The 53307-nt window shown below is 56.2% G+C and carries 51 protein-coding genes and 1 pseudogene (1 of these 52 running past the window's edge); 19 read left to right on the top strand and 33 right to left on the bottom strand.

Translation table 11 applies throughout. The features are described 5' to 3' along the window. Nucleotides 1–541, bottom strand: a 541-nt coding sequence (locus tag INF68_RS07035) for a hypothetical protein (RefSeq protein WP_193525291.1), incomplete at its 3' end; no start/stop codon positions are given. Nucleotides 542–855: 314 nt separating this feature from the next. Then, nucleotides 856–1338, bottom strand: coding sequence for a glutathione peroxidase (locus INF68_RS07030; protein WP_126787185.1), 483 nt, complete (start codon nucleotides 1336–1338; stop codon nucleotides 856–858). A gap of 136 nt (nucleotides 1339–1474) precedes the next feature. Here INF68_RS07030 and INF68_RS07025 point away from each other — a divergent pair, with 136 nt between their 5' ends. Next, nucleotides 1475–2707: a serine hydrolase gene (locus tag INF68_RS07025; protein WP_126787186.1), complete on the top strand. Its 1233-nt coding sequence runs from the start codon at nucleotides 1475–1477 to the stop codon at nucleotides 2705–2707. Between the two features lie 22 nt (nucleotides 2708–2729). Here the strand turns inward: INF68_RS07025 and INF68_RS07020 are convergent, their stop codons facing one another. The 14 genes from INF68_RS07020 to paaA all read right to left on the bottom strand — a co-directional run bounded on the left by INF68_RS07020 (nucleotide 2730) and on the right by paaA (nucleotide 14766). Next, complete coding sequence (locus INF68_RS07020) at nucleotides 2730–3473, bottom strand: SDR family oxidoreductase (protein ID WP_126787187.1); 744 nt, start codon at nucleotides 3471–3473, stop codon at nucleotides 2730–2732. A gap of 100 nt (nucleotides 3474–3573) precedes the next feature. Further along, on the bottom strand, nucleotides 3574–4170 hold the full coding sequence (paaY, locus tag INF68_RS07015; RefSeq protein ID WP_109844267.1) for a phenylacetic acid degradation protein PaaY: 597 nt from the start codon (nucleotides 4168–4170) through the stop codon (nucleotides 3574–3576). A gap of 9 nt (nucleotides 4171–4179) precedes the next feature. Beyond that, nucleotides 4180–5115, bottom strand: a complete 936-nt coding sequence (gene paaX, locus INF68_RS07010; protein ID WP_021241337.1) for a phenylacetic acid degradation operon negative regulatory protein PaaX — start codon at nucleotides 5113–5115, stop codon at nucleotides 4180–4182. Between the two features lie 142 nt (nucleotides 5116–5257). Then, nucleotides 5258–6574, bottom strand: coding sequence for a phenylacetate--CoA ligase PaaK (gene paaK / locus INF68_RS07005; protein WP_047647866.1), 1317 nt, complete (start codon nucleotides 6572–6574; stop codon nucleotides 5258–5260). Between the two features lie 27 nt (nucleotides 6575–6601). Then, nucleotides 6602–7807 carry a 3-oxoadipyl-CoA thiolase gene (pcaF, locus tag INF68_RS07000; protein ID WP_126787188.1) on the bottom strand — a complete coding sequence of 402 codons (1206 nt, stop codon included), beginning with the start codon at nucleotides 7805–7807 and terminating at the stop codon, nucleotides 6602–6604. Beyond that, nucleotides 7800–8228 (bottom strand): hydroxyphenylacetyl-CoA thioesterase PaaI, encoded by a 429-nt coding sequence (gene paaI / locus INF68_RS06995; RefSeq protein ID WP_109844271.1) that lies wholly within the window; start codon nucleotides 8226–8228, stop codon nucleotides 7800–7802. The genes pcaF and paaI overlap by 8 nt, the downstream gene beginning before the upstream one ends. Then, complete coding sequence (gene paaH, locus INF68_RS06990; protein WP_126787189.1) at nucleotides 8218–9642, bottom strand: 3-hydroxyacyl-CoA dehydrogenase PaaH; 1425 nt, start codon at nucleotides 9640–9642, stop codon at nucleotides 8218–8220. The genes paaI and paaH overlap by 11 nt, the downstream gene beginning before the upstream one ends. Before the next feature lies 1 nt (nucleotide 9643). After that, the gene (paaG, locus tag INF68_RS06985) at nucleotides 9644–10432 is read right to left on the bottom strand and encodes a 2-(1,2-epoxy-1,2-dihydrophenyl)acetyl-CoA isomerase PaaG (protein ID WP_126787190.1); all 789 of its coding nucleotides are present in this window, start codon (nucleotides 10430–10432) and stop codon (nucleotides 9644–9646) included. Further along, entirely contained in the window at nucleotides 10432–11199 is a 768-nt protein-coding gene (paaF, locus tag INF68_RS06980; protein ID WP_063440986.1) for a 2,3-dehydroadipyl-CoA hydratase PaaF, read from the bottom strand. Before paaF ends, paaG begins: the two co-directional genes overlap by 1 nt. After that, nucleotides 11196–12266, bottom strand: coding sequence for a 1,2-phenylacetyl-CoA epoxidase subunit PaaE (paaE, locus tag INF68_RS06975; RefSeq protein ID WP_109844274.1), 1071 nt, complete (start codon nucleotides 12264–12266; stop codon nucleotides 11196–11198). Before paaE ends, paaF begins: the two co-directional genes overlap by 4 nt. A gap of 7 nt (nucleotides 12267–12273) precedes the next feature. After that, nucleotides 12274–12771: a 1,2-phenylacetyl-CoA epoxidase subunit PaaD gene (gene paaD / locus INF68_RS06970; RefSeq protein ID WP_126787191.1), complete on the bottom strand. Its 498-nt coding sequence runs from the start codon at nucleotides 12769–12771 to the stop codon at nucleotides 12274–12276. An 11-nt stretch (nucleotides 12772–12782) separates the two neighbouring features. Then, nucleotides 12783–13529, bottom strand: coding sequence for a 1,2-phenylacetyl-CoA epoxidase subunit PaaC (gene paaC, locus INF68_RS06965; protein WP_109844275.1), 747 nt, complete (start codon nucleotides 13527–13529; stop codon nucleotides 12783–12785). An 8-nt stretch (nucleotides 13530–13537) separates the two neighbouring features. Then, the gene (gene paaB / locus INF68_RS06960; protein ID WP_003857353.1) at nucleotides 13538–13825 is read right to left on the bottom strand and encodes a 1,2-phenylacetyl-CoA epoxidase subunit PaaB; all 288 of its coding nucleotides are present in this window, start codon (nucleotides 13823–13825) and stop codon (nucleotides 13538–13540) included. Between the two features lie 11 nt (nucleotides 13826–13836). Next, on the bottom strand, nucleotides 13837–14766 hold the full coding sequence (gene paaA / locus INF68_RS06955; protein WP_047749457.1) for a 1,2-phenylacetyl-CoA epoxidase subunit PaaA: 930 nt from the start codon (nucleotides 14764–14766) through the stop codon (nucleotides 13837–13839). A gap of 284 nt (nucleotides 14767–15050) precedes the next feature. Here paaA and paaZ point away from each other — a divergent pair, with 284 nt between their 5' ends. The 6 genes from paaZ (at nucleotide 15051) to INF68_RS06925 (ending at nucleotide 22215) form a co-directional block, all read left to right on the top strand. Next, nucleotides 15051–17096: a phenylacetic acid degradation bifunctional protein PaaZ gene (paaZ, locus tag INF68_RS06950; protein WP_126787192.1), complete on the top strand. Its 2046-nt coding sequence runs from the start codon at nucleotides 15051–15053 to the stop codon at nucleotides 17094–17096. A gap of 196 nt (nucleotides 17097–17292) precedes the next feature. Beyond that, on the top strand, nucleotides 17293–17775 hold the full coding sequence (locus INF68_RS06945; RefSeq protein WP_109844277.1) for an Hcp family type VI secretion system effector: 483 nt from the start codon (nucleotides 17293–17295) through the stop codon (nucleotides 17773–17775). A gap of 110 nt (nucleotides 17776–17885) precedes the next feature. Continuing rightward, the gene (locus INF68_RS06940) at nucleotides 17886–18182 is read left to right on the top strand and encodes a polymorphic toxin type 44 domain-containing protein (RefSeq protein WP_223604042.1); all 297 of its coding nucleotides are present in this window, start codon (nucleotides 17886–17888) and stop codon (nucleotides 18180–18182) included. Continuing rightward, complete coding sequence (locus tag INF68_RS06935) at nucleotides 18160–18555, top strand: hypothetical protein (protein ID WP_045398970.1); 396 nt, start codon at nucleotides 18160–18162, stop codon at nucleotides 18553–18555. The genes INF68_RS06940 and INF68_RS06935 overlap by 23 nt, the downstream gene beginning before the upstream one ends. 161 nt (nucleotides 18556–18716) lie before the next feature. Further along, the gene (tynA, locus tag INF68_RS06930) at nucleotides 18717–20990 is read left to right on the top strand and encodes a primary-amine oxidase (protein WP_126787193.1); all 2274 of its coding nucleotides are present in this window, start codon (nucleotides 18717–18719) and stop codon (nucleotides 20988–20990) included. A gap of 118 nt (nucleotides 20991–21108) precedes the next feature. Next, nucleotides 21109–22215, top strand: coding sequence for a GGDEF domain-containing protein (locus INF68_RS06925; RefSeq protein WP_047742015.1), 1107 nt, complete (start codon nucleotides 21109–21111; stop codon nucleotides 22213–22215). 138 nt (nucleotides 22216–22353) lie between these two features. On the opposite strand, the gene INF68_RS06920 is transcribed toward INF68_RS06925, so the two are convergent. After that, nucleotides 22354–23853, bottom strand: a complete 1500-nt coding sequence (locus INF68_RS06920; RefSeq protein WP_126787194.1) for an aldehyde dehydrogenase family protein — start codon at nucleotides 23851–23853, stop codon at nucleotides 22354–22356. Between the two features lie 241 nt (nucleotides 23854–24094). On the opposite strand from INF68_RS06920, the gene feaR reads away from it, so the two are divergent. Then, on the top strand, nucleotides 24095–25003 hold the full coding sequence (gene feaR, locus INF68_RS06915) for a transcriptional regulator FeaR (RefSeq protein WP_033145415.1): 909 nt from the start codon (nucleotides 24095–24097) through the stop codon (nucleotides 25001–25003). On the opposite strand, the gene INF68_RS06910 is transcribed toward feaR, so the two are convergent. The 4 genes from INF68_RS06910 to INF68_RS06895 all read right to left on the bottom strand — a co-directional run bounded on the left by INF68_RS06910 (nucleotide 25004) and on the right by INF68_RS06895 (nucleotide 28607). Next, nucleotides 25004–25321 carry a YdbL family protein gene (locus INF68_RS06910; RefSeq protein ID WP_023311566.1) on the bottom strand — a complete coding sequence of 106 codons (318 nt, stop codon included), beginning with the start codon at nucleotides 25319–25321 and terminating at the stop codon, nucleotides 25004–25006. Nucleotides 25322–25328: 7 nt separating this feature from the next. Next, entirely contained in the window at nucleotides 25329–25520 is a 192-nt protein-coding gene (locus INF68_RS06905) for a YnbE family lipoprotein (RefSeq protein ID WP_014169918.1), read from the bottom strand. Then, nucleotides 25517–28156, bottom strand: coding sequence for a YdbH family protein (locus INF68_RS06900; protein WP_126787195.1), 2640 nt, complete (start codon nucleotides 28154–28156; stop codon nucleotides 25517–25519). The genes INF68_RS06905 and INF68_RS06900 overlap by 4 nt, the downstream gene beginning before the upstream one ends. A gap of 127 nt (nucleotides 28157–28283) precedes the next feature. Next, nucleotides 28284–28607, bottom strand: coding sequence for a hypothetical protein (locus INF68_RS06895; RefSeq protein WP_126787196.1), 324 nt, complete (start codon nucleotides 28605–28607; stop codon nucleotides 28284–28286). 326 nt (nucleotides 28608–28933) lie between these two features. Here INF68_RS06895 and INF68_RS06890 point away from each other — a divergent pair, with 326 nt between their 5' ends. After that, entirely contained in the window at nucleotides 28934–29923 is a 990-nt protein-coding gene (locus INF68_RS06890) for a 2-hydroxyacid dehydrogenase (RefSeq protein ID WP_023311563.1), read from the top strand. Nucleotides 29924–29942: 19 nt separating this feature from the next. Here the strand turns inward: INF68_RS06890 and INF68_RS06885 are convergent, their stop codons facing one another. Further along, a complete protein-coding gene (locus tag INF68_RS06885) occupies nucleotides 29943–31151 on the bottom strand; it encodes an MFS transporter (protein WP_126787197.1) in 1209 nt (402 codons plus the stop codon). Nucleotides 31152–31608: 457 nt separating this feature from the next. Here INF68_RS06885 and INF68_RS06880 point away from each other — a divergent pair, with 457 nt between their 5' ends. Together INF68_RS06880 and uspF are read left to right on the top strand one after the other, a co-directional pair. Next, nucleotides 31609–32280 (top strand): MgtC family protein, encoded by a 672-nt coding sequence (locus tag INF68_RS06880; protein ID WP_023292541.1) that lies wholly within the window; start codon nucleotides 31609–31611, stop codon nucleotides 32278–32280. Between the two features lie 243 nt (nucleotides 32281–32523). Further along, on the top strand, nucleotides 32524–32958 hold the full coding sequence (gene uspF / locus INF68_RS06875; RefSeq protein WP_023292544.1) for a universal stress protein UspF: 435 nt from the start codon (nucleotides 32524–32526) through the stop codon (nucleotides 32956–32958). Nucleotides 32959–33059: 101 nt separating this feature from the next. Here uspF and INF68_RS06870 read toward each other — a convergent pair whose 3' ends face one another. Together INF68_RS06870 and dcp are read right to left on the bottom strand one after the other, a co-directional pair. Further along, nucleotides 33060–35642: an EAL domain-containing protein gene (locus INF68_RS06870; protein WP_193525290.1), complete on the bottom strand. Its 2583-nt coding sequence runs from the start codon at nucleotides 35640–35642 to the stop codon at nucleotides 33060–33062. A gap of 310 nt (nucleotides 35643–35952) precedes the next feature. Next, a complete protein-coding gene (dcp, locus tag INF68_RS06865; RefSeq protein ID WP_126787199.1) occupies nucleotides 35953–37986 on the bottom strand; it encodes a peptidyl-dipeptidase Dcp in 2034 nt (677 codons plus the stop codon). 142 nt (nucleotides 37987–38128) lie between these two features. On the opposite strand from dcp, the gene ydfG reads away from it, so the two are divergent. After that, entirely contained in the window at nucleotides 38129–38875 is a 747-nt protein-coding gene (gene ydfG / locus INF68_RS06860; protein WP_023311558.1) for a bifunctional NADP-dependent 3-hydroxy acid dehydrogenase/3-hydroxypropionate dehydrogenase YdfG, read from the top strand. Nucleotides 38876–38966: 91 nt separating this feature from the next. Continuing rightward, nucleotides 38967–39653: a GntR family transcriptional regulator gene (locus tag INF68_RS06855; protein ID WP_126787200.1), complete on the top strand. Its 687-nt coding sequence runs from the start codon at nucleotides 38967–38969 to the stop codon at nucleotides 39651–39653. A 33-nt stretch (nucleotides 39654–39686) separates the two neighbouring features. On the opposite strand, the gene INF68_RS06850 is transcribed toward INF68_RS06855, so the two are convergent. After that, entirely contained in the window at nucleotides 39687–40118 is a 432-nt protein-coding gene (locus INF68_RS06850; protein ID WP_109844284.1) for a universal stress protein, read from the bottom strand. Nucleotides 40119–40405: 287 nt separating this feature from the next. On the opposite strand from INF68_RS06850, the gene ydfZ reads away from it, so the two are divergent. Continuing rightward, nucleotides 40406–40609, top strand: coding sequence for a putative selenium delivery protein YdfZ (gene ydfZ, locus INF68_RS06845; RefSeq protein ID WP_014883679.1), 204 nt, complete (start codon nucleotides 40406–40408; stop codon nucleotides 40607–40609). Between the two features lie 43 nt (nucleotides 40610–40652). Here the strand turns inward: ydfZ and INF68_RS06840 are convergent, their stop codons facing one another. The 5 genes from INF68_RS06840 to INF68_RS06820 all read right to left on the bottom strand — a co-directional run bounded on the left by INF68_RS06840 (nucleotide 40653) and on the right by INF68_RS06820 (nucleotide 46463). Continuing rightward, complete coding sequence (locus tag INF68_RS06840; RefSeq protein WP_126787201.1) at nucleotides 40653–42116, bottom strand: mannitol dehydrogenase family protein; 1464 nt, start codon at nucleotides 42114–42116, stop codon at nucleotides 40653–40655. Between the two features lie 220 nt (nucleotides 42117–42336). Beyond that, nucleotides 42337–43704: an MFS transporter gene (locus INF68_RS06835; protein ID WP_045401182.1), complete on the bottom strand. Its 1368-nt coding sequence runs from the start codon at nucleotides 43702–43704 to the stop codon at nucleotides 42337–42339. Nucleotides 43705–43777: 73 nt separating this feature from the next. Next, entirely contained in the window at nucleotides 43778–44797 is a 1020-nt protein-coding gene (locus INF68_RS06830) for a Zn-dependent oxidoreductase (RefSeq protein ID WP_126786089.1), read from the bottom strand. 14 nt (nucleotides 44798–44811) lie between these two features. Further along, nucleotides 44812–46026, bottom strand: a complete 1215-nt coding sequence (gene manD / locus INF68_RS06825) for a D-mannonate dehydratase ManD (protein ID WP_047174828.1) — start codon at nucleotides 46024–46026, stop codon at nucleotides 44812–44814. 110 nt (nucleotides 46027–46136) lie between these two features. Next, nucleotides 46137–46463, bottom strand: coding sequence for a YnfA family protein (locus INF68_RS06820; RefSeq protein ID WP_023311551.1), 327 nt, complete (start codon nucleotides 46461–46463; stop codon nucleotides 46137–46139). A gap of 152 nt (nucleotides 46464–46615) precedes the next feature. Here INF68_RS06820 and INF68_RS06815 point away from each other — a divergent pair, with 152 nt between their 5' ends. Both INF68_RS06815 and speG read left to right on the top strand, forming a co-directional pair. Continuing rightward, nucleotides 46616–46954 carry a DUF1283 family protein gene (locus INF68_RS06815; RefSeq protein WP_023311550.1) on the top strand — a complete coding sequence of 113 codons (339 nt, stop codon included), beginning with the start codon at nucleotides 46616–46618 and terminating at the stop codon, nucleotides 46952–46954. Further along, complete coding sequence (speG, locus tag INF68_RS06810) at nucleotides 46954–47514, top strand: spermidine N1-acetyltransferase (RefSeq protein ID WP_023311549.1); 561 nt, start codon at nucleotides 46954–46956, stop codon at nucleotides 47512–47514. Before INF68_RS06815 ends, speG begins: the two co-directional genes overlap by 1 nt. 17 nt (nucleotides 47515–47531) lie before the next feature. Here the strand turns inward: speG and INF68_RS06805 are convergent, their stop codons facing one another. Further along, on the bottom strand, nucleotides 47532–48242 hold the full coding sequence (locus INF68_RS06805; RefSeq protein WP_126786090.1) for a YnfC family lipoprotein: 711 nt from the start codon (nucleotides 48240–48242) through the stop codon (nucleotides 47532–47534). A 170-nt stretch (nucleotides 48243–48412) separates the two neighbouring features. On the opposite strand from INF68_RS06805, the gene INF68_RS06800 reads away from it, so the two are divergent. From INF68_RS06800 to INF68_RS06790, 3 genes and pseudogenes are all read left to right on the top strand, one after another. After that, a complete protein-coding gene (locus INF68_RS06800) occupies nucleotides 48413–49216 on the top strand; it encodes a glycosyltransferase family 25 protein (RefSeq protein WP_109844290.1) in 804 nt (267 codons plus the stop codon). Between the two features lie 133 nt (nucleotides 49217–49349). After that, entirely contained in the window at nucleotides 49350–49616 is a 267-nt protein-coding gene (locus INF68_RS06795) for a DUF1161 domain-containing protein (RefSeq protein ID WP_029739394.1), read from the top strand. Between the two features lie 131 nt (nucleotides 49617–49747). After that, nucleotides 49748–51172, top strand: a pseudogene (locus tag INF68_RS06790) (molybdopterin-dependent oxidoreductase); the annotation flags it as partial. 715 nt (nucleotides 51173–51887) lie between these two features. Here the strand turns inward: INF68_RS06790 and INF68_RS06785 are convergent. After that, entirely contained in the window at nucleotides 51888–52877 is a 990-nt protein-coding gene (locus INF68_RS06785) for a hypothetical protein (protein ID WP_193525288.1), read from the bottom strand. A gap of 69 nt (nucleotides 52878–52946) precedes the next feature. Beyond that, nucleotides 52947–53307: the 3' portion of a hypothetical protein gene (locus INF68_RS06780; RefSeq protein ID WP_193525287.1), read on the bottom strand. The gene runs 131 nt beyond the window's last position; 361 of the gene's 492 nt are visible here — the last part of the coding sequence; its start codon lies off the right edge, out of view; the stop codon is at nucleotides 52947–52949.

Here is a 53307-nt window from a genome sequence, read left to right as displayed (position 1 = left end):
GTTCTAAACAGGTTTCTTGGTATTTTTCAAGAAAAAAGGAATTGTAATATATCCCCGCTGCAATTTTATAATCACCATACTGACGAGAATTTGTCAATTCGCTAAAAAACTCAAACCAATCAGTCGAAAAAGCAAAATTTTCTCCTCTCGGGAATTTATCTGGACGTATCCATCCCGATGATAAATATTTAAAAAATTCTTTTTTTGATTGCCAGTCTGCATTACTATATTTATATTCCAGCGCCGTTCTCCACACATTTTCAAACAAAACAGGGGATACTATTGCGACATCAATATCTGATTCATCACCAAATGGAACAAATCTCTTTGTAGGTTTAATACTAAATCCTAGTTTGCAAGAACCGACCACGATGACATTATCGAACCCCACATTAAGCTTATCGCAGATTTTGCTTTTCAAGGCATAGCTCTGACTAGACTCTATCATTTGACAATCGGAGTGAAGAATATATCGTCTAAAGGCGTCAGTAGCACTATTTGCCTTGATAAACTCTTTAAAATCATCGATATGCGAACTCATTTTCGCTGCCCATTATATGTAAAATGACCTTTTTAGGGTAGATCTACGTACTTTATCGATAGCTTCATTTACCCCTACCTACTATGCATATTACCAGAAAAGATTTAAATAGGGATTGAAAAATGCTTTCCATACTGTGATTGAGCGTTAATATAACCCTTACACTAATACCAAGGGCCACTTTAACTATAGGGCAAGGGCAAGAGTAAGAAAGATAGTAAGTTCCGCCAAGACACACGCCAGCATTTTTCATCCCCCGATAATGAGCGGATCCTTATCGCTTCATTAATGGCTAGTTCCATTCACCAAAGCTCTCACCTCCCCAAAGCTTCGACAATCGCCCTCTGCATTTTCTCTGGCGTAGTCATCGGAGCAAAACGCTTGAGTGGTTTACCGTCGCGGCCGATCAGAAACTTAGTAAAGTTCCACTTAATCCGCCCTCCCAGCACGCCGGGCAATTCATCTTTCAGATAACGAAACAGCGGGTGCGCTGCGCTACCGTTAACCTCCACCTTCTCAAACATCGGGAAGCTCACGCCGTAGTTGATGTAACATGTTTTCGAGATTTCGTCGGCGCCGCCGGGTTCCTGTTTGCCGAACTGATTGCAGGGGAAGCCCAGCACCACTAACCCTCGATCGGCGTATTTCTTATATAGCGCTTCAAGGCCAGCATATTGCGGCGTGAAGCCACACTGGCTGGCAGTATTGACGACCAAAACCACCTTTCCCGCGTAGTCGGCCATAGAGATAAGCTGCCCATCCAGACGTGTGGCAGTAAGTTGATAAAAGCGAGTCATACTGAAATCCTCAAAGCAGGCCGAAAAGTCGCGGTGACCATCAACAGGGCTGCCGCCGTTTAGAAAGTTTACATTCAGGCAGGCTATTTGTGATACATTCCTGGCGCGCTAATGACCACCACACTCGCTATCAGGTATGCAGAACATAACAAAAAAAATTCGCTGGCTTCTGCTTACTCTCCCACTCCTCAGCGGTTGTGGCACGCTCTCACAGATGTCCTCCCCGGAAGGTACTCAGAAACTTCTCACCCATGATTCACTGGATGGCGACGTTGACAGCGTGGTGCGTCACTATATGGCGCAAAAATCCGTTCCCGGGATGACGGTCGCGGTGATCCATAATCACGGATCGCCGCAGTTTTACACCTGGGGCGTAACCGATGCGGTCAATCGTTATCCGGTCAGGCCCGACACCCTGTTTGCGCTCGGCTCGCTCAGCAAAGGGATCACGGCGGAAGTGGTGGCTTGTCTGGTGAATGAAGGGCAACTGAACTGGAACGATAACCTGGCGACATTGCTTCCGCCGGGGACGCCGCTTAGCGCGGATGCACAAAAAATTACCCTGCTTGAACTGGTTACCCACACTTCCGGCCTGCCGCGTCAGAATATGGATGTTCCGATGCTTGGGAAATTCATCGGCTATTTAAGCACGGGCGAAAATTTCTATAGCGAGCTGGACAGCGATAACGTGCTGCGCTACCTCGCCGACTGGCGGGCGCCAAAGGATAAAGTGCCGCAATATTCCAATACCGGCTACGCGCTGATCGGCTATATCCTGAAGCACAAAACCGGCGAAGATATCCAGAGTTTAGCCTCGCGCTATATTTTCCGTCCGCTGCAAATGGCTAACAGCAGCTTTATTCCCCAGCAGCTAAAAGGATACCCGGAGCGTGCGCTCGGCCACGCGGGCGATCAGCCGAAATTTATCCCGCGCGGGCAGCTCACCCCGGACTGGCATTTTTCCAACAACATGGTGGCGGCAGCGAGCTTGTACAGCAACGCCGAAGATCTGGCGACCTATGCCCGCTATCACGTATCGACGACCCACAGTCCCCTGCTGGACAGCGTCTTTGCCGAAGTGAGAAATACCGATATTCAACGTCCCGACGGGGTACAGGGTATTGCCTGGACCACCGACTTTATCGGTCTGGAAAAAATCACCTATCAGGTCGGCTATATCGGCGGTTACTCCAGCTTTATCGGCTATGACAAAGAAAAAGGCAATGCGGTGGTGGTGCTGCAAAATACCTTTAACTGGAGTAATTACATTGGCATCGCGCTATTAATGGATATGGCTAAAAAAGACAGCCAGAGCCCTGGCAGCCGCTTTGCGATTAATGGGATTCCAAAACGCGTTTATCAGCAATAGTAGTGAACGCCCGCCGTCAGATTTAGGTCTGATGCGCAAGATCTTCGCGAGTCGGCCCCTGAAAGTAGATAGTACTAATATGGCAACTTCGAGGCTGAGACAGTACAAAGCGAATCGTTTCCCAGATTGACCATCCATTCACCAGACGCTCCCCCATCCTTGATTGATTATCGACATGCGCATCTAAACCGGTCAGTTCAAAATCAGGCGGATATAACCCGGTTACCCGAATGTTTTCTTTGGACAAGTGTTCTGACAGTTTCGTTGTAAAGCCGCTGAGCCCGTGTTTGCTGGCAAAAAAAGCGGGATGGGCAATCGAATCTGTAAAGTTCGGAATAGCGCACGCAGAGATAACTGCAATGATGTCTGCACTGTCTGAGCGTCTTAAACCCGGAAGCATTGCCTGGGTTAGCAGGATTGAACCTGTCAGGCCTGAACTGACGGTACTGACGATTTCTGTGCTCGAATGTTCGTCTATTGTCCCTGACAACCACTGAGCAGCATTCAGAATTAAAATATCGATTGGCCTGTCTGAACGTAAGACCTGTGAAGAGAACTGAGAAACGGATTCCGGCAGGGCTAAATCACAGAGATACCCTTTCGCCTCACCACCTTCAGCCGCGATGAGGCTGCAGGTTTTTTGAATATCCACCGCCCGACGGGCGCTAAAATCCACTTCAACGCCCTCTCGGGCAAGCCAGACGCACAGCGCCTGACCAAATCCCCCGCCGCCACCCGTGATAACAGCTCTTTTACCCCTCAGCATAACTCTGCGTCCTCTGTCGTGATGAGTCTGTATCGAGGATTAATAGCATGATGAGGCGGGTAACATCTTCCCGTTAGTGCCGTGGCGCGAACTTCCCGTCCTACACCGCCGGCTTCGGCCTTAAATTCTCATCAAACGTCAGCCGTTTTCGGTCAGGCTCAGCCTCGCGCAGCGGCTCCACCTGGTGCATAGTGAGCTTGCAGCGCTCCACCAGCACCTGATACTCCCGCGTGCCCTGCAGCTTCCACGCCAGCTCCTGCTCGCTGAGTTCGCGAATCGCTTTGGCCGGGCTGCCGATAATCAAATAGTTGGCGGGCATCTCCGCTTTCGCCTTAACGAACGCCGCCGCGCCGACGATGCTGTTTTCACCGATGACCGCGCCGTCCATCACCACCGCGTTCATGCCCACCAGCGCATTGCGGCGGATCACGCAGCCGTGGAGAATGGCGCTGTGGCCGATATGCCCGTCCTCTTCCACCACCGTGTCCTGCTCCGGGAAGCCGTGCATCACGCAGTTATCCTGAATGTTGGCGCCGTCTTTCACCACGATACGGCCAAAATCACCGCGCAGGCTGGCGTTGGGACCGACGTAAACGCCTTTACCCAGAATCACGTCCCCGATCAGCACCGCCGTCGGGTGAACATAGCTCTCGTCCGGCACGACCGGCGTCAGACCGTCAATTTGATAAACTGGCATCTTCGCTCCTTATGCGCTTGTAAGACCACCAAAGCGTTGATAGTAAAGCGTGCCGGGCACGGGCAGTTCGCCCACGGAGGTTTCGCCCTTCTCGCTGACAAACGCCAGCGCCCCCGGCGCGACACGCTGATAGATATTAATGCAGAGCTGTCGGGCGCTTTGTCCCGCCCAGTGCGCGGGCAGCAACTCTTCCGGCAGCAGCGGGTCTTTCAGCACCACGCGACGATAAAAGTGAATCAGCAGCAGCTGGATCTGGAAACAGCGTTCCGGCGTCAGCTCCTCGGGCGCGGCCTCTTTCAGCAGCGGCAGCAGCGGCCGGAACGAGTTGATAAACGACTCGTACATCGCGTTTTGCTCGGTTAACTGCCAGCACTCTTCTACCCGCGAACGCAGCGCGGCGCGGGAGAGCGCCAGCGGCGAGTGGGCTTCAAAGAAGATCACGTTTTCCGCCACGCCGGCATCGTGAAGCAGGGACTGCACGTCCGCCAGATGCTGCGACGGCGAGGCCATCAGGCTCGGCGCCAGCGTGCCAAACCCCTGCCAGATCAGCTGTTTTTTGACGTCGGCAAGGGTGGTTTTATCGAGACCTTCGGAGAGCAGCAGCAGCCATTTGCCGTCCCAGGCGGGCAGTTCCGCGCGGTAAATCTTATTCTCCGCGCGACGCGTCAGGCGAAGCCCTTTATCGCTCAGGCGGTAAAAGCTGCGACGCCCGATGCGGGAAACATCCAGCCAGCCCTCTTTGTTGAGGCGAAACAGCGCGGTGCGCACGAAGCGCTCGCCAAACCCCATGCCTTCCAGCAGGGCTGCCAGGCTACCGAGCCAAATCTCACCGCCGCGATGGGAAAGCGCGTCACCGTATAACGAGGAGATGAGAGAGGTCCCGCTGACGGGTACGGAGCTGACCGCGTGCTGGATAAAGGCGTCGAGTTTATTCATGTGATTCATTCTGTTGTTATTTTTATCCTGGATGAATCATAGCACAGGATTCTGGGATAGCCCCTCACCCTAACCCTCTCCCNNCTCTCCCAAAGGGAGAGGGAATTTTTTACACCCTCTCCCTTTGGGAGAGGGCTGGGGTGAGGGAAACTCAACCGTTAGCTGCGACTTTACGCAAATCAAACACCCGGCAGGCTTTGCCCTCCGAGCGCGGGATGCTGCCGCAGTTCACGATCGTCACGTCGGTGGAAATCCCCACCATTGACTTAATGCGGTGGCGCAGCTGGTGGCACACCTGACAACGCTGCTCGTGCGTCAGCGTCAGACTGCTCTCTTTTAGCTCCACCTTCACGGAAAGTGAATCAAGATGCCCGCGACGGTTCACCTCCAGCTGGTAGTGCGGCGAAAGATGTTCGAACTTCACGATCTCCTCTTCCAGCTGCGACGGGAAGACGTTGACGCCGCGGATGATCAGCATATCGTCGCTGCGGCCGCTGATCCGGTCCATACGGCGCATGCTGCGCGCGGTGGCCGGAAGCAGACGCGTCAGGTCGCGGGTGCGGTAGCGGATCACCGGCAGCGCCTCTTTGGTCAGCGTGGTGAACAGCAACTCGCCCTGCTGGCCGTCATCCAGCGGCGTGCCGTCGTTCGGGTTGACGATCTCAGGGTAGAAATGATCTTCCCAGATGGTCGGGCCGTCGACGGTTTCGATACACTCCATCGCCACGCCCGGCCCCATCACTTCGGAGAGGCCATAGATGTCCAGCGCCGTAATGCCTAAGCGTTTTTCAATTTCCCGGCGCATGGCCTGCGTCCACGGCTCGGCGCCGAAGACGCCCACGCGCAGGGAACATCCGCTGGCATCGCCGCCCATCTGGCGCTCCAGCTCTTCAATCAGGTTGAGGCAGTAGGATGGCGTCACCATGATCATGTCCGGCTGGAAATCGCGGATCAGCTGCGCCTGTTTCTCCGTCTGGCCGCCGGACATCGGGATCACCGTCGCGCCTAAACGCTCGGCCCCGTAGTGCGCCCCCAGCCCGCCGGTAAACAGGCCGTAGCCATACGCCACGTGAATTTTGTCCTTCGCACTGCCGCCCGCGGCGCGCAGGGAGCGGGCCACCAGATTGGCCCAGTTGTCGATGTCGCCCTGCGTATAGCCGACAACGGTCGGTTTGCCGGTGGTGCCGGATGACGCGTGAATGCGCACCACCTGCTCCATCGGCACGGCAAAGGTATCGAACGGATAGTTATCCCGCAGGTCCTGCTTGGTGGTGCACGGGAATTTGCGGATATCCGCCAGCTCTTTGAAATCGTCAGGGTGAACGCCTGCGGCGTCAAACTTGCGTTTGTACATCGGCACGTTGTTATAGGCATGATGCAGCGTCCATTTCAGACGCTCGGTCTGCAGCGCCTGTAACTCGTCAAGGGAGGCCGTTTCAATCGGATCAAGCTTTGTTGTATTTGTCATTGTAGGGTACTCACATTGTTTTTATGCTCAAACACGCTCAAGGATCATGGCAATGCCCTGACCCACACCGATGCACATCGTACACAGCGCGTAGCGCCCGCCGCGTCGGTGCAGTTCGTTGCTCGCGGCCAGCGCCAGCCTGGCGCCGCTCATGCCCAGCGGGTGGCCCAGCGCAATCGCGCCACCGTTCGGGTTAACGTGCGCGGCATCATCCGGCAGGCCCAGCTGACGCAGCACGCCCAGCGCCTGCGCGGCGAAAGCTTCGTTAAGCTCGATCACGTCCATATCGTTAATGCTGAGTCCGGCGCGCTCCAGCACCTTGCAAGTGGCGGGGACCGGACCGAGCCCCATCAGACGAGGCTCCACGCCCGCCGTCGCCATCGCCACGATCCGCGTGCGCGGGACCAATCCCTGCGCCAGCGCCATCTTCTCGCTGGCGACGATCAGCGCCGCAGCGCCGTCGTTGACGCCGGAGGCATTCCCCGCCGTGATCGCCCCGTTCTTACGAAACGGCGTTTTGAGCCCGGCGAGCTGTTCGAGCGTGGTGTCCGCGCGCGGATGTTCATCCACGCAGAACTCCGTGACCGCCCCTTTTTTGCCAGGCACCGGTACCGGCACAATCTCCTGCGCCAGAATGCCGTTCTGCTGCGCCTGCGCGGTACGCTGCTGGCTGCGCAGCGCGAACGCGTCCTGATCGGCACGGCTGACATTTAACAATTCAGCTACATTCTCTGCCGTTTCCGGCATACTGTCAGTTCCGAATTGCTGATGCATGAGCGGATTCACAAATCGCCAGCCGATGGTGGTATCAAAGATCTCCGCCTGACGCTGAAACGCGGCGGTGGCTTTGCCCATCACAAACGGCGCGCGCGACATCGACTCCACGCCGCCCGCGATCAGCAGCTCGCCATCGCCCGCCTTAATGGCGCGGGCAGCAAACCCAATCGCGTCAAGACCCGATCCGCACAGGCGGTTAATGGTGGTTCCGGACACCGTCTGCGGCAGCCCGGCCAGCAGGGACGACATGCGCGCTACGTTGCGGTTATCTTCCCCCGCCTGGTTGGCGCAGCCGAAAATCACGTCGTCGATCCGCTCGAGGTCGAGCTGGGGATAGCGGGCCAGCAGCGCGCGTAGCGGCACGGCACCGAGATCGTCGGTTCGGACTGCGGCAAGCGCGCCGCCGTAGCGCCCCACCGGGGTTCGAACGCCATCACAAATAAATGCGTCACGCATCTGCCTCTCCTGTCACGCTGCCGCCGATGCGGTGAGATTTCCCACGAAAAAGGGCGACGGTTTTCTGTTGTTGGTTCTGGATTTCAATGTCGTACACGCCGGTCAGTTTGCCCTGGTGCATCACCCGCGCGGTGGCAGTGAGCGTGTCCCCGGCAAAGCCCGGACGCAGAAAATCAATCGAGCAGCCTGAGGCTACCGCCGCCAGCCCCTGGCTGTTGCAGGCGTAGGCAAAGGCGGTGTCTGCCAGCGAAAAAAGCTGTCCGCCGTGGCAGGTTTGGTGGCCGTTAAGCATCTGCGGGGTGATGGTCATGGTCACCACCGCGAAGCCTTCATCCATGTCGACAATGTCCATCCCCATCGCCTGCGCGCAGGCGTCCCGTTCGTACATCGCGCGGGCGTTATGCCAGGCGTTATGACTCATAGCTACTCTCCAGAAGCGCGCGCTGGCGCAGCAGTGAACAGGGGCGATAGCGCTCCTCGCCGTAATGACGCTGCAGGTTCTCCAGCAGCGTCAGCAGGCGCTGCCAGCCCAGCCGCTCGCCCCAGGCGATCGGCCCGCTCGGGTAGTTCACGCCCAGGCGCATGGCGGTATCGATGTCCTTCTCGCTGGCGACCCCTTTTTGCAGGGCATCCAGCGCTTCGTTGGCAATCATCGCCAGCGTGCGCCAGACCAGCAGGCCGGGATAATCGGCAATTTGCACCACCCGGTTACCCTGCTGCTGCAGGTAGCGGATGGCCTTTTGCGTCGCGGTGTGCGGGTTGCTGGCGGCCGACGCAATCACCGCCACGTCGCGCTCAATGCGGTCCACCACCACCACCGGGCCGTTGAGCCGCAGCGCCAGCGCCTGAGCGGTTTCGCCCTGCGTTTCGATCAGGTACACATCATCAATTTCGGTGACACCGTCACCTCTTCTTTCCACGCGCATCGGGCTGAAGCTGTCGTTCACGGCCGTCACCCACTGCACGGCGGGTTTGTCACCCTGCCAGTCGTAGACGCCCTTCCCGCTCTTTTTGCCCAGCCTTCCCGCCAGCACCAGCTCCTGCTGCACCAGCGAAGGCAGAAAACGACGCTCCTGCCAGAAGGCGTTAAATACCGAGCAGGTCACCGCGAAATTCACGTCCTGACCAATCATGTCGGTCAGCTCCAGCGGCCCCATCGGGAAACCGCCGCCGTCGCGCAGGGCGGCATCAATCACCTCCGGCGGGGCGACCTGCTCTTCCAGCGCGCGCCAGGCCTCGGAATAAAACGGACGGGCGACGCGGTTGACGATGAATCCCGGCGTTGACTGGCAGCGAACGGGCTGTTTACCCCAGTTCAGCGCCAGCTCGCACAGCGCGTCGGCTACTTCCGGAGAGGTCGCCAGCCCGCTGACCACCTCCACCAGCTTCATCACCGGCGCCGGGTTAAAGAAGTGCAGCCCTGCGACGCGCTCCGGGTGGTGGACGTCCGCCGCAATCGCAGTGACGGAGATGGAAGAGGTATTGCTGGTCAGCACCGTCTGCGGCGGGCAGATCTCAGCCAGCTGAGCAAACAGCGCCTTTTTCACCTCCAGACGCTCGGAGGCCGCTTCTATGACCAGATCGGCCGCGGCGAGCGCCTCGATATCCGTGACCGGAAGCAGCCGGGCGAGGATCTGGCTCCCGGCATCGGCGGAGAGTTTTCCGCGCGTCACCCGGGAGGCCAGACGCTGGCGGATCCCGTCGATGGCCCGCGATATCGCGTCGCTGGAGATGTCGTAGATCAGCACCTGATGCCCATGGCTGGCGGCGACTTCGGCAATCCCTGCGCCCATCGTGCCGCTGCCAATCACGGCGACAGTCCGTATGTTCAGCATCTTATTTCCCCGTAAAGTTCGGCACGCGCTTCGCCAGGAAGGCGCTGACGCCCTCGCGGTAATCGTCGCTGCGTCCGGCCAGGCGCTGATAGTCGCGCTCGAGATCGAGCTGAGCGTCCAGAGTGTTGGTTTCCGCAGCATTGATCGCCTGCTTGATCAGCCCCAGCCCGAAGGTCGGCTGCGACGCAAAATGCAGGGCCATCTGCTGCGCGGTGGTGGAGAGCTGTTCGTCATCCACCACCTGCCAGATCATCCCCCAGGCCTGCGCCTGTTCGGCGCTGAGCTTGTCGCCGAGCAGCGCCAGCCCCATGGCGCGGGCGCGTCCGGCCACGCGCGGCAGCAGCCAGGTGCCGCCGCAGTCCGGCACAAGGCCGAGCTTGCTGAAGGCCATCACGAAGCTGGCGGAACGGGCGGCAATGACCATGTCGCACCCCAGCGCCAGCGTGGCCCCCGCGCCGGCCGCCACGCCGTTAACGGCACAAATGACCGGTTTCGGCAGCTTTGCCAGGCGGCGCACCAGCGGGTTATAGAAGGTTTCAACGGACATCCCCAGATCCGGCGCCGGGCCGTTGGGGTCGACGTTGCGGTCGTTCAGATCCTGACCGGCGCAAAAGCCGCGTCCCGCCCCGGTGATCAGCAGGCAGCGAACGGTGTCATCACGCTCGGCCTGTTTCAGGCACTCGGCAAGCTGCTGGTGCATCACGTCGTTAAAGCTGTTCAGACGCTCCGGACGGTTCAGCGTAATGGTCATTACGCCCTGCTCAACATGACTGAGAATAAATTCCACAATTAGCGTCCTTTAAAGTCGGGGGTGCGTTTTTGTAAGAAGGCGTCGATGCCTTCCCGGCGGTCTTCGGTGGCAGAAAGCAGCGTAAACAGCTGGCGCTCCTGGGCCAGACCGGCCTGGAGCGGCACCTCCTGAGACTGGCGCAGCGCCTGTTTCGCCGCCTGCAGCGCCAGCGGAGAGTGGCGCGCCATCAGCGCCGCCTGCTTCAGGGCATACTCCAGCGTCAGCGCTGCAGGAAAAACGTCGCTCACCAGCCCGGCGCTCAGCGCCTGCTGCGCGGAGATACTCTCGCCGGTCAGCACCATTTTGCTGGCAAGGGATTTACCGACGCTGCGAATCAGACGCTGGGTGCCGCCCGCGCCGGGCATAATGCCCAGCGTAATTTCCGGCAGGCCAAAGCGGGCGTTATCGCCAGCAACGATCGCGTCACACAGCAGCGCCAGCTCGCAGCCTGCGCCCAGCGCGAAGCCGTTCACGGCGGCAATCAGCGGTTTAGGAAAAGCGTTAATCCGCGCCCACAGCTGCGGACGAATATCGTTCAGCGTGGCGGGCAGGTCTTTCTCCGCCATTTCGTTGAGATCGGCCCCGGCGGCAAAGCAGCGCTCGCTGCCGTAAATCACGCAGACGGAAATCTCGATGTCAGAAGCCGCGGCCTCCAGCTGTTCCGCAAGCTGCGTCAACAGCGCATTGTTGAGGGCGTTGCGCGCCGCCGGACGGTTTAGCGTCAGCTGCAGCACGCGGCCATGACGGGTAACAGTCAGTTCGCTCATGCCATCCCCTTCGCGTCGAAGTCGACAATCACGTCGGCGGTTAACGGAAGCGACTGGCAGCTCAGCACGTATCCGGCGGCCAGCTCGTCCGGCTCCAGGCTGTAGTTGGTCGCCATATCCACCTTCCCGCGCAGCACTTTGCATTTACAGGTGGCGCACACGCCGCCCTTGCAGGCATACGGAAGATCCGCCCCCTGACGCAGGGCGGCATCCAGGATGCTTTCGTCGTCCGCCGTCAGGGTGATTTCGCGATCGCGCCCGTCCTGGCGCACGGTCACTTTTTGTCCTTCCGCCTGGACGTGCACCGCGCGTTTAGCGGTGGTCCCCGGGGTGTTAAAGCGCTCAAGGTGAATGGATTTGTCCGGCATCCCCAGCGCCTTCAGCGTCGCTTCGGCGTCGTCCATCATCGCCGACGGGCCGCAGATAAACGCCTCGTCGTACTGGCGGAAGTTAATCAGGGTTTTCGCCAGCGCCTGCAGCTTTTCCCCGTCGATGCGGCCAAAGAGCAGATCGCTGTCCAGCCGCTCCTGGCTGAAGATAGAGACCAGCTGCAGCCGCTGCGTGTACTTGTCCTTCAGGTCCGCCAGCGCCTGGCGGAACATCATGCTCTGGCTGCTGCGGTTGCCGTAGATCAGGGTGAAATGGCTGTTCGGCTCGGTCGCCAGCGTCGCGGAGATAATCGCCAGCATCGGGGTGATCCCGGAGCCTGCCGCAATTGCCAGATAGTGGCCTTCGCGTTCGGCCCGCGGCTGGTAGCCAAACTGTCCCTGAGGAACCATTACCTCCAGCGCCATGCCCGCTTTGATCTCATCCCGGGCATAGCGGGAAAAGCGCCCGCCTTCAATCGCCTTGACCGCCACGCTGATTTCGCCCGGGGCGGTACTCCGGCAGATGGAGTAGCAGCGGCGCAGCTCGTCCCCGTCAAGCTTCGTTTTTAAGGTCAGGTGCTGGCCGGGACGAAAGCGGTAGGCCTCCTGCAGCGCCTGCGGCACCGCAAAGGTAATGGTCACCGCGTCGCGGGTTTCGGGTTCCACTTTTGCCACTGTTAATGAATGAAACGTTGTCATGGCAGCCTCAAATACATTTGAAATAGTCGAAGGGCTCACGGCAGGAATTGCAGCGGTAGAGCGCTTTGCAGGCCGTCGAACCAAATTCACTGGTAAGCGAAGTGTCGGTGCTGGCGCAGCGCGGGCAGCTCACCTCCACCGGCGCGAGCGCGTGACAGCTATGCCCCACCGGTGGACTGATGCCGTACGCCCGCAGGCGCTCGCGCGCGCCGGCGGTCATCCAGTCGGTGGTCCAGGCGGGTTCAAGCTGGAGCACAATGTGCACCGGGGTAAAGCCGTGCGCGGTCATCGCGTCGCGGATCGCCCCCAGCAGGTGTTCCGTTGCCGGACAGCCCGAGTAGGTTGGCGTGAAGCCAATGACCCAGCCTTCCCCCTGCGTCTTCACGCTGCGCACCATGCCTAAATCGGTGATGGTTAATACCGGCACTTCCGGATCGGGGATCTGGCTTAACAGCGACCAGATCTGCGGGATTTGCGCGGGCGCGATGTCGACGAGGCGTTGCATAGCGTTCTCCTTTACCACTGCTGACCGGGATACGCGCGCTGGAGATACTGCATTTCCGCCAGCATCGGGCCCAGATGTTCGGTATGCAGCCCCCTCTTGCCCCCGGTGCGGTACGCCACCTCTGCGGGAACCTGCAGGCAGGCCTCATTGAGACCGGCAAAGACTTCGCTTTCCCACGGCTGACGCAGGAGGCGCGGGTCAACCGCCACGCCGGACTCAATCAGCTCCCGCTCGACGTCATCGGCTTCAAACAGCTCGGCCGTAAAACGCCACAGGTTGTCGATGGCCTGCTGCATTTTTTGCGCGGACGTTTCGGTCCCGTCGCCCAGACGCACCAGCCAGCCGCGGCTGAAGCGCAGGTGGTAGCGCGCCTCTTTAACCGCTTTGGCGGCAATGGCGGCAAGCTGGCCGTCGCGGCTTTGGGTCAGGCGTTCATACAGCGCCACGTTCCAGGCATCCATCAGGTACTGGCGGGCAATGGTGTCGGCGAAGCTGCCGTTCGGCTGCTCCACCAGCAGGACGTTGCGGAACTGGCGCTCGTCGCGGCCAAACGCCAGCGTGTCTTCATCGCCCTGGCCTTCCTGCTCCGCGGCATAGGTCAGGAAATTGCGCGCCTGTCCCAGCAGGTCGAGGCCGATATTGGCGAGCGCGAGATCGATCTCCAGCTCCGGCGCGTGGCCGCACCAGGCGCCGAGACGCTGGGAAAGCACCAGACCGTTGTCGCCCAGACGCAGGGCATAGGCAGTCACTGAATTCATTCTTTGCCTCACATATGCTCGATGCCGTCGGGGATGGTGTAGAACGTCGGGTGGCGGTAAACCTTGCTTTCCGCCGGGTCGAAGAACTCACCGCTCTCTTCCGGCTGGGAGGCGACAATCTCGCTCGCCTTAACCACCCAGATAGAACACCCTTCGCTGCGGCGGGTGTAGGCGTCGCGCGCATTTTCCAGCGCCATGCGATCGTCGGCGGCATGCAGACTGCCCACGTGACGGTGGGATAATCCTTGTTTGCTGCGTACGAATACTTCGTACAGCGGCCAGTAGACGTTGCTCATCGTGATTCCTCTTAAGCCACTTTGCGGGCGTGTTGTTTTTCCGCGTGCGCCAGTGCGGCTTCGCGCACCCACGCCCCCTCTTCCCAGGCTTTACGTTTCGCGGCCAGGCGCTCGTGGTTGCAGATGCCGCGCCCGTTAATGACCTCGTCAAACTCCTGCCAGTCAATCTCGCCGAAGCGATAATGACCGCTCTCTTCATCAAATCGCAGGTCGGGATCCGGCACCGTCATGCCCAGCATCTCCACCTGCGGCACCGTGTTGTCGACAAAGCGCTGGCGAAGCTCGTCATTGCCGAAGCGTTTGATTTTCCAGGCCAGGCTGCGGGCGCTGTTCGGCGAGTTGTCGTCGTTCGGCCCGAACATCATCAGCGCCGGCCACCAGAAGCGGTTGATGGCGTCCTGCAGCATCTGACGCTGGGCCTCGCTGCCCTGCGCCAGCGCCATGCAGGCCTCAAAGCCCTGGCGCTGGTGGAAGCTCTCTTCTTTACAGATTTTCACCATCGCGCGGGCATACGGACCGTAGGAGGTGCGGCACAGCGCCACCTGGTTGACGATGGCCGCGCCATCCACCAGCCAGCCAATCACGCCGATATCGGCCCAGCTCAGGGTCGGATAGTTGAAGATGGAGGAGTATTTCATCCTGCCGTCAAGCATCTTCTGGTAGATGTCTTCCCGCGCGCAGCCCAGCGTTTCCGCCGCGCTGTAGAGGTAGAGCCCGTGCCCGGCTTCGTCCTGCACCTTCGCCAGCAGGATCGCTTTTCGGCGCAGCGTCGGCGCGCGGGCGATCCAGTTCCCTTCCGGCAGCATGCCGACAATTTCGGAGTGCGCATGCTGACCAATCTGACGGATCAACGTCTTACGGTAGGCGTCAGGCATCCAGTCCTGAGGCTCAATCGCCGTCTCCTGCGCTATGCGCTGCTCAAACCGTTGTTCTTGCGTCACGTCATCACCTTTATGATTCGTTAGTTTGCAAATTAAAGCGTAATGTTGAATCACTTTGTTTTTTAAAAGTTACACAAAGGTTAAATATAACCCCAAGAATTGTTTCCTGATTATGTGACGCTGCTCGCAAGGCTTTTACTACAGGCGCGCTGGAGAGCGTCCTGGCGCGCCGCGCTTCATCAGAGCGGATCACAATGTTAACAATTCATTAAAACTCAGCTTGATTTTTATGATTCATGATCAAACTATTAATGGGTAAATTACGTAACATTTGGAGATAAGCGATGCAGCAGTTAGCCAGCTTCTTATCCGGTACCTGGCAGTCTGGCCGGGGCCGCGAACGCACTATTCATCACGCCATCAGTGGCGAAGCGCTGTGGAGCGTGACCAGCGAAGGGCTGGACATGGCGGCCGCCCGTCGCTATGCGATTGAGCGCGGCGGCGAAGCGCTTCACGAGATGACCTTTATCGAACGTGCGGCCATGCTGAAGGCGGTGGCAAAGCACCTGCTTAGCGAGAAAGAGACGTTTTATGCCCTGTCAGCTCAGACGGGCGCAACGAAGGCGGACAGCTGGGTGGATATTGAAGGCGGCATTGGCACCCTCTTCACATACGCCAGCCTGGGCAGCCGCGAGCTGCCGGATGACACGCTGTGGCCGGAAGACGAGTTAATCCCGCTGTCGAAAGAAGGCGGCTTTGCGGCGCGCCACGTCCTCACCTCCAAATCCGGGGTGGCGGTGCACATCAACGCCTTTAACTTCCCCTGCTGGGGGATGCTGGAAAAGCTGGCGCCGACCTGGCTTGCCGGCATGCCCGCCATCATCAAACCCGCTACCGCGACCGCGCAGGTGACGCAGGCGATGGTGAAATCCATCGTGGACAGCGGACTGGTGCCGGACGGCGCCATCAGCCTGATCTGCGGCGGCGCTGGGGATCTGCTCGACCAGCTCGACAGCCAGGACGTGGTGACCTTTACCGGCTCCGCCAGCACCGGGCAAAGCCTGCGCGTGCACCCGAATATTGTGGCGAATTCGATTCCGTTCACCATGGAGGCCGACTCCCTGAACTGCTGCGTGCTGGGGGAAGACGTCTCGCCGGAACAGCCGGAGTTTGCGCTGTTCGTCCGGGAAGTGGTCCGCGAGATGACCGCTAAGGCCGGGCAAAAATGTACGGCCATTCGCCGGATTATCGTCCCGCAAAACCAGATTGACGCGGTGAGCCAGGCGCTGATTGCCCGCCTGGAAAAAGTGGTGGTGGGCGACCCGGCGCAGGAAGGGGTGAAGATGGGTGCGCTGGTCAACGCCGAACAGCGCGCGGACGTGCAGGAGAAAGTGAATCAGCTGATCGCCGCTGGCTGCCAGATCCGTCTGGGTGGCAAAGCGGATCTGCAGGCCCCGGGCGCGTTCTTCCCACCGACCCTGCTGTTCTGCCCGCAGCCGGACGAAACCCCGGCGGTGCACTCAACCGAAGCCTTCGGACCGGTTGCGACGCTGATGCCGTATCGCAACGCGCGCCACGCGATGCAGCTTGCCCGCGCGGGCGGCGGCAGCCTGGCGGGTACGCTGGTCACCGCCGATTCGGTGATTGCCCGCCAGTTTATTGCCGGCGCGGCGCGCGCCCACGGGCGCATTCAGATCCTTAACGAGGAATCATCAAAAGAGTCTACCGGCCACGGCTCCCCGCTGCCTCAGCTGGTGCACGGCGGCCCGGGCCGCGCGGGCGGCGGCGAAGAGCTGGGCGGCCTGCGCGCGGTGAAGCACTACCTGCAGCGCACCGCGATTCAGGGCAGCCCGACGATGCTGGCCGCCATTGGCAAACAGTGGGTGCGTGGCGCAGCGGTGCAGGAAGATCGCGTGCATCCGTTCCGCAAATACTTTGAAGAGCTACAGCCGGGCGACAGCCTGCTGACGCCGCGCCGCACCCTCACGGAAGCGGACATTGTGAACTTTGCCTGCCTGAGCGGGGACCACTTCTACGCCCATATGGACAAGATCGGCGCGGCAGAGTCGATCTTCGGCGAGCGCGTGGTGCACGGCTACTTCCTGATCTCCGCCGCAGCGGGACTGTTTGTTGATGCGGGCGTCGGGCCGGTTATTGCTAACTACGGCATGGAGAACCTGCGCTTTATCGAGCCGGTTAAGCCGGGCGATACCATACAGGTGCGTCTGACCTGCAAGCGTAAAACGCTGAAGAAACAGCGTACCGAGGAGGAAAAACCGACCGGCGTGGTGGAGTGGGCGGTTGAGATCTTCAACCAGCACCAGCAGGCCGTGGCGCTCTACTCCATCCTGACGCTGGTGGCGCGCCAGCAGGGGGATATTTTATCTTGAGCCTTAACTCTTAATCCGCTGATGTGTTGCGTTAAGAGAAAACATAAACTGGATGGCATTGGGAGACCAAACCATCCAGCCTGGTCTGGATAAGTTACAACCAGAAACAGTAATCGAATTGACCATATTATTATCAAGGCTATTATTTTCTGACGTGAATATTTTCAAGTGCAATTACATGGAAGGTTAATTGAATATGGCAATACCCGTATATCTTTTCTTAACGGACGACGGCGGCGCAAAAATCACAGGCTCAGTGGATATTCGTGACCGCGAGGGAAGCATTGAAGTCACCGGCTTTACCCATAACCTCCGCCTGCCAACGGATCCTTTGACCGGTAAAATCACCAGCAAACGCAACCATGCGCCAATCGTTTTTCAAAAGGAAATTGATTCATCTTCTCCTTACCTGATGAAAGCCGTTGCTACTGGGCAAACCCTCAAAACAGCGGAATTCAGGTGGTATCGCATAAATGACGCTGGTCAAGAGGCAGAATATTACAATATGCATCTCGATAATGTTCGCGTCGTTTCCGTTACGCCATTGATGCATGACACTAAAGACCCGACGAAAGAAAAACACAATCATCTTGAAGTCGTTGAGCTACGGTACGACAAAATAACCTGGACATATTGCGACGGTAATTTGCGATTCGCCGATAGCTGGGCAGAGCGTTAACTATGCGTGTGCCTTCATATTCTACTCCATACGATATTGCTTCATTTTCGCCCCCGGGCGTTGACGTTGTCAGCCATATGGTCATCGCTCGATTTCATGGCGGTCCCTCAATGATGACGTACATCTGGTTTTATCAAATGGTGAGAAATCATGGCCCGTGGGACTATAAGCAAGGCCGTTCGCAATACGCTAACTTTGGAAATTTTCATTACGGTGCGGTTGGCGCGGCGGCGGGCATTCCTGATGGAGTGCTGCTACGCGGTGCAGGTACTGCGCAGATCCTTGCTGGCACAAGCGATCCGGTAGAATTTGCTAAATATCATGGTGCCAGTGCTTATGGAGATGACCCTGTTGATCAATTATGGATTAGGGCAGGAATAGATTATGCACGACGTTCGGGATTTTAACTGGCGAATCGTAGTGGCGGTTGTCATTTTTCTGGGGTTTATCTTATACCCTTTCCGCGATCTGTTTACCGTGTATGAAAAATTTCAGGAAAAAATTATCGTTAATGATCGTTTAGCTCTCTACATAACCCAGGTTGAAGCGAGTTCTTTATCCAGAGATACGTTTCACTTTTATCTCTATGATGCGAAAAAAAGCACTGAAGATTTTATGTCTCACGTATCAGATATCAAACCTGTCATGGTTACCAACGATGCTAAAGCCACAGCAACGGTAACAAACGGAGATATTTATCTCCGCGTTCGCGGAAATATTTACTCTTTCACTACAGTTGGGTTCGACGTGCGTATTTATCTGGATAGATCACCTTACTGATCCCATGAAGCCTCTATCTCGGGGATGTGACGTATCCCCGCTCTTTTTTTAACCTGGCAAGACTGGCAAATAACCTGGCAGATGCAGGCAAACGCTTTTCTCATGGGCCTGTCAGGATAAGACTGTCACAACACAATAAACACAACAAGATGAGGTCTACGATGGGAAGCAATTCTTCTTTTTCTGCCCGTAGAACGGCGCTGGCCATGGCCGTTGCGCTGTGTTGCGCCTGGCAATCCCCTGTTTTCGCCCACGGCAGTGAGGCGCATATGGTCCCGATGGACAAAACGCTGCAGGACTTTGGCGCGGACGTTCAGTGGGATGATTACGCACAGATGTTCATCATTGCGAAAGACGGTGCCTTTGTGAAGGTCAAACCGGGCGCAAAAACCGCCATCGTCAACGGTAAAACCCTCAAGCTGGAAGTGCCGGTGGTGATGAAAGGCAAGAAAGCCTTTATTTCCGATACCTTCATCAACGATGTTTTCCAGTCCGGCCTTGACCAGACCTTCCAGGTAGAAAAACGCCCTCACCCGTTAAACGCGCTGACGGCGGACGAAATTAAGCAGGCCGTTGAGATTGTGAAAACCTCGGCGGACTTTAAACCGAATACCCGCTTTACCCAGATCGCCCTGGCAGAGCCCGAGAAAGCCAAAGTGTGGGACTTTGTGCTTAACGGTACGGCAGTGGATGCCCCTCGCCAGGCGAAGATCGTCATGCTCGATGGCAAGCACGTTGTCGAAAGCGTGGTAGACCTGAAGGATAAAAAAATCCTGCGCTGGGAACCGGTAAAAGACGCGCACGGCATGGTGCTGCTGGATGATTTCACCGCGGTTCAGCAGATCATCAACGAAAGCACCGAGTTCGCCGAGGTGCTTAAAAAACACGGCATCACCGACCCGAAAAAAGTGATTACCACGCCGCTGACCGTCGGCTATTTCGACGGTAAAGACGGCCTGAAGCAGGAAGATCGCCTGCTGAAGGTGGTGAGCTACCTGGACGTGGGCGACGGCAACTACTGGGCGCACCCGATTGAGAACCTGGTGGCCGTGGTCGATCTTGAACAGAAAAAGATCCAGAAGATTGAAGAAGGCGCCGTTGTTCCGGTTCCCATGACCCCGCGTCCCTATGATGGACGCGACCGTATAGAGACGCCGAAAAAACCGCTCAACATCACTGAGCCGGAAGGCAAGAACTACACCATCACCGGCGATATGGTGCACTGGCAGAACTGGGATTTCCACCTGAGCCTGGACTCCCGCGTCGGCCCGATGATTTCAACCGTCACCTATAACGACAACGGCAAAAAGCGCCAGGTGATGTATCAGGGGTCGCTCGGCGGCATGATCGTCCCTTATGGCGATCCGGACGTGGGCTGGTACTTTAAAGCCTATCTCGACTCCGGCGACTACGGTATGGGCACCCTGACCTCACCGCTGGTGCGCGGTAAAGACGTGCCGTCCAACGCCGTGATGCTCAATGAAACAATCCCGGATTATACCGGCGCGCCGATGGAGATCCCGCGCGCGATCGCCATTTTCGAACGCTACGCCGGTCCGGAATACAAACATCAGGAGATGGGCCAGCCAAACGTCAGCACCGAGCGCCGCGAGCTGGTGGTGCGCTGGGTGAGTACCGTGGGCAACTACGATTACATCTTTGACTGGGTGTTCCATGAAAATGGCACCATCGGCATTGACGCCGGCGCAACGGGTATCGAGGCGGTGAAAGGCGTTCAGGCGAAAACCATGCACGACGCCACCGCCAAAGACGACACAAAATACGGCACGCTGATCGACCATAACATCGTGGGCACCACGCACCAGCACATCTACAACTTCCGTCTTGATATGGACGTGGACGGCATCAATAACAAGCTGGTGGCGATGGATCCGGAAGTGAAGCCGAATACCGCCGGGGGCCCGCGCACCAGCACCATGCAGATCAATCAGTACGATATTGATACCGAGCAGCAGGCGGCGCAGAAGTTCGACCCGGGCACCATTCGGCTGCTGAGCAACACCAGTAAAGAGAACCGCATGGGCAACCCGGTCTCGTACCAGATTATCCCTTACGCGGGCGGTACGCACCCGGTGGCGACCGGCGCGAAATTTGCCCCGGACGAGTGGATTTACCATCGCCTGAGCTTTATGGACAAACAGCTGTGGGTGACTCGTTACCACCCGGATGAGCTCTACCCGGAAGGAAAATTCCCGAACCGCTCCGTACACGACACGGGCCTGGGGCAGTACAGTAAGGATAACGAGTCGCTTAACGACCAGGACGACGTGGTCTGGATGACCACCGGCACCACCCACGTCGCCCGCGCGGAAGAGTGGCCGATAATGCCGACGGAATGGGTGCATACTCTGCTTAAGCCGTGGAACTTCTTCGACGAGACGCCAACGCTCGGGAAGAAGAAAGACGAAAAATAACCACCCGCCGGGCAATTGCCCGGTTTTTTTTGCCCCAGCGTTTGAGGATCGTCCTGGCTTGCTTATAGTTACTGATATCTCACCTGCATGATTTATCCCCCGGACGGGAAAGGGCTTTATGGAAAAAAGAAAAAAACCGACACTTGAACGGGCAACCTGGCCGACGCGCCACGCCATGGTCATGCACGGGCTGGCGATGAACCTGCCGTGGCTGGCCTTCGTGAATATCAGCTTCGCGGTGATGATTCTGCTGCGACACGTCCTGCTTAATACCAGCGATCCCCTTTATCCCCACTCGCCGCAGCTGACGAGAATGGTCGATGCCTCCATGCTCGGCATTATCATCCTCTCAGCTGCGCTGATCCTCATGGCCTGGCGACGCATCGCCGGCATTAGCGTGGTACTGTTTATCTGCAGCGCCATCTGGTCGGTCTCCTGCTTTTGGTTTATCACCCAGCTGCTGCTCCCGCACGTCTGGCCGCTGTGCGTCATTTTATTACTCGCTGGCTTAACGGCGCTCTATTTTTATCCTGAAGGGCTACTCGCCTTTGTGCTCCCGCTCTGGATCACCCTGCCGGTAGCAAGCTGGATACGGAACGATGGCCTCAACCTTCACTTTTTTGTTATCTGGAGCGTCTTTACGCTGATCCTGATCTGCGGGCGTTTCATCCTGCTGAGCTGGTTTGACGAGGCCTGGCGACGTAACCAGCAAAATCAGCTGCTGATCTCCAGGCTGGATGCGCTGGCGCATCAGGATCCGTTAACCAAAACCGCCAATCGCCGGAAAATGGAAGTGGTGCTGGAAAACGCGGTTGAGCAGAAAAAAACCTTCTCGGTGATCATGCTGGATATCGACTATTTCAAACGCTATAACGACACCTACGGGCACCAGGCGGGTGACGACTGCCTGACGCGCGTGGCGCGGGTGCTTAAGCAGTCGGTGCGCACGCCTGATGATGTGGTGTCACGCTACGGCGGCGAGGAGTTTGTGGTGATCCTGTTTAACTGTCCGGAAAACATCGCAGAAAAGGTGGCCTTACGTATTCAGGACGGCCTGCGCACAGAAGCTATACCGCACAGCGCGTCAACCGTTAGCGATCGTGTCACCGTGAGCATGGGGATTGCAAGCATGGCGGAAGGGTTAGCGGGCACCGAGATCATCGCCCGCGCCGATGCGGCGCTGTACCGGGCGAAAGAGGCCGGACGGGATCGGTGGTCGCTTTAATTAAAGCCGGGTGGCGGCTACGCCTTACCCGGCCTACAAAATTCGCCCGGTGCGGCTGGATGCCCTCACCCTGACCCTCTCCCATGGGAGAGGGAACAAACACTAAAAAGGCAACCTCCAGGTTGCCTTTTGTTTTTACTAGTAGCGCACGCAAACCGATTTGGTTTCACACCAGCCGTCCAGCCAGTCCGGACCGAAGTCACGTCCGGTGCCGGACTGCTTCATGCCGCCGAAAGGCAGGTTGGCGTCAATCAGCGTATGGCTGTTCACCCAGACGGTGCCCGCCTGCAGCCGGTCGGTGTACTCCAGCGCCTTGCTGATATTCTGCGTCCAGACGCTGGCAGTCAGGCCATATTCGGTGTCGTTTGCCAGCTGGAGCGCCTCTTCCCCGTCGGCGACGCGCACCAGGTTGACCACCGGGCCAAACACCTCTTCACGGGTCAGGCGCAGTGAGGCATCCGGGTTCACCACCAGCGTAGGCGAAACGTAATAGCCTTTGCCTTCCGGCCCCCGGTTACCGACGATCAGCTCCGCGCTGCGCGACTTCGCTTCGTCAAGGAAGGTCTGCACCTTGTCGCAGTGCGCGCGCGACACAAGCGGGTTGATAAACGCCTCCGGCGACATGCCCGGCCCGACGCTCAGGGATTTCACCGCCTGCTCAAACCCGCTGACCAGCGTGTCAAACAGCGGCGCTTCAATATAGATGCGCGAGCTCGCCGCGCACACCTGCCCCTGGTTCAGGAAGCTGCCGGTCATCAGGCCTTCGATTACCCACGCCGGGTCCGCGTCTTTTAGTACAATGGCCGGGTTTTTCCCGCCCAGTTCCAGAGTCACCCCGGTTAGCGTATCCGCCGCCGCGCGGGCGATTTGCTTACCCGTCGCCGTTGAGCCGGTAAAGCTCACCTTTGCAATATGCGGATGCGAGGTCAGCGCTGCGCCGCACACCGCGCCGCTCCCGGTCACCACGTTGAACACCCCGTCCGGAATACCCGCTTCGCTTGCCAGCTCCGCCACGCGCAGCATGGTCAGCGGCGTGGTCTCTGACGGCTTGATGACAATAGAGCAGCCGGCGGCCAGCGCAGGCATCACTTTCCACATCCCGATCATCAGCGGGAAGTTCCAGGGCACAATCCCGGCCACCACGCCAACCGGCTCTTTACGCGTCCACGCCTGATAGCGGGCGCCCTGCGGCAGCGGAATGGAAAGGTCGAGGGTTTTACCCGTAATTTTGGTGGTCAACCCGGCAGTATAGCGCATCCAGTTCAGGGTGCAGCCGACTTCAAACATGCGGGAAATGTTGATGGATTTGCCCTGCTCCAGCGTTTCAAGCTGGGCCAGCTCTTCGCTGTGCTGTTCGACCAGATCGGCGAAATGAAGCAGGACCCGCTCGCGCTCCGCCGGCAGTTTTCCGGCCCAGCTGCGGGCGACAAACGCGCGCCAGCCGGACATGACGGCACGATCAACGTCGTCGACGCTGGCATCGGCAGTCGAGGCAATGACCTCGCCCGTGGCCGGGTTGAAGACGTTCAGCCGCTTTTCACTGTCCGACGCGGCCTGACGCCCTTCAATCCACAGGCCATGCTGTCGGTCTAAAAATTGTTGTACGGCAGGCTGAATGGCCACCTGTGATTCAGACATAGGATACTCCTTCGTTATTCTTCGCAGGGTGTCCATCCAGTCTAAGTGGGGTTTTGCGTTCTCGCTTTTGTCTCTGTGACATTCGCTTTGCCACCTGTGACAGGCTCCGCAAATCGCGATAATTGCCGCTTATATCGCTGTTACCGGTGAGTGTTCTTTCCTATAGTCAGCCTCATAGCTCTGACAAAATGCAACACAAATGCAACAATGCGAAAACGTTGACGGTGCAGTGAGAGAAACGATGGCGTGTGCAAGCGAGCAGGAACAGTATCAGCAGTGGCTGGCGCAAATTAACCAGGTTTGCGGGCGTTTTAACGCGCAGCCCACCGGGGGGAAATTCTTCGGCGAGCTGGAGACCAGCTATGCGCGCAGCCTGAAGCTCAGCACCGTGACCGCAGGCGGCGTTAACCTGTTCCGCTCCCGTCAGGAGATCGCTCAGAGTAATGATGCCTGGTTCTATACCGTGTTCCAGCTCGAAGGCAGCGCGGAAATTGAGCAGGATGACCGTCGCGCGCTGCTCAGAACCGGTGATATCACGCTGATTGACGCGTCGCGTCCCTGCTCGATCAACTGGCGGGAAAAATCCCGCCAGATTTCGCTGCTGGTTCCCCGCCAGATTATTGAGCAGCAGTGTCGTTTTCAGGAGATAAGCTGCGCGACCGCCCTTTCCCGCACCTTGCCCACGGTACAGCTGAGCCATCGCCTGCTGATGGAGAGCATGAGCAATGCCGACCTGAGTGACCGTGAAAGCGAAGCGGCGCTCGAGGCGATGATCTGCCTGCTGCGCCCCGCGTTCCAGCAGCGTGAAATCATTCAGCCGCGCAAGGAGCGCCAGTTCCAGCATGTGGTGGCGCTGATTGACGACCATATTCAGTCTGAATCACTGCGCCCGGAATGGATTGCCGCCGAGAGCGGCATGTCCGTGCGCAGCCTTTACCGCATGTTTGCCGAGAAGGGGCTGGTGGTGGCGCAGTACATCAAAAACCGTCGTCTGGATCTCTGCGCGCAGGCACTGCAATCTACCGGTGATGATGAAAAGCTGGCGGGTATTGGCTACAGCTGGGGGTTCACCGACCATAGCCATTTTTCTACGGCGTTTAAGCAGCGTTTTGGCGTCTCGCCGGGTGAATACCGCAGGCGCTACCGCTAACTACTTTTTGAGCCATTTTCCGTTAATGCCCTTCACGTATTCGCCCGGCTGCGCGCGGGCAACCAGTTTCTGACCGGCCATTTTAGCCACTTCATCGACCGGCAAATTATTGCTGTCAGCCAGCTTCTGGTAGTTTTCCGCGCGCGCCGCATTGATACGATTGACCAGCGCCAGCGTTTCCGCGTCCTGTTGAATCGGGGCAAGATAGCCGCTGAGGGTTTCCCCCACGCGCCCCTGTGCCCGCGCATCGTTTAAGGTCAGCGCAGCCGCCTGCACGTTCATACCCAGCGCCAGTAAAATCAGAGCTAATCGTTTCATGGCATCCTCAGAACAGATCGCTGCGCGATTTCAGCAGGGTTTCAACGTCTTTATCGACCTTAATATGGATTTCATGTTCGATTTTGACATTCATATTGATGGTAATCGGCTCCTTTGGCGCAGCGACTTCAATGCGCGGCGTACAGCCGGTCAGTAGCGCGGCAACGGCAACGGTGAGCACACCAGCCATCTTTTTCATTGTTGTTCCTCACTTTCCTTGCCAGTCAAACTGCGGGGAGCAGGTATCGCCGCATGTTGCTCAAACCAGGTTTGCAGGTTGTCCCCAAAGCGCAGGCTGCGCCAGAGGGTAAAGACATTCTCATCATGGCTATAGTTCAGGTTGACGGAGCTGCTTTTGCCATCCACCCGGCTGGTCCCCTTGATGGTCGCCTGCATGGTCAATTCACCCAGATTATCTAAATTGATTCTCGTCCACGAACGCGAAATTTCCATATAGCGGAGCCAGTTAATCGCCGCGCCCGCCACCATATTATCTTTCACGATGGCGTCTGCCGTATCTTTGTCGATGCGCAGCGTCATTGGTCCCGGGTTGGTCAGCCAGCCATCTTTAATGATCCATTTTTCATTGTCCAGCCAGAACGGCAGCGCCCCGCTCACCGGCCCTGACATGGCAAACTGTTTCGGATTAACGGCGCTGATCAGCTCGCTCGAAGAGATATTGTCCACGCGCAGCAGGGCCGGATCGTGCTGAGGCATCCGCAGCTGCTGCATGGTGATTTTCCCGCCGAGGGTTTCCACCTTCACGTTGGTGAGGAGCAGCGGATTGTCCTCCGTCCAGGGATAGTCCCCCTGTAGATCGGCGGTAATGTTGCGCGCGGTCACCAGGTTTTCCACTTCGCCAATGCGCAACGTAACCGGACCGCGCGTGCCGAGGGACCAGGTACCCTCGCTGAATCGGAACGGCAGCACAAAATCGACGCCGTTAATCTGGTTATCCGGCATCCAGGCGCTGCCGGATTTCAGCACGCCGTGCCCGCCCGCCTCAAAGCCCTGATCGGCCGCCGCCGAGAAGGCGACCTGCGCGTAAAGCTCCCCGTCGCGCAGCGTCATTTTCCAGTCCGGCGGGACCAGCGGCTGGAAGACGGTGAGCGACTGTTTCGGCCACCAGGCCTGCCCGCGAAGGCGCACGCCATCCCAGCGTCCGTTCACCTGTACCGGGCCGATTTTGTCCGCATGGAGGTCGCCCTTAAACTGGAAAATGGTCGGGTCGGTACCGTCGACGCTGAAGGTCAGGACCGAGGGCGGCAACGCGCTGCCGCCGGAGAAACGGGTTTGCCCGGCGTTGAGCGACAGCGCGCCGCTGAAGGCCGGTTTTTCGGGGTCACGAAGCCAGCGCACCGGCCGATCCAGCACCAGACGCGGCTTGCTGACCTCCATCGTGCCGTACTGGAGCTTGTCAAAACCGGTGGAGAGCGCCGTCAGCTCAATAAGATTGTCGCGCCACTCGCCTTTCCCGGCGACATCCCAGCGGGCATGCATCGGCGTAAAACTGCCTTTCCCCCAGTAGCGCCACTGCCACAGGCCGTTATCAGGTAAAAAGTCGTTGGCCTGGCCGTCCAGGTGGAGTTCAAAATCACCCATCTGGTTTTCATGGGCGCGCAGAATCGCCTGTAATCGACCGTCCACGCCCTTCTGCGTCAGCTTCACGCCCGCCAGCGGCCAGCGGATTTCATCGATATCGAGTGAGTCAATGATGCGCCCGCGCGAGCGGAGCAGCGCGCCCGGCTCAAAGGCCAGCTGCGGTTCATACAGGCTGCCGGTCAGCGTGGCGGGCAATTTGGCGTAAAGAATAAGATCGTTTTGCTTCGCCTCGCCGCTCAGATGCAGGGGCATGTCGCTATTTTCCATGCTGAGCCTGCCGGGTCCAATGTTCAGTACCGCGTTGCCTTTCCCCGCGTCACCCTGAGTAAGCACATTCAGCCGTCCGGTCAGGGTGGTGTTATCCAGCCCCTGCTGCCAGTTGTCGGCGCGAAGAGACACCCGCCCGCTCAGCGGCATCCCCGAGAGATCCCAGTTCCAGCGCCCGTCGCTGATGTTCAGCTGCTCCGCGGTGATCTGCCACGGCAGGTCGAGCAGCGGATCGGGATTGTCCCGCGCCATCACCACCAGCTGTCCCTCATTGTCTTCCCAGTCCAGATCGGCATCGACCAGAGACGTCAACTGTGGCACGTTAAAGGTCGCGACCGCGTGGCCTTTCACCGGCACGCCATCCGGCACCAGCGGCAAGGTAAACTCGCCCACCAGATTAATCGGCTGCGGCTGGTCCGGGAGCTGGATATCGAACTGGCTGACCGAGAGCGTCTGACCGCGCAGCGTGCCTTTAATGCTGACCTGCTCGCCTTTATAGGCGATCTCTTGGGTGGACGGGGTCAGCGACGCATGCAGCTCGCCCTGCCACTGCTGCCAGGGCGACAGCGTCAGACGGTGAACCGTGATCCAGGTATTCGGTAATACCGCCTGCCACTGCGCCAGCGTTTTAGGGGCGACCGTTGAGGGTGCAGACTGGGGAATTTTGCCCAGACAGACGGAATTGAGATCCAGCGCGCCGACATCCAGCTTCCAGCGGCTCGGATGTGACAGCGTCACGTTATCGATGCGGGCAATTTCGCAGTCTTCAACCAGATAGCGAAGAACGGGGATCACCAGCGCGTGACGGGTAAGTGTCGGACTCTCTTCGAAAGCGATGCGCGTCCCGACGGGCAGCCAGATCCCGGCGAGCGTCGGTACCCACTGAGCGAGCGTCATCAGCAGCGTCAGCGGCAACAATATGAACAGCAGTAAAAGCGCAAGAGCGGCTTTGTATTTACCCTTCATGGGCAGTTAATATCCTGATTTAGCGAAAGAATTAAGCCGGCAGTGCCGATCATTGTCGCATGTTTAGGCAGTCAGTTGAAGTCAAAGTCAGGTTTAAGGATAGATGCCGTAACGTTAAGTTGCGAAACTAGGGCCTGCTCCGAGGCATCGCCAGAAGGTAAAGCATGGAGAATATCAACGCCCCCCAATACACCGAGTCGTAACGCCAGGGATCAAAATCAATATGTAAAAAACCGCTAACAAACGCGTAGCCGTTGGCAAAAACGTTAATTTGAATGGCTGCAATGGCTATCACAAACAGCGTATAGGCAATGAACAGAGGATATTTACGCAGCCTGTCGACCTTGAGTTTCCCCATCAACAGTAAGAATAAAACCGCAATAGAAACAACAAAATAGTACAAGGCGGGCAGCATCGGCGGAGATAAGGACAACTCCAATTGTTGCGACATGTATCATTCTCCATATTTTTCAGAAACTCACCCGGTTCCTAATATCTTTCCATCACATCCGGAAGCATTGCAGTTTTCATACCCTCTTGCCATTCTTTAACCTAATCCAGACAGGCGTTTCTAGCATCCTCTACCCACTACATTTTCCGCAACATGCCCTGTTCAGATCCGCGCCGAAGATTTCTCGTAGTAAGAATATCATGGAGTTAGGGTGCACATATGCTCTAGAATAATTGATAGAACTTATTGAATTCAATAATATTTCATAAATTGTAAGATAATTTTAATCATGCTAACGTGAATGCAAAATCACTGGAGAAAGTCTTATGAAACTCGCGGTATATAGCACAAAGCAGTACGACAAAAAGTATCTGCAACATGTTAACGAGGCTTACGGGTTTGAGCTTGAATTTTTCGACTTTCTGCTGTCCGAAAAAACCGCCAAAACGGCGCACGGCTGTGAAGGCGTCTGCATTTTTGTTAACGACGACGGCAGTCGTCCGGTGCTGGAAGAGTTGAAAAAACAGGGCGTGAAGTATATCGCCCTGCGCTGCGCGGGCTTTAATAACGTGGATCTCGACGCGGCGAAAGAGCTGGGTTTGAGGGTGGTACGCGTCCCGGCGTACTCCCCGGAAGCGGTCGCGGAACATGCGATTGGCATGATGATGTCGCTCAACCGTCGTATTCACCGCGCTTATCAGCGTACCCGTGACGCCAACTTCTCTCTGGAGGGGCTGACCGGCTTTACCATGTACGGCAAAACCGCGGGCGTGATCGGCACCGGTAAAATCGGCATCGCCGCCCTGCGCATTCTGAAAGGCTTCGGCATGCGTCTGCTGGCGTTCGATCCGTACCCGAGCGCCGCTGCGCTTGAGCTGGGCGTGGAATACGTCGACCTGCCGACCCTGTTCTCCCAGTCTGACGTGATCTCCCTGCACTGTCCGCTGACGCCGGAGAACTACCACCTGCTTAACCAGGCGGCGTTTGACCAGATGAAAGATGGCGTGATGATCATCAACACCAGCCGCGGCGGGCTGGTTGACTCTCAGGCCGCTATCGAAGCGCTGAAAACCCAGAAAATTGGCGCGCTGGGGATGGACGTGTACGAGAACGAACGCGATCTGTTCTTTGAGGACAAGTCGAATGATGTGATCCAGGACGACGTGTTCCGCCGCCTGTCTGCCTGTCACAACGTGCTGTTTACCGGACACCAGGCGTTTCTGACTGCCGAAGCGCTGATCAGCATTTCGGAAACCACGCTGGGTAACCTGCAGCAGCTGGAAAAGGGCGAAGCGTGCCCTAACGAACTGGCGTAAGCGTGACGCCGGGTGGCGTCTATGCCCCACCCGGCGTACTGTCAGTTTCCAAGGTCCGGTGCGCAAAGAACCACCATAGCAGTACGGCCACCAGCGCAATCGCGCTCAGTACGCTGAATGCAGTGGCAAATGAGTAATGACCCGCAATCGTGCCGGTTAACGCCGGGCTCATGGATGCCCCAACCCCCTGCATCAGCATCACCACGCTCTGCCCGGCATTGACGTGCCCGCTCCCGCGCAACAGCACCACGATAAATGACGGTACCGCAACGCCCAGAATCCCCGCGGCCAGCCCGTCGAGAATTTGCACCGGGATCATCATTAACGGCGCATCCGTCGACGCCGCCAGTGCCGCGCGCACCGGCATCACCAGCAGCGCCAGCATAATTAAGCGCCAGTAGCCGTAGCGATCTATTCGGTTGGCGACCCAGATGGCGACGGGGATCATCACGGCCTGGGAGATGATAACGGTGCCCGCCGCGTACAAACCGGGGTTGATCGAGGCGGGCGCGGCGGCCACCCTCATGCTCAGCATCGGCAGCAGCGCGGCGTTCGCCAGGTGAAAGAGCAGCAGCGTCAGTCCGGTCACAAACAGCGCCCGGTTTTTTATCAGCACGGCAAATCCGGGAATCGGCAGGCTCGCGGAAGAGGACAGCCCACGCGCCGCGTCGTTGTCGATATCCCCGTTGCGAATGGCAAGCAGCGCGCAGAGCGTTAACAGCGTGGTACAGGTCATCAGCAGGAAAATCCCGCCGACGCCCCAGTACCAGGCAATGCCGCCTGCAATCAGTGCGGTAACAAAGTTGCCGCCGTGATTGAACGCCTCATTTTTGCCCATCTGCGCGCTGAACCCGCTCTGGCCGGTCAACCCCAGGGTAATCCCGGCGATCAGCGGCCCGACAAACGCCGCACAGATGCCGGAGACAATTTGCGAAACGGCGACAACAGCGCTCTGCTGGCTAAACCAGAGCAGGATCGTGCTAAGAGTGATGAGCAGGCACACCAGCGCCAGCACGGTCCGCTTGCTGCGTGAGGTGTCGGTGATGAATCCCGCCGGCAGCGTGGCCAGTAATCCCGCCAGCCCACCGGCCGTCATCAGGATGCCGATATCATCGGGGGTCCAGTGGCGTTCGGTCAGAAAAATACCGAGAAAAGGACCGAGGCCATCGCGGACATCCGCAATGAAAAAACTTGTCAGGCACAATGCCCGCAGCGAACGAAGAGACATACTTCCTGCCTTTGTCTGTTATCGCCTGTAAAAAAGAAAATGTAGTATACCGGGTATTTTTGAAAATCAGATGACGTCTTAAAAAACATGCTTTCCGAACTTAAACAATTCATAACGGAGTCTGTTTTTTCGCTTTACTCATTATCGCCCCTGACTATACTGGCAATAAATTTTCACAGGAGTCCTTCGTTGGAAAGTTATTTTATCGTCGATACGAAGGTAAGCTAGCGCGAATTTCTCGCTGCTTACCTGAAACGGTGGGCAGCAATCCTCTTTAAGCGATTGTATCCCGACACAGTAAGAACCACTCAATTTGTGGGGCATCGCATGTTCATGTTTACTCATTCACTCTTTCCGCCACCGTTGTCCTGACACGCTTAGCATTTAAACGGCGTTATGATGTGCTTAGCAAAGCACTGACGCTTATTATTTAATAACGTTAACAGGCGACAGGCTGATGTTCCCTTATATCTCTCATCTGCTCGCAGCGATGCTGCTGGGCGCAATTATTGGCGCGGAAAGACAGTGGCGCCAGCGTATGGCCGGGCTTCGTACCAATGCACTGGTTGCCACGGGTGCGGCAGTGTTCATTCTAAGTTCGGTATCGACTTCTCCTGATAGCCCGGGGCGTATCGCAGCGCAGATCGTCTCCGGAATCGGCTTTCTTGGCGCTGGCGTCATTATGCGTGAAGGAATGAATATTCGTGGTTTGAATACCGCCGCAACGCTGTGGTGCTCGGCCGGAATTGGCGTACTGTGCGGATTAGGCCAGTTCTGGAATGCCGCCATGGCCAGCCTAATTATTCTCTGTGCCAACATATTGCTACGCGAAGCCGCGCAGCGAATTAATCAATTGCCCGTGCTACATGAAGGCGAAAAATGCTATGTCCTTAAAATCACCTGTAATGATGAGCATGAAGATGCGGTGCGGCAAAGCGTCGTAAACATGGCGAAAGAGTTGACGTTAAGTCTGAAAGCGATTTATTCCGCTACGGCGCAAACAGAAGGTAAAACTGAAATTCGCGCGGAGGTGATGACCCGGGAGGAATACCGAAAATTACTCGATCTGATTATGGGGAATATGGGCGGGAATAAAATTATCGCGTCCGTCAGTTGTCACGCAATATGAACGAGGTACCGGGCATTGCGCCCGGTTGAGGCTTTGGCGTTTTGCAGAAACGGACCGTGACGCGGAGAGATTCATCCCCGAATGCCCCTGTTCGTTGTCACGCCACGTTGACGAGATCAGGGCTGGTTCCACTGTACGCCTATCACATAACCGAAATTTGTCCCCGTTATGACAGCTTGCTCTCTGTTTTACTGAAATTAACGGTCTACCCTGAGTTGCGTAAAAAACACTCAGGAGGGACAAATGTATAATTCAATTTTGGTTCCAATTGACATTTCGGAGGATAGCCTGACGCACATGGTTATCCCCTTCGTTCAGGCACATACAGCACTTAACACAGCTAAAGTTCACTTTCTTACCGTCATTCCATCGCTTCCGTATTATTCATCATTAGGCCTGGCCTATTCGGTAGAAATGCCGAAGCTGAAAGAGTTCCAGCACGCGGCCTTAGCCAAGCTGGATGAAATCGTTAAGCAATTCAAAATCCCTCCCGACAAGATACAGACTCATGCCGTGACGGGATCTCCAAAAGATCAAATCCTTAAGCTCGCTGACACGATCGATGCCGACCTGATTATCATCGCTTCCCACAAACCTGATATATCGACGTATCTGTTGGGTTCGAACGCTGCGGCAGTGGTTCGGCATGCGAAATGCCCTGTCCTGGTCGTAAGATAGAAAGCGGCGTTTACGATCGTGGATACGAATGGAGAGCGGATAACAAAAACCGGGAGACAAGCCCGGTTTTTCATTTACGCAGCCCTGAGTAAAAGCGCGATTTAGAGATTTACTCTGTTGGCGTTTAAATTTAAGTCCGCAATGGCGGCCGGTTTTCCAAGCAGGTAGCCCTGAACTTCATCACATTTATTTTTTTTCAGAAAAGACAGCTGTTCGACGGTCTCCACCCCTTCTGCGGTTACCGCCATGGAATAGGCTTTCCCCAGGTCGATAATTTTCTCCACGACTGACTGGTTCTGCGGCGAGTCCCCCAGGGTAAAAATAAAGCTCTTGTCGAGCTTAAGCCCGTCAAACTGAAACTTCCGCAGATAGCTCAGAGAGGCATAGCCGGTACCGAAATCGTCAATCAAAATGCGGACGCCCATTTTTTTGAGAGACTTCATGGTCTGCAAGGTTTTTTCCGGGTCGGAAAGCGTGACGTTTTCAGTGACTTCAATTTCCAGCCGGTTGGGTTCAAGCCCCGTTTCGTGAAGGATCTCTTTTATCCTTTCGGCAAGATCGCTTGCCTGGAATTCGATAGCAGAAATATTGACGGAGACCGATAATCCCGGCAATTTGTCTTTCGTCTCCGTACTGGCTTTGCGTATGACCCAGTTGCTCAGGCTAATAATCAGCCCGGTTTCTTCTGCCAGCGGAATAAACTGATCGGGCATTATGGTCCCCCGAGCCGGGTGCTGCCAGCGCACCAGCGCTTCGACGGCATCAATAGTAGAATACCTGAGGTTATAACGCGGCTGGTAAACCAGGTAGAGCTGTTCTTCGCGAATCGCGGTCTTGAGTTCTAATTCCAGTTTCCTGCGTTCGGTCAACTTTTCCGACATATCCGGGCGGTAATAGACCCATCGGTTTCTGCCGGATTGTTTCGCCTGATACAGCGCAATATCCGCGTAGCGGAGAAGATCGTTTGCGCTGCTGCTATCCCGGGGAGCCAGCGCAATGCCCATGCTTACGCCTATCGCCACATCATTGCCCTCAATGGCGAAAGGACGGTTAAGCTCTTGCACGATGCGACGACACACCTCCTCAATCTGGTCTTGCTGGCTGGTGTTGCCGAGGAGAAGCATAAATTCATCCCCTCCCTGCCGTGCGACAAAATCACCTCGACGAACGCAATTTTTAAGACGTAAAGCGACCTCGCCAAGCAGGGCATCGCCGGTGGAGTGCCCAAAAATATCATTGACGGGTTTAAACTTGTCTAAATCAAGGCAAATCATGGCAAAGGGATAATGGTTAAGGTCTTCTTTCGCTAACTTGCCAGCCAGAAATTCCTTTATATGATACCGGTTCGGCAGACCGGTTAATTCATCATGGCGTGACAGGAACTCCACGCGTTTTGTTGCTTCAACTTCCTGAGAGACGTCGGTTGCCGCGCCTCGCAACACCACCGTTCCATCAGGCTGAGCAGAAAACTTTGCCAGAAGCGTGCAATATGACGTGGTTTGTTGCGCGTGAGTATAAGGGCAGTTTTTAAATTCAAAGCGTTCGGTTAAGTCCCGCTGCCTGGCGCAGTCATGTGATAATCCGCTTGTCGACGGAAAGAGTTCATCCAACCTGCGGCCTATCCATTTGCTATTTTCATATCCCGTTATTGTAGAAAAACGCCCCGATAGCCACGTTATCCTTAACGATAAATCTGTTTCCCAGAACCAGTCGCTGGTTGTTTCACTGACGTCCCGAAATCGTTTTTCACTCGTAATAAGATTCAACCGCGCCTGCTCGAGGAGAAACGTATTTTCGTCAAGCATTCTCGCCTTGTGCATAATATGGCGCATTAATATCACCGTCATCAATACCGTCAGAACGACGGAAAGAATGAGCAATGGCAAAAAATAAATTATTAACGCCTGGCCGGGATTTTCACCGTCCCAGATAATTTTCACATCCCCATTCTGGGTGCTTAAGGTAAATTCTGTCTGATTATTTATTTGAGAAGTGGCTGTAGCGGGAGAAGTACGAACGTTCTGGATACCGGCATCCTGCCCAATCGTGAGGAGTTTTTTAGCCGTTAACTTGTCTATAAACACCATTGTCGACGGTTTTCCGGGCATGGTTTGCACGCTCGTATCATCGCCCGTCGTTATCCATTCCGCAGAAACAATGGCCGGCACGGAATCGATAAGCGCTAGCACAGAAACCGGCACTCCCTTTTTTATACTCAACTCATGGAGTAAACGGTCTTTGGTTGATTTGTCTAACCAGCGCTCCAGCTCCTGAAGCTTCAGCTTCCCGTCAACGACGCTGTATCGCGTGCTCCCTTCCGGCGAGAGAACAAACACCCCTTCGTAGCCAAAGTTGTCATACAGGGATTTGCCCAGGTTCTGCTTATCCCATGCCCAGTGAACGTCAGTGTTCAGATGAAGATGTTTGTAGGCATCTCCCCACTCGGCATTGTCTTTCAAATGACTTCGCATGCTTTCCTGGCGGGTATCGAGGGCTTTCCTTAACAAAAATTCATCGTGCTTGTCGCTGATTTCATTCACATTATCTTTTATTATTAACAGGGAAATTATTGCCGCAATAAAAATGCTTATCAACAACGTTACAATATAGGTAAAGGTTTTATTTATCAGGCCTTTAGAAGGCTCGGTATCGGTGAAGCCCGGATTGTTCAGAGGTAGGGTCATCTTTCGCCTTCTTAACTGCTAGTACGTCGATTTGTATGCCACTTTCATTTATCGGCACAAAATAACAAAAATTTATAGCTAAAAATCTGAGATTAAAGAATATTTGATTTCTCTAACCCAGATCAAATTATTAATCATTCACTCTTTTACTACCTAAACTCGGTAAATTAAATATACCGACCGGAGTGACGTTTAACGTCACCATTTTATTTATAAAGAATGTATATTAAGACATTTTTTGGCTGAAGCGGTTACAGGCGTATAAAAAACCGGGCGTAAAGCCCGGTTCTTTTTTCTGACGAGACTGACTCTATTCGCTCAACCCGCGATTTTCCAGCATCGGTTCAATCTTCGGATCGTGCCCGCGCCACTGCCGATAAAGTTCAGCCAGATCCGTGCTGTTACCACGGGACAAAATCGCCTCGCGGAATTTTTGCCCGTTTTCACGAGTCAGGCCACCCTGTTCAACAAACCACTGATAGCCGTCGTCCGCCAGCATTTGCGTCCACAGGTAGGCGTAATATCCCGCCGCGTAGCCGCCGCCGAAAATATGGGCAAAATAGCTGCTGCGATAGCGCGGCGGTACGGCGGGCAGATCCAGCCCCTCTTTTTTCAGTGCTGCCGCTTCAAACGCGTCAACGCTCGAAACGGCTTCGCTAATCCCGTGCCAGTTCATGTCCAGCAGCGCGGCAGCCAGCAGCTCCGTCATGTCATAACCCTTGTTGAAATGGGTCGCGTTGAGCATGCTTTCACGCAGCGCCTCCGGCATCGGTTCACCGGTTTCGTAATGGCGGGCGTAGTGGGTAAACACCTGCGGATGGCTGGCCCAGTGTTCGTTGATCTGCGACGGGAATTCAACGAAATCGCGCGGCGTATTGGTCCCGGAGAGCGTGGCGAAACGCTGGCTGGCAAACAGACCGTGCAGCGTATGGCCAAACTCGTGGAACAGGGTGATCACGTCATCCCATGAGAGAAGCGCAACGCCGCCGTTAGCCGGTTTTTGGTAATTACAGACGTTGTAGATCACCGGACGGGCAGCTAGCTCGAAGGATTGCTCGACGAAATTCCCCATCCAGGCCCCGCCCTGCTTGGAATCACGGGCAAAGAAGTCGCCGTAAAACAGCGCCATGCCCTCACCGGTGTGTTCGAAAATTTCCCAGACGCGGACGTCCGGGTGATACACCGGGATATCGAAGCGCTCCACAAAGCGGATGCCAAACAGCTGGCTTGCGGCCCAGAATACGCCGTCGTGCAAAACGGTATTGAGCGCAAAATAGGGTTTGATTTGCGATTCATCGAGGGCATATTTTGCCTGACGCACGCGCTCGGCATAAAAGGCCCAGTCCCAGGCCTGCACGGTGAAACCGCCCTGTTCGTCATCAATCACTTTCTGAATATCGGCCTGCTCGCGCTCTGCCCGGGCACGGGCGGCAGGCACAATGCCGCGCATAAAGGTCAGCGCGGCGTCCGGAGTTTTCGCCATCTGGTCGGCGATACTCCAGCTGGCGTAATCCTCAAAGCCCAGCAGGCGGGCCTGCCGCGCACGCAGCGCCGTAAGGCGGAGGATCAGATCGCGAGTGTCGTTTTCATCCCCTTTCTGGGTGCGCGTCCAGCCAGCGTTGAACAGGTTTTCGCGGGTCTGACGATTGCGCAGCGCGGAAAGAGTGGGCTGCTGGGTCGTGTTCAGAAGCGGGATCAGCCAGCGATCGTTTAGCCCTCGCTCCGCGGCAGCCTGCGCCGCGTCGGCAATCTCGCTGGCGCTGAGCCCATCAAGCTGGTGCGCGTAATCCACCACCAGCCCGCCCGTCTTATCGGCAGCCAGCAGACGCTGGTTGAACTGGCTGGTCAGGGTCGCCGCCTCGGTATTCAGCGCCTTCAGCTCGGCTTTTTCCGTTTCATTGAGACGCGCGCCGGCCAGAATAAACCGCTGATACGTCTCCTCGACCAGCCGGCGGGATTCGGCGTCCAGCGCGGCACGGTCCTGCCAGACGCTCTCCACGCGGGCGAAAAGCACGTCATTCAGCCAGATGTCGTTCGCCAGCGCGGCAAGCTCGGTGGAGAACTCTTCCTCAAGCTCCTGCAGGTACGTATTGGTATTCGCGGAGGTCATGGCGAAGAACACGCTGCTGACGCGCGAGAGCATGGCACCGCTTTTCTCCAGCGCCAGCACGGTGTTGGTGAAGTCCGGCGCAGCGGTTTGGGACACAATGGCGTTTACGTCCGCCCGCTTCTGGCGAAGCGCTTCATCGAAGGCCGGGCGATAGTGATCGTCGGTGATTTCATCAAAATGGGGGGCCTGATAGGGCAGCAGGCTGATGTCAAAAAAGGGATTCGTGGCCGTCATCTTACGCTCCTGAGTACGGGTATCCTCCCAGAGTAGGCCAGGCCGCCATCCCCTGCAACGCCGTCATACAAATGTTGCCTTAACGCACCCTCTGCGGCCGTGCTATGTTAGTACAACACAAAAAGCGTTGAGGAACAGTGAGATGATTATTTTAGTTACCGGGGCAACGGCAGGTTTTGGTGAAAGCATCACGCGTCGCTTCGTCGCCAACGGGCACAAGGTTATTGCCACGGGCCGTCGTCAGGAGCGCCTGCAGGAGCTGAAGGACGAATTAGGCGACAGCATCCTGACCGCGCAGCTGGACGTGCGTAACCGCGCGGCCATTGAAGAGATGATTGCCAACCTGCCCGCCGAGTGGCGCGCCATCGACGTGCTGGTCAACAATGCCGGTCTGGCGCTAGGCATGGAGCCAGCCCACAAAGCCAGCGTTGAAGACTGGGAAAACATGATCGACACCAACAACAAAGGGCTGGTCTATATGACCCGCGCGGTGCTGCCGGGCATGGTCGAGCGCAACCGCGGCCACATTATCAACATTGGCTCCACCGCCGGAAGCTGGCCTTACGCAGGCGGCAACGTCTATGGCGCGACGAAAGCGTTTGTGCGCCAGTTCAGCCTTAACCTGCGTACCGACCTGCACGGCACCGCCATTCGCGTCACCGATATCGAGCCGGGTCTGGTGGGCGGCACCGAGTTTTCCAACGTGCGTTTCAAAGGCGATGACGCGAAAGCGGGCAAAACCTACGAAAATGCTAACGCGCTGACGCCGGAAGATGTGACCGAAACGGTCTGGTGGGTGGCGACGCTGCCAAAACACGTCAACATCAATACCGTGGAAATGATGCCAGTCAGCCAGAGTTTTGCAGGACTTAGCGTCCATCGTGGCTAAATCCGCCCTTCCCGGCCTGCGGGCCGGGTCTGTTTCGGGTTATAAAAGAATGGTAGTATGTTCAGGCTAACTCTCTGAGAAATGACAACTCATGGCCGCTGAATCGCAACTCAATCCCACCCAGCCCGTTAACCAGCAAATCTATCGCATTTTGCGACGTGATATTGTCCATTGCCTGATCCCACCGGGAACGCCGCTTTCTGAAAAAGAGGTCTCCGTGCGTTTTGACGTTTCCCGTCAGCCGGTACGTGAAGCGTTTATTAAGCTTGCTGAAAACGGACTGATTCAGATCCGCCCGCAGCGCGGCAGCTACGTGAACAAAATTTCACTCTCTCAGGTACGCAACGGCTGTTTCGTTCGCCAGGCCATTGAATGCGCGGTGGCGCGCCGCGCCGCAACGCTTATCAACGACAACCAGTGTTACCAGCTTGAGCAGAACCTGCACCAGCAGCGTATTGCGATTGACCGCAAGCAGCTCAATGATTTCTTCCAGCTTGATGATGAATTCCACCAGAAGCTGGCGAAGATCGCGGATTGTCAGCTGGCCTGGGACACCATCGAGAACATCAAGGCCACCATTGACCGCGTGCGCTATATGAGCCTCGATCACGTCTCCCCGCCGGAAATGCTGCTCCGACAGCATCATGATATTTTCAGCGCGCTGGAAAAACGCGACCCGGACGGTGTGGAAAAAGCGATGACGCTGCATCTGCAGGAAATTAGCGAATCCGTGCAGCTTATTCGTCAGGAAAATAGCGAGTGGTTTAGCGAAGAGTAATATTCGCCGCCCCTTTCGGGTACGGCGGCGTGATTAGCGAACGACTAACACCGGGATCGTGGCGTAGCGCAGAATAGATTCCGCATTTGAACCCAGCAGATGAGTGGTGATGCTCGGGTTTTTCGACCCGATGACAATCGCATCATATTCCCCCTCCTTGCTCAGCCTGATAATTTCATCCCTGACGTTGCCAAAACGCACCATGCTGTGAATATTCTCTGGGGCGATATCGAACAGTCTTTTTAACTCGTTCATTTTCTTACCGGATTCTGCTGTCATATACTCTTCAAACTTTTTAATATCGGCGTTGAACCCGCGCAGCAGAGACCGGCTGCTGGCAGGCAGAATGTTGACCAGGGTAATCGACGCGCCCTCAGCCTTTGCAAGGTTTGCCGCGTGGCGAACCGCTTTGTCGCTCAAATCCATTTCAAACACGTCTACAGGCATCAAAATGTTCTTATACATAAGCCTGACTCCTTATTCCGATGAAGGGTTATTTCCTGCATACAGGATGACATCGGAAATATAAACCAACCCTCAACGCTTCCCTGTCGAAACTATCAATTAATGAAAATAATGGTCCACTTTGTAAATTACCGTCCTGAACCGTCAGCGCCAGACGAAATAAAGAAAAAAGTGTGAGTTTGATCAAAAACAAAAACATGAAGCGCGGACAGGCGTATTTATATGCCCCGTGAACGGCATAACCCGAAATAGCGCCGTAACGAACAGGTTAGAGAGGAGAAAATACCATGATGACATACGACCGTAACCGCAATGCAATCACCACCGGCAGCCGCGTCATGATTAGCGGCACGGGCAAAACCGGCGTGATTAAAGCGATCCACAGCGACGGGCTGGATGCCGCGCAGGTGCGCCGCAGCAAAACGGTTGAAGTGGAAGGATGCGAAGGTAAGTTCGAGCCGATTGAGCTGATTCGCCTTGGGATGCACTAAGCTGTGCGCAGACATGCCGCCGCGCACGGCGGCATGTGCTGAATTACCGTTGAGACGCGTACTGCGCCACGGTCGCTTTCGCGCCTTTTTGCAGCAGCGTCCGGTACGCGGTCATCACCGCAGCAACGAAGCGCGGCTCCTGCGGTAACTCTTTACCAAAGATGGCCTCAATGCCGAGCAGCGCGTTAACCCGGCTTTCCCCTTCCGCACTTCCCTTCACCGCCGCCTGAATCACCGCCAGCTGCGGATCGCTCACGTCGATGGCGTTACCCTGCTCGTCCACGCCGCCAACATAACGCATCCACCCTGCCACGCCTAACGCCAGCAGTGGGAAAGGCTTCTGATGCACCAGGTGCCAGCGCACGGAGTCCAGCATACGCTGCGGGAGCTTCTGGCTGCCGTCCATCGCAATTTGCCATGTCCGATGGCGCAGAGCCGGGTTGCTGTAGCGGGCAATCAGGAGATCGGCATAACGACCTAAATCAACGCCTTTGACCTTCAGCGTAGGCGCCTGCTCGTCAAGCATCAGCGCGTGCGCGGCGAGGCGGTAGTTCTCATCTTCCATACAGTCGTTGATATGCTGGTAACCGGCCAGATAGCCCAGATACGCCAGGAACGAGTGGCTGCCGTTGAGCATGCGCAGCTTCATCTCTTCAAACGGGATCACGTCCGACACCAACTCGGCGCCGGCTTTTTCCCATTCCGGACGGCCCGCAACAAAGTTATCTTCGATCACCCACTGACGGAACGGTTCACAGGCTACTGCCGCCGGATCGCGCACGCCGGTCAGCCGTTCGATTTTATCCAGCGTTTCGGGGGTGACCGCGGGCACGATGCGATCCACCATGGTTGACGGGAAGGTGACGTTAGCCTCGATCCAGTCCGCCAGCTCGCCGTCTACCGCTCGGGCGTAAGCACAGGTCACATTGCGCATCACGTGGCCGTTCTCCGGCATGTTGTCGCAGGACATCACGCTAAACGCGGGCAGACCCGCCGCTTTGCGACGCGCCAGCGCTTCCACCACCACGCCCGGCGCGGATTTCGGCTGGTGCGGGTTTTGCAGGTCGGCGACGATAAACGGGTGATCGAGCATCAGTTGTCCGGTCGCCGGCGAGTGGCAGTACCCTTTCTCGGTGATGGTCAGCGAGACAATTGCCACCTGCGGTTCGCACATCGCCGCCAGCACGCACTCCAGCCCGTCGACCTGTGCATGCAGCGCTTTTTTAACCACGCCAACCACGCGGGATGTCCATGCGTCAGCAGACATCTCCGCCACGGTGTACAGGTTATCCTGCGCGTTCAGATCGGCAATCTGCTGCTCGCCGCCAATCAGGTTAACCTCACAGTAGCCCCAGTCGCTGCCGTACTCAGCGGCGAGGATGTCGGCGTATACTGCCTGGTGCGCCCGGTGAAAGGCGCCAAAACCCAGATGAACGATGCGTGGTTGAAGGCTGTCGCGATCGTACTGAGGCAGCGTCGCGTTGGCCTGTAATAAGGTGTTTTCCATGATTAAGACTCGTTAATTAGAAAGCCGTGGACCACTGCCGCGCCTTCAGGAGCGGCAGCGCCTGCTGACTACACCAACTAGAATGGCAGTTGGGGTAAAAAAGTAACTGCCATCAACCATACTGATACTGCCGTTTGAGATTTTGATTTATATTAACTTTTGCTCATGTGGTGTGACATAAAGCTAAAGTTGTGTGACAGGTCACGTAAGTTATGAACCACTAGCGCCGCGAGGAGACCGCGCCGTAACCCACACTCTCTTCTGGAGCGGACTCCGCTGCGTCGTGCGCCGCGCTCAAATCACGGTCGCGCACTTCCGGCATCAGGATCGCCGAGACCAGCCCAATCGCGGAATAGGCCACCAGCATGGCGACAATCGGCCACCAGGAGCCGGTCATATTGCAGAAGATCCCCGCCAGCACCGGACCAAAGCCCACCGCCACCAGACCGCCCGCCTCTTTCGAGATAGCCATACGGGTAAAGCGATTTCGCGAGCCAAACATCTCCGCCATGGTGATATTTTCCAGCGCAAACAGCCCCAGCACGGCGAAGTTATGGATAACGATGATGGAGAGCATAATCGTCCCCGGCGCATAGCTCTTATCGACGATGATCGACAGCATCGGATACGCGAGAAGAATGGCGGAGATATTGAGGATAATGTACGGCAGACGGCGCCCTACTTTATCGGAAAGCCAGCCCAGCAGCGGAATGGAGATAAACCCGAGAATGGAGCTGATCATCAGCGCATCGGTCGGGATGGCTTTATCGAACAGCAGCGTCTGGACCAGATATCCGGCAAGGAACGTCTGGATCAGACCCGAGTTGCCCGCCTGGCCAAAACGCAGGCCGGTAGCCAGCCAGAAGGATTTACTTTTTACCATTGAACCGAGCGAAGTGTCCGGCTGCACGCTTTGCGCGTCGTTCACTTTCTCAAACACCGGGCTCTCTTTCAGGTTCATTCGCAGCCAGATGGCGAAAATCATCACCACGACGCTGGCGAGGAACGGCACGCGCCAGCCCCAGGCAATCAGCTCTTCACGGTCGAGAGCAAAGAACATCACCGCCCAGATCGCCGTTGCGCTCAGCGTCCCGCAGTTTGTGCCCATCGCCACCAGCGAGGAGATGATGCCGCGTTTGCCTTTCGGCGCGTACTCCGCCAGCATGGTCCCGGCCCCGGAAATCTCCGCCCCGGCTCCCAGGCCCTGGATGATACGCAGCGTCACCAGCAGAACGGGAGCAAAAATCCCAATCTGCGCGTAGGTCGGCAGGACGCCAATCAGCGTGGTGCAGATCCCCATCATGGTGATGGTGATAAACAGCACCTTCTTACGACCAATGCTGTCGCCCATTCTGCCGAAGATAAAGGCGCCGACAATGCGTGCTATGTAGCCTGCGCCGTATGTCCCCATCGCGAGGATCAGCGCCATCGCGGCTGACTGTTCCGGGAAGAAGATCTCGTGAAAGACCAGGGCAGCCCCCAGCGAGTAAAGCTGAAAGTCCATAAACTCCAGGGCGGTGCCCAGCCAGCCGGAAACGGCGGCTTTCACCAGGTCGGAGGTGGTTCTTTGAGGTTGTGCTTGCGTCATAATGGCTATCTCTGAAGGGTAAGATGCGTACCACATAGAGCCTGTCTGCGCAGGCTCTTAACCGCGTAAATGATTATTGCCCGAACGTGAGCAAGACTTTGCAGCACTGCCGCTGGTCTTTCTCAAACAGCTCAATGGCGTCTGTTACATGGTGATAGTCAAAGGCATGAGTGATCAGTTTTTCCGGGTCGATCAGCCCCTTCTTCAGCCAGTCGATGACGACCGGGAATTTGTTGGCATTGAGGCGCGAGGAGAAGATCGCCAGCTCTTTGCCGGTGATGCCCTGCTGAACAATCTGGCTCGGCTCGCTGGAGAAGCCCATCAGCACGATGCGCGCCGCCGGAGAGGCCAGGGTAATCGCCTCCTGCAAAATCGACGGATGACAGGCGGCATCAATGATTAACGTCGGTTTAATGCCCCTTTCGTCCAGCGCGGCCTGCAGCGACCGCTCGCCGTTATTCAACACCCAGTCCGCGCCGCTGCGCTGGGCCATTTTCAGACGTTCGTCGATGCGGTCAACCACGATAACCTGCTTCACCTTATAGACGCCCTTCAGCGCCTGCACGGTGACCAGCCCCATCGGCCCTGCGCCGTAAATCAGCGCGACGTCCTGCCCGGTGGGGCAGGTCTGTCCCGTCACGTTGGCGGCGATGGTGAAGGGCTCTACCATGACGGCGTGTCTATCAGGAATATTATCGGGGATAGGCCAGGCATTTTTTGCTGGTACCGCCGCGTATTCGCTGAAGCCCCCGTCGCGGTGTACGCCCAGCACCACCAGCGAGGTGCAGACGTTCGGTTTTCCGACGGTACACGGATAGCAGTGTCCGCAGCTGATCACCGGATCGACCGAGACGCGCTGGCCCAGACGGGCGCTGTCTACGCCCTCGCCTATGGCGTCAATCACGCCAAAAAACTCGTGCCCGATCGTGCGTGGATACTTCGCAAACGGGTTATGGCCGCGATAGATGTGGCTGTCCGAACCGCAGATCCCCGCCAGCGTGATTTTGACGCGAACTTCACCCGGGCCTGGCTGCGGAAGTGGCCGCTCTTCAATCACCAGCTGGTTTGGCTGTTGAATCACTACGCTTTTCATCGTTCGCTCCTCGTTTACCAGTTCCACAGCGTGCCGTCTTCAAGACGGGCCACCGGCAGATAGGCCGGATCGTACGGATACTTCGCCGCCAGTTTTTCATCAAACTCGATGCCCAGCCCCGGCTTGTCGCCCGGATGCATGTAGCCGTTATCAAAGCGCCAGCTGTGCGGAAAGACTTCCAGCATCTGTTCGGAGTAGCCCATATATTCCTGGACGCCAAAGTTTGGCACCCACAGGTCGAAATGCAGCGCGGCGGCGTGGCATACAGGTGAGAGATCCGACGGACCGTGCGAGCCGGTTCGCACCTGGTAGAGCGAGGCGAAGTCCGCGATGCGACGCATTCCGGTGATCCCGCCCGCGTGGGTAATGGTGGTGCGGATATAGTCGATGAGCTGCTCCTCGATGAGCTGCTTGCAGTCCCAGATGCTGTTAAACACTTCGCCCACGGCAATTGGCGTGACGGTGTGCTGGCGAATGAGGCGGAAGCAGGCCTGGTTTTCCGCAGGCGTTGGATCTTCCATCCAGAACATGCGGAATTCTTCAATGCTCTTGCCGAAACGCGCCGCTTCGATTGGCGTCAGGCGGTGGTGCATGTCGTGCAGAAGATGTTCATTGAAGCCGAATTTACTGCGCACCGCGTCGAACAGCTTCGGTGTGAAATCGAGATATTTTTCGGTCGACCACAGCTGCTCTTCCGGCCAGTCGCCTTTGGTCGCAGGCTCGTAGGCCAGCCCCTTCCCTTTGGCCATGCCGTAGGTGGTTTTCATGCCCGGCACGCCGCACTGCACGCGGATCGCCTTAAAGCCCATCTCTTTATGGCGGGCGTAATCTTCCAGCACGTCGTCAATGGTGTGACCGGTCGTGTGGCAGTAAACCATCACGCCTTCGCGGGATGCGCCGCCCAGCAGCTGGTAGAGCGGCATGTTGGCCGCTTTGGCTTTGATGTCCCACAGCGCCATGTCCACGGCGGAGATGGCCGACATGGTGACCGGACCGCGACGCCAGTAGGCGCCTTTATAGAAGAACTGCCAGACGTCTTCGATGCGGTGCGCATCGCGGCCAATCAGCTGCGGGCAGAGGTGGTCTTTCAGGTAGGAAGCCACGGAGAGTTCACGCCCGTTCAGCGTAGCGTCACCGAGGCCGACAATCCCCTCGTCGGTGGTGATTTTAAGGGTGACAAAGTTCCGCCCCGGGCAGGTAACAAACACGTCAGCCGCGACAATCTTCATAATTCCTTTCCTTACATCATTCGTTGTGATGCTGGAAACTTACCCACTAACCAGACTACCATACAAGTATAATGATCATAAAATCAGCTAACGATCACAAAACCGGGGGATCAGGCCCGTCCCCATCCCGCCACAATAATCAGCATTCCGCACAGGGCAACCAGCGCGCCGGCCCAGTCGTAAGCGCTGAGCCTGACGCCGTCCACCACGCGTAGCCACAGCAGCGCGGTACAGACATAGACGCCGCCGTAAGCGGCGTAGACGCGGCCGCTCGCGGCAGGATGCAGCGTTAACAGCCAGACAAACAGGGCCAGCGCGACGCTTGCCGGGATGAGCAGCAATACGGATCCCCCCTTCTTCAGCCAGAGCCAGGGCAAGAAGCAGCCGATGATTTCGCATAGCGCGGTGGCAAAAAAAAGCAGCGTCGTTTTGAGCATAGTTAACGTCAGGTGAGGATCTATTTAGACATCATACCTGATGATATCCTTTACTTTTCCATACCTGCTCCGCGGGTATGCCGTCTTTTCGCTTTGGTGTAGAATCTGTTCGGGATAACTTGATTATCTGCACCCGTCTAAAAGGAAACGCTATGACCACATTAAGCAAACGCCTTTGTCTGACAGCCCTGCTGGCGCTGTCATCGTTCGCTTTTGCCGCCTCTGCGACAGCGGAAACCAGCAAGCTCATTATTGAGTCTGGTGACAGCGCGCAAAGCCGCCAGAACGCCGCCATGGACAAAGAACAATGGAATGACACCCGCAGCCTTCGCCACAAGGTCAACAAACGTGCTGAGAAAGAGTGGGATAAAGAAGATGTCGCTTTTGACGCGCGCGATAAGTGCCAGCAAAGTGCAAACGTCAACGCCTACTGGGAGCCAAACACCCTGCGCTGCCTGGATCGCCGCACTGGCCGCACGGTAGCCCCGTAATGTCGGCGCCCTGCGACGTTAAGCTTCGCCCGCTGGAGCGTGAAGACCTGCGCTTCGTCCACCAGCTCGACAACAATGCCAGCGTAATGCGTTACTGGTTCGAAGAGCCGTACGAGGCTTTTGTTGAGCTGTCCGATCTCTACGATAAGCACATTCACGATCAGAGTGAACGTCGTTTTGTGGTGGAGTGTGAAGGCGAAAAAGCCGGACTTGTGGAGCTGGTTGAAATCAACCATGTTCACCGTCGGGCGGAGTTTCAGATCATCATCTCCCCTGAACATCAGGGAAAAGGCCTTGCCTCACGGGCAGCGAAGCTGGCAATGGATTACGGGTTCAACGTTCTGAATCTCTACAAGCTTTACCTGATTGTGGATAAAGAGAACGAGAAAGCGATCCATATCTACCGCAAGCTGGGCTTTATGGTGGAAGGCGAGCTGATTCACGAGTTCTTTATCAACGGCGAATACCGCAATACCATTCGCATGTGCATCTTCCAGCATCAGCACCTGGCCGGACACAAGCCGTCAGGCGCCAGCCTGCTGAAACCGACCGCGCAGTAACCTGCGCGGTTTTATTCTCAGTAGTATTCAATCGTGTTTTTAATGGTGTATTTGCGCTCAACGGCAGGTTTGACGCTATCGTCCGTGATCGTCAGGTCGCAGCTCACCGGATTATTGTGTCGATCGTAATCGCAGCTCTGCTTCACGTTGCCCAGCGGCTTATCATTCAACATGCTCACCGCCGAGTAATCCATCCTTTTGCGAACGTCTTTAGACGGCGTCGACTGGACGGACAGATGCTGATCGCCGGAGACGGTGGTTTTGCCCAGCGGGTAGCCGTCCGCATCGTAGCGATACTTCACTTCCATCTCTTTGCCGTGCGCCGCCACCACAAAACCGTTGTCGTCGGTATCCCACGTTATCCCGGCTGACGGCAGTTCGGCCAGCTGGCATTTCCCCTGCAGCTTCACTTTGCGCTGCTGGGTTTCTGCATCAAGGTAGTAATTGGCATCCAGCACCAGCGCCACGCCGGTATTGGCCTCCAGGTCGTGCAGCTCCAGGGTATCGAAACACCCTTCCGTAGACACGGTGCCGGTGACCCGTTTGGACACTTCGCCCTTCTCGTTGAGCAGCGTCTGGGTGAAGTCTTTCACCGGGCCGCGCAGCGGATCAAAATCAAATTCGTTCGAGAAACTCGCCATTTCGGGCGTAAACGACAGCGGCGCGGAGCTGTTGTCGCACCCCACCAGTGTTGCTGCCAGTAGCGTTATCGCTGCGTATTTCTTCACATCATTTACCAATAGAATGAAAGGATTGTTGCTCTCATTGTATCAAATAGAATAGTAGCGATGGATAGCATTTTGGAAATTCATGCCCTCGCGTTCACTGTGGCTAAAATTATTTTTTATCCCACCTGATATGCACTTACTGATGTTGAACAGCCCCAAATACTGATAAAATGCATAAAATTGGTCCAACTATTCAGTCTTTAAGGTACGTTGAAAGGATGATAACTTTTATAATCAATCTTAAACACTCGCGCGAACGCCGTGCCAAAATGGAGTCTCAACTGTTAAAGTTGAATATTGCACACGAGTTTGTCGAAGCAGTTGATGGTCGGGAAATGACGGAAACTGAACGTAAAAATGTTACACGTGAGGTAAATTATGCTTTCCTTCCGGGTGAAGTGGGTTGCGCGCTAAGTCATCAAAAAATATATAAAAAAATAATAAACGAAAATATAGAAGCAGCGCTGATTCTTGAAGATGATGTTGTACTTAGTAGCGATCTTCGCGAAATATTAAATAATATTACACTTAGCAAGACTAAGCCCGAGATTATACTCCTTAGTCGGGTCAATAAATATTACAAAAAGTCAATTAAAAACATATGCGGCTCATATAATCTACACAAGACGCACCAGGCCACAACAGCGCATGCCTATATTATTAATGAAAAAGCTGCCCACAGGCTCCTTACGAACCTTTATCCTGTGTGGATGGTTTCTGATAAATGGAGCTTATTCGAAGATCTCTCTTTGGCTAAAATTCATTCGTTAGTGCCTTATCCAGTTCGTCTTTCTGAAGATGCTAATGCGTCAACCATTAATGAATCTAAAGGAGATGCCGTGCTGGATGCCAAAAAGAAACAAATATGGGATGCACTGATGCAGGAAAGACCTTTAGCAGCAAAACTTCGTCACCGTTATCGACGTGCCATTACTCCGTTATTCAATACAATTATCAATCAGGGTAAAGGATAAGCTTACTTTTGTGTTTTGATTACTACCAGGGCGTCGAGTCACTTCCAGGACTATTCAGAAAGATGCGCACAAAAACAAAAGGTTACCTTTATCCTGCTATGCTTAACGTTCACACAGAGAAAAGGAGCTACAGATGAAACGGTTACCCTGGATTACCGCCCTGCTGTTAATGAGTGCCTCAACGGCCGCGCTGGCGGCACCGGATTCCTGCGAGCGCGTGAAAAGCGACATTCAGCAGAAAATTATCAACAACGGTGTGCCTGAATCAGGTTTTACGCTGAGCATTGTGCCGAACGATCAGGCCGACCAGGCGGGCACGCAGGTGGTAGGCCACTGCGCCAACGACACCTTTAAAATTTTGTACACCCGTACAGGCAACGGGGCTGCTGAAGCGCAGTAATTTACCCTCAATCCCCTTTGGTTTGATGAGGATTAAGATTTAATACCCCCAAATCAGTAACACTCACCCCATCATTAGCCCGGTTATCATTTCGGGAAAAATAATACGTAATTATAATGATGGGGTGAGCCATGTCCGATACTGAACATCACGGCGGGATTAGCCGTCGAACTCTCGTGAAATCTACGGCAATAGGGTCTCTGGCGCTGGCCGCCGGTGGGATCTCGCTTCCTTTTGGTTTCAAAAGCGCCGCCGCGGCGGTGAAGAACGCCGTCCAGCCTGCTGAAGATAAAGTGGTATGGGGCGCCTGCTCGGTCAACTGCGGCAGCCGCTGCGCGCTGCGTCTGCACGTCCGCGACGACGAAGTGTACTGGGTCGAAACGGATAACACAGGTGAAGATATTTACGGTAACCATCAGGTGCGCGCCTGCCTGCGCGGGCGTTCTATTCGCCGTCGGATCAATCACGCTGACCGTCTCAACTACCCGATGAAACGCGTGGGCAAACGCGGTGAAGGCAAGTTCGAGCGCATCACATGGGATGAAGCGCTGGACGCCATCGCCGCCAGCCTGAAAGACGTGGTCAGCAAATACGGCAACGAAGCGGTGTATATTAACTACTCCTCCGGGATTGTCGGCGGCAATATCACCCGCTCCTCCCCTTACGCTTCGCTGGTGGCGCGCCTGATGAACTGCTACGGCGGTTTCCTGAGCCACTACGGCACCTACAGCACGGCGCAAATCGCCTGCGCCATGCCCTACACCTACGGCAGCAACGACGGGAACAGCACCTCTGATATTGTAAACAGCAAACTGGTGGTGATGTTCGGCAATAATCCGGCGGAAACGCGCATGAGCGGCGGCGGGATTACCTATTATCTGGAGCAGGCCCGCGAGCGCTCAAACGCGCGAATGATCGTTATCGACCCGCGCTATACCGATACGGCAGCCGGACGCGAAGATGAATGGATCCCGATCCGTCCGGGTACCGATGCCGCACTGGTGGCGGGGATCGCGTGGGTAATGATCGACGAAAACCTGGTCGACCAGACTTTTCTCGACAAATACTGTGTTGGCTACGACGAAAAAACGCTGCCGGAAGGCGCGCCCGCTAACGGCCACTACAAAGCGTACATTCTCGGCCAGGGCGATGACAACACGGCGAAAACGCCGGAGTGGGCCTCACGCATCACCGGCATTCCGGCGGATCGTATCATCAAGCTGGCCCGGGAAATCGGCTCCGCGAAACCGGCCTATATCTGCCAGGGCTGGGGACCACAGCGCCAGGCGAACGGCGAGCTGACGTCTCGCGCCATCGCCATGCTGCCGATCCTTACCGGAAATGTGGGCATCAACGGCGGCAACAGCGGCGCACGCGAGTCGACATACACCATTACCATCGAACGTATGCCGATACCGGATAACCCGGTCAAAACGCAAATCTCCTGCTTCAGCTGGACGGACGCCATCGCCCGCGGACCGGAGATGACCGCCCTGCGCGACGGCGTGCGTGGGAAAGATAAGCTGGACGTGCCGATTAAGTTCATCTGGAACTACAAGGACTTGAAGCGGACCCTTAGTAGGCCTGAGGTCCTGCATTGAGTCAAGACCTTGTGTCATTCTTTGTGCCAGACTTGTGTCATTAGACTGGATGTCTAGACGGCTGGTCAGGACCCCCCGGTGGCCTCGGTCTGGACTTGAGGTGGGCCTATGGGGGAAGTCTGCTGGCTTAATGTATTAGATGGTCATTCACATTTTTCTGTCAGAAACCATCGGTCCCACTGTGAGTCCAAACCTAAGGACCTAGAAGTCCACCCACAGCCTTAGACAGAGTGTCGAACACATCCACACCGAGTCGACCAGAGAGGACCATGTAGAGACCCACAGAGAGGAACACGAGTTTATAGACCAGAGTCAGGAGGGACTTCAGGTCTGCGGAAGTCATAGACATAAAGCCCCTATCTGTTATGTTATATTATTACATTAACAACAGGTCCAGACCATTGGTCCAGACCATAGTTAGTTAATCACAGTGATAACCCACCACCTGAAGTCCTGCTGATATTCAGTCCAGACTTACCTCTGCTCATGGTCTTACCTCCCTCGGTCTCCTGACCTTGGGTATCGACTACAGCTTGCTGAGCGTCATCTGGAGGAGCTACAGGAGGAGCTACAGGAGGCGGGACCGAAGCCCCACCTTGAGTCCCAGCACCACCTGTCAGGCCCTTGGCGATGGACCTGAAGCCTTTACTAATGCTCTTACCCATTGGTCTTACGCTTCGGTCTTGGTGAACTTCAGGCGTTTGACTACAGGCAGGACGGCAGTAGCTGAGCCAGTGCCCATCTTGACGGTCGTAGCAGCTTCAGCGACAACGAACACTTTACCGAGGATTTCCAAGTCGTGGGACTGAGAGTCGCCATCACGTGAAAGGACGACCGTAATATTCTCACCGTCGTGACGGAAGCAGCCGAAGCTCAGGGCCGTGAAGCGTTTAGCCAACATGAACACACCTTTGTCCTCACCGTTGTAATACGCGATGTCGGTACCCAGCATATCCACGATAGCGTCTTCACCAGAGAAGCCCTGCTTAGCAGCCAGACGAGAGAGAGCCTTGATGTGTGACTCATGGGCGATAATGCCATAGTCAGAAACCTCAGAACCGAAAGATGGCTCGGTGTTGTCATACAGAGCGTCCATGATATCGTCTGCCTTAGCGGTCAGGCTACCAGTCAGGACCGGAAGCTCTACGGTCTTCAACAGTTTGGAGGACTCCAGAACGTCGACCATGCGAGCGTTGATGGTACGGACCACATTCTCACAGATGTTCATAGCGTCCTGCTGAAGTGTGCCCTGAGTGAATCCGGTGGATGACTTGGCGTCCCAGAGCTTGGTCTGCTCAGAGATGAGAATAGCCTGCTCGATTGGTTCGACCACGATTTCTTGTCCAGACGGAACGGTCACGACTTCAGGTCGCTTACCACCACGGACAGGAACGACCACAGAGCGATCAGCCAGAGTGTGAGCAATGATTGGAGTAGGCAGGCTATTGCGGGTAGGCAGGACTTCTACAGGGAACGGGATGTTCTCTTGAGCGTCTTTAAGTACACCGTTCAGCATAGCCTTAACCGTCTTAGCTAACTGGAGGGCATAGACCTGCGGGTCAGCGTTAGTCGGCAGACCTTCATTGACCTGAATGTTGTCGGTGTCGGTGATACGAACAGGCTCAATGCCGAACTGGAAAGCGTCTTTAGTCATAGTCATAATAATCAATCTCCTAAATTAGTTTGGATACTGTGGGTCCCGACATCGGGTCAGGACCACTTGTGTGTCTTACAGGCTGTCCATCCAGTTACCGCCTGACTCAATGTCAGCGACGATAGCGGCACGGGAGCGACCAGCGGAATGGGTAGCACTGCGGAGGTTCTCACCATAGGTCCGGCGTTCAGCTTTGACCTGTTCGCGGCGCTGTAGCTCTTTCTGCCACTCTGCATCAGTCATGTTCTCTTCACGCATACGCTCAGCCTGAATGCGCTGCTCTTTAGCAATACGCTCAGCTTCGGCTCGCTTGTTCTGCTGGCGGCGACCATAGGCGGTCATCAGGTCATTACTGAAGAAGTTGCCAATGGTCACGCCAGCTTCAGCCAGAGCTTCCAGTAACTCCATCGCCTCGCGGCTGGTGGACGGTAAGCCT

Origin of the sequence: Enterobacter cloacae complex sp. P16RS2 (assembly GCF_014982155.1) — a bacterium.
Lineage (GTDB): Bacteria > Pseudomonadota > Gammaproteobacteria > Enterobacterales > Enterobacteriaceae > Enterobacter > Enterobacter cloacae_M.
Note: the sequence above shows the minus strand (reverse complement) of the source record. Positions and strands in the feature narration are given on the sequence as shown.

Bases quoted from the DNA above. Each gene is read 5' to 3' on its own strand.
- INF68_RS07030 (WP_126787185.1), bottom strand. From the start codon at position 1,338: ATGACTCGCTTTTATCAACTTACTGCCACACGTCTGGATGGGCAGCTT.
- INF68_RS07025 (WP_126787186.1), top strand. From the start codon at position 1,475: ATGCAGAACATAACAAAAAAAATTCGCTGGCTTCTGCTTACTCTCCCA.
- INF68_RS07020 (WP_126787187.1), bottom strand. From the start codon at position 3,473: ATGCTGAGGGGTAAAAGAGCTGTTATCACGGGTGGCGGCGGGGGATTT.
- paaY (WP_109844267.1), bottom strand. From the start codon at position 4,170: ATGCCAGTTTATCAAATTGACGGTCTGACGCCGGTCGTGCCGGACGAG.
- paaX (WP_021241337.1), bottom strand. From the start codon at position 5,115: ATGAATCACATGAATAAACTCGACGCCTTTATCCAGCACGCGGTCAGC.
- paaK (WP_047647866.1), bottom strand. From the start codon at position 6,574: ATGACAAATACAACAAAGCTTGATCCGATTGAAACGGCCTCCCTTGAC.
- pcaF (WP_126787188.1), bottom strand. From the start codon at position 7,807: ATGCGTGACGCATTTATTTGTGATGGCGTTCGAACCCCGGTGGGGCGC.
- paaI (WP_109844271.1), bottom strand. From the start codon at position 8,228: ATGAGTCATAACGCCTGGCATAACGCCCGCGCGATGTACGAACGGGAC.
- paaH (WP_126787189.1), bottom strand. From the start codon at position 9,642: ATGCTGAACATACGGACTGTCGCCGTGATTGGCAGCGGCACGATGGGC.
- paaF (WP_063440986.1), bottom strand. From the start codon at position 11,199: ATGAGCGAACTGACTGTTACCCGTCATGGCCGCGTGCTGCAGCTGACG.
- paaE (WP_109844274.1), bottom strand. From the start codon at position 12,266: ATGACAACGTTTCATTCATTAACAGTGGCAAAAGTGGAACCCGAAACC.
- paaD (WP_126787191.1), bottom strand. From the start codon at position 12,771: ATGCAACGCCTCGTCGACATCGCGCCCGCGCAAATCCCGCAGATCTGG.
- paaC (WP_109844275.1), bottom strand. From the start codon at position 13,529: ATGAATTCAGTGACTGCCTATGCCCTGCGTCTGGGCGACAACGGTCTG.
- paaB (WP_003857353.1), bottom strand. From the start codon at position 13,825: ATGAGCAACGTCTACTGGCCGCTGTACGAAGTATTCGTACGCAGCAAA.
- paaZ (WP_126787192.1), top strand. From the start codon at position 15,051: ATGCAGCAGTTAGCCAGCTTCTTATCCGGTACCTGGCAGTCTGGCCGG.
- INF68_RS06945 (WP_109844277.1), top strand. From the start codon at position 17,293: ATGGCAATACCCGTATATCTTTTCTTAACGGACGACGGCGGCGCAAAA.
- INF68_RS06940 (WP_223604042.1), top strand. From the start codon at position 17,886: ATGATGACGTACATCTGGTTTTATCAAATGGTGAGAAATCATGGCCCG.
- INF68_RS06935 (WP_045398970.1), top strand. From the start codon at position 18,160: ATGCACGACGTTCGGGATTTTAACTGGCGAATCGTAGTGGCGGTTGTC.
- tynA (WP_126787193.1), top strand. From the start codon at position 18,717: ATGGGAAGCAATTCTTCTTTTTCTGCCCGTAGAACGGCGCTGGCCATG.
- INF68_RS06925 (WP_047742015.1), top strand. From the start codon at position 21,109: ATGGAAAAAAGAAAAAAACCGACACTTGAACGGGCAACCTGGCCGACG.
- INF68_RS06920 (WP_126787194.1), bottom strand. From the start codon at position 23,853: ATGTCTGAATCACAGGTGGCCATTCAGCCTGCCGTACAACAATTTTTA.
- feaR (WP_033145415.1), top strand. From the start codon at position 24,095: ATGGCGTGTGCAAGCGAGCAGGAACAGTATCAGCAGTGGCTGGCGCAA.
- INF68_RS06910 (WP_023311566.1), bottom strand. From the start codon at position 25,321: ATGAAACGATTAGCTCTGATTTTACTGGCGCTGGGTATGAACGTGCAG.
- INF68_RS06905 (WP_014169918.1), bottom strand. From the start codon at position 25,520: ATGAAAAAGATGGCTGGTGTGCTCACCGTTGCCGTTGCCGCGCTACTG.
- INF68_RS06900 (WP_126787195.1), bottom strand. From the start codon at position 28,156: ATGAAGGGTAAATACAAAGCCGCTCTTGCGCTTTTACTGCTGTTCATA.
- INF68_RS06895 (WP_126787196.1), bottom strand. From the start codon at position 28,607: ATGTCGCAACAATTGGAGTTGTCCTTATCTCCGCCGATGCTGCCCGCC.
- INF68_RS06890 (WP_023311563.1), top strand. From the start codon at position 28,934: ATGAAACTCGCGGTATATAGCACAAAGCAGTACGACAAAAAGTATCTG.
- INF68_RS06885 (WP_126787197.1), bottom strand. From the start codon at position 31,151: ATGTCTCTTCGTTCGCTGCGGGCATTGTGCCTGACAAGTTTTTTCATT.
- INF68_RS06880 (WP_023292541.1), top strand. From the start codon at position 31,609: ATGTTCCCTTATATCTCTCATCTGCTCGCAGCGATGCTGCTGGGCGCA.
- uspF (WP_023292544.1), top strand. From the start codon at position 32,524: ATGTATAATTCAATTTTGGTTCCAATTGACATTTCGGAGGATAGCCTG.
- INF68_RS06870 (WP_193525290.1), bottom strand. From the start codon at position 35,642: ATGACCCTACCTCTGAACAATCCGGGCTTCACCGATACCGAGCCTTCT.
- dcp (WP_126787199.1), bottom strand. From the start codon at position 37,986: ATGACGGCCACGAATCCCTTTTTTGACATCAGCCTGCTGCCCTATCAG.
- ydfG (WP_023311558.1), top strand. From the start codon at position 38,129: ATGATTATTTTAGTTACCGGGGCAACGGCAGGTTTTGGTGAAAGCATC.
- INF68_RS06855 (WP_126787200.1), top strand. From the start codon at position 38,967: ATGGCCGCTGAATCGCAACTCAATCCCACCCAGCCCGTTAACCAGCAA.
- INF68_RS06850 (WP_109844284.1), bottom strand. From the start codon at position 40,118: ATGTATAAGAACATTTTGATGCCTGTAGACGTGTTTGAAATGGATTTG.
- ydfZ (WP_014883679.1), top strand. From the start codon at position 40,406: ATGATGACATACGACCGTAACCGCAATGCAATCACCACCGGCAGCCGC.
- INF68_RS06840 (WP_126787201.1), bottom strand. From the start codon at position 42,116: ATGGAAAACACCTTATTACAGGCCAACGCGACGCTGCCTCAGTACGAT.
- INF68_RS06835 (WP_045401182.1), bottom strand. From the start codon at position 43,704: ATGACGCAAGCACAACCTCAAAGAACCACCTCCGACCTGGTGAAAGCC.
- INF68_RS06830 (WP_126786089.1), bottom strand. From the start codon at position 44,797: ATGAAAAGCGTAGTGATTCAACAGCCAAACCAGCTGGTGATTGAAGAG.
- manD (WP_047174828.1), bottom strand. From the start codon at position 46,026: ATGAAGATTGTCGCGGCTGACGTGTTTGTTACCTGCCCGGGGCGGAAC.
- INF68_RS06820 (WP_023311551.1), bottom strand. From the start codon at position 46,463: ATGCTCAAAACGACGCTGCTTTTTTTTGCCACCGCGCTATGCGAAATC.
- INF68_RS06815 (WP_023311550.1), top strand. From the start codon at position 46,616: ATGACCACATTAAGCAAACGCCTTTGTCTGACAGCCCTGCTGGCGCTG.
- speG (WP_023311549.1), top strand. From the start codon at position 46,954: ATGTCGGCGCCCTGCGACGTTAAGCTTCGCCCGCTGGAGCGTGAAGAC.
- INF68_RS06800 (WP_109844290.1), top strand. From the start codon at position 48,413: ATGCATAAAATTGGTCCAACTATTCAGTCTTTAAGGTACGTTGAAAGG.
- INF68_RS06795 (WP_029739394.1), top strand. From the start codon at position 49,350: ATGAAACGGTTACCCTGGATTACCGCCCTGCTGTTAATGAGTGCCTCA.
- INF68_RS06785 (WP_193525288.1), bottom strand. From the start codon at position 52,877: ATGACTATGACTAAAGACGCTTTCCAGTTCGGCATTGAGCCTGTTCGT.